At 53.5% G+C, this 57,060-nt stretch carries 51 protein-coding genes (2 of these 51 only partly in view); 30 read left to right on the forward strand and 21 right to left on the reverse strand.

Annotated features, from left to right (window positions below; genetic code table 11):
- The 3 genes in view from DFK18_RS08625 to DFK18_RS08635 are tightly spaced (at most 14 nt apart) and all read left to right on the forward strand, a layout consistent with a single transcriptional unit that may run on beyond the window.
- Positions 1 to 547, forward strand: the 3' end of a protein-coding gene (locus DFK18_RS08625; RefSeq protein WP_114417858.1) for an efflux RND transporter permease subunit. 2,498 nt of this gene lie to the left of the window's left edge; the window shows 547 of its 3,045 coding nt (coding positions 2,499-3,045); its start codon lies off the left edge, out of view; the stop codon is at positions 545 to 547.
- A gap of 14 nt (positions 548 to 561) precedes the next feature.
- Positions 562 to 2,115, forward strand: coding sequence for a CHAD domain-containing protein (locus tag DFK18_RS08630; protein ID WP_114417859.1), 1,554 nt, complete (start codon positions 562 to 564; stop codon positions 2,113 to 2,115).
- A gap of 13 nt (positions 2,116 to 2,128) precedes the next feature.
- Positions 2,129 to 2,872, forward strand: a complete 744-nt coding sequence (locus DFK18_RS08635; protein WP_114417860.1) for a ParA family protein — start codon at positions 2,129 to 2,131, stop codon at positions 2,870 to 2,872.
- Between the two features lie 237 nt (positions 2,873 to 3,109).
- Here DFK18_RS08635 and DFK18_RS08640 read toward each other — a convergent pair whose 3' ends face one another.
- The 4 genes from DFK18_RS08640 to upp form a co-directional block, all read right to left on the reverse strand.
- Positions 3,110 to 3,979 carry a glycine zipper family protein gene (locus DFK18_RS08640; protein WP_162299739.1) on the reverse strand — a complete coding sequence of 290 codons (870 nt, stop codon included), beginning with the start codon at positions 3,977 to 3,979 and terminating at the stop codon, positions 3,110 to 3,112.
- A 50-nt stretch (positions 3,980 to 4,029) separates the two neighbouring features.
- On the reverse strand, positions 4,030 to 5,814 hold the full coding sequence (locus DFK18_RS08645) for a methyl-accepting chemotaxis protein (protein ID WP_114417862.1): 1,785 nt from the start codon (positions 5,812 to 5,814) through the stop codon (positions 4,030 to 4,032).
- Positions 5,815 to 6,125: 311 nt separating this feature from the next.
- Entirely contained in the window at positions 6,126 to 7,388 is a 1,263-nt protein-coding gene (locus DFK18_RS08650) for a uracil-xanthine permease family protein (protein ID WP_114417863.1), read from the reverse strand.
- Between the two features lie 14 nt (positions 7,389 to 7,402).
- Positions 7,403 to 8,032: a uracil phosphoribosyltransferase gene (gene upp / locus DFK18_RS08655; protein WP_114417864.1), complete on the reverse strand. Its 630-nt coding sequence runs from the start codon at positions 8,030 to 8,032 to the stop codon at positions 7,403 to 7,405.
- A gap of 664 nt (positions 8,033 to 8,696) precedes the next feature.
- Here upp and DFK18_RS08660 point away from each other — a divergent pair.
- The 4 genes from DFK18_RS08660 (at position 8,697) to DFK18_RS08675 (ending at position 14,563) form a co-directional block, all read left to right on the forward strand.
- Entirely contained in the window at positions 8,697 to 10,007 is a 1,311-nt protein-coding gene (locus tag DFK18_RS08660; RefSeq protein ID WP_114417865.1) for a sigma-54 interaction domain-containing protein, read from the forward strand.
- Positions 10,008 to 10,103: 96 nt separating this feature from the next.
- Positions 10,104 to 11,078, forward strand: coding sequence for an ABC transporter substrate-binding protein (locus DFK18_RS08665; protein WP_114417866.1), 975 nt, complete (start codon positions 10,104 to 10,106; stop codon positions 11,076 to 11,078).
- On the forward strand, positions 11,075 to 13,444 hold the full coding sequence (locus DFK18_RS08670; RefSeq protein WP_114417867.1) for an EAL domain-containing protein: 2,370 nt from the start codon (positions 11,075 to 11,077) through the stop codon (positions 13,442 to 13,444). Before DFK18_RS08665 ends, DFK18_RS08670 begins: the two co-directional genes overlap by 4 nt.
- A gap of 165 nt (positions 13,445 to 13,609) precedes the next feature.
- Complete coding sequence (locus DFK18_RS08675) at positions 13,610 to 14,563, forward strand: hypothetical protein (RefSeq protein ID WP_114417868.1); 954 nt, start codon at positions 13,610 to 13,612, stop codon at positions 14,561 to 14,563.
- Positions 14,564 to 14,588: 25 nt separating this feature from the next.
- Here the strand turns inward: DFK18_RS08675 and DFK18_RS08680 are convergent, their stop codons facing one another.
- The 5 genes from DFK18_RS08680 to cysP form a co-directional block, all read right to left on the reverse strand.
- Positions 14,589 to 15,251: a response regulator transcription factor gene (locus DFK18_RS08680; protein ID WP_114417869.1), complete on the reverse strand. Its 663-nt coding sequence runs from the start codon at positions 15,249 to 15,251 to the stop codon at positions 14,589 to 14,591.
- 73 nt (positions 15,252 to 15,324) lie between these two features.
- Positions 15,325 to 16,449, reverse strand: a complete 1,125-nt coding sequence (locus DFK18_RS08685; RefSeq protein ID WP_114417870.1) for a sulfate/molybdate ABC transporter ATP-binding protein — start codon at positions 16,447 to 16,449, stop codon at positions 15,325 to 15,327.
- Between the two features lie 54 nt (positions 16,450 to 16,503).
- The gene (gene cysW / locus DFK18_RS08690; RefSeq protein ID WP_114417871.1) at positions 16,504 to 17,334 is read right to left on the reverse strand and encodes a sulfate ABC transporter permease subunit CysW; all 831 of its coding nucleotides are present in this window, start codon (positions 17,332 to 17,334) and stop codon (positions 16,504 to 16,506) included.
- Positions 17,331 to 18,194: a sulfate/thiosulfate ABC transporter permease CysT gene (gene cysT / locus DFK18_RS08695; protein WP_114417872.1), complete on the reverse strand. Its 864-nt coding sequence runs from the start codon at positions 18,192 to 18,194 to the stop codon at positions 17,331 to 17,333. Before cysT ends, cysW begins: the two co-directional genes overlap by 4 nt.
- A 9-nt stretch (positions 18,195 to 18,203) precedes the next feature.
- Positions 18,204 to 19,220 (reverse strand): thiosulfate ABC transporter substrate-binding protein CysP, encoded by a 1,017-nt coding sequence (cysP, locus tag DFK18_RS08700; protein ID WP_114417873.1) that lies wholly within the window; start codon positions 19,218 to 19,220, stop codon positions 18,204 to 18,206.
- 123 nt (positions 19,221 to 19,343) lie between these two features.
- Here cysP and DFK18_RS08705 point away from each other — a divergent pair, with 123 nt between their 5' ends.
- The 3 genes from DFK18_RS08705 (at position 19,344) to aguA (ending at position 21,971) form a co-directional block, all read left to right on the forward strand.
- Complete coding sequence (locus DFK18_RS08705; protein WP_114417874.1) at positions 19,344 to 19,940, forward strand: DNA-3-methyladenine glycosylase; 597 nt, start codon at positions 19,344 to 19,346, stop codon at positions 19,938 to 19,940.
- A gap of 141 nt (positions 19,941 to 20,081) precedes the next feature.
- On the forward strand, positions 20,082 to 20,879 hold the full coding sequence (locus tag DFK18_RS08710) for a hypothetical protein (RefSeq protein WP_114417875.1): 798 nt from the start codon (positions 20,082 to 20,084) through the stop codon (positions 20,877 to 20,879).
- On the forward strand, positions 20,880 to 21,971 hold the full coding sequence (gene aguA / locus DFK18_RS08715; protein WP_342769753.1) for an agmatine deiminase: 1,092 nt from the start codon (positions 20,880 to 20,882) through the stop codon (positions 21,969 to 21,971).
- Here the strand turns inward: aguA and aguB are convergent.
- The 4 genes from aguB to ygfZ all read right to left on the reverse strand — a co-directional run bounded on the left by aguB (position 21,958) and on the right by ygfZ (position 26,387).
- Complete coding sequence (gene aguB / locus DFK18_RS08720; RefSeq protein ID WP_114417876.1) at positions 21,958 to 22,839, reverse strand: N-carbamoylputrescine amidase; 882 nt, start codon at positions 22,837 to 22,839, stop codon at positions 21,958 to 21,960. The two genes, aguA and aguB, sit on opposite strands and share 14 nt — an antisense overlap.
- Positions 22,839 to 25,073 (reverse strand): heavy metal translocating P-type ATPase, encoded by a 2,235-nt coding sequence (locus DFK18_RS08725; RefSeq protein ID WP_218563923.1) that lies wholly within the window; start codon positions 25,071 to 25,073, stop codon positions 22,839 to 22,841. The genes aguB and DFK18_RS08725 overlap by 1 nt, the downstream gene beginning before the upstream one ends.
- A 104-nt stretch (positions 25,074 to 25,177) precedes the next feature.
- Entirely contained in the window at positions 25,178 to 25,372 is a 195-nt protein-coding gene (locus DFK18_RS14560; RefSeq protein WP_218563924.1) for a cation transporter, read from the reverse strand.
- 46 nt (positions 25,373 to 25,418) lie between these two features.
- Entirely contained in the window at positions 25,419 to 26,387 is a 969-nt protein-coding gene (ygfZ, locus tag DFK18_RS08730) for a CAF17-like 4Fe-4S cluster assembly/insertion protein YgfZ (RefSeq protein WP_114417877.1), read from the reverse strand.
- Between the two features lie 278 nt (positions 26,388 to 26,665).
- Between ygfZ and DFK18_RS08735 the strand changes: the two genes are divergently transcribed.
- Both DFK18_RS08735 and DFK18_RS08740 read left to right on the forward strand, forming a co-directional pair.
- Entirely contained in the window at positions 26,666 to 27,847 is a 1,182-nt protein-coding gene (locus tag DFK18_RS08735) for a methyl-accepting chemotaxis protein (RefSeq protein WP_114417878.1), read from the forward strand.
- A gap of 614 nt (positions 27,848 to 28,461) precedes the next feature.
- Positions 28,462 to 29,379 carry a formylglycine-generating enzyme family protein gene (locus DFK18_RS08740; RefSeq protein ID WP_162299740.1) on the forward strand — a complete coding sequence of 306 codons (918 nt, stop codon included), beginning with the start codon at positions 28,462 to 28,464 and terminating at the stop codon, positions 29,377 to 29,379.
- A 336-nt stretch (positions 29,380 to 29,715) separates the two neighbouring features.
- On the opposite strand, the gene acnB is transcribed toward DFK18_RS08740, so the two are convergent.
- Together acnB and DFK18_RS08750 are read right to left on the reverse strand one after the other, a co-directional pair.
- On the reverse strand, positions 29,716 to 32,316 hold the full coding sequence (acnB, locus tag DFK18_RS08745) for a bifunctional aconitate hydratase 2/2-methylisocitrate dehydratase (protein ID WP_114417880.1): 2,601 nt from the start codon (positions 32,314 to 32,316) through the stop codon (positions 29,716 to 29,718).
- Positions 32,317 to 32,485: 169 nt separating this feature from the next.
- Positions 32,486 to 32,875, reverse strand: a complete 390-nt coding sequence (locus DFK18_RS08750; protein ID WP_114417881.1) for a DUF1289 domain-containing protein — start codon at positions 32,873 to 32,875, stop codon at positions 32,486 to 32,488.
- 116 nt (positions 32,876 to 32,991) lie between these two features.
- On the opposite strand from DFK18_RS08750, the gene DFK18_RS08755 reads away from it, so the two are divergent.
- Both DFK18_RS08755 and murB read left to right on the forward strand, forming a co-directional pair.
- The gene (locus tag DFK18_RS08755; protein WP_114417882.1) at positions 32,992 to 33,483 is read left to right on the forward strand and encodes a low molecular weight protein-tyrosine-phosphatase; all 492 of its coding nucleotides are present in this window, start codon (positions 32,992 to 32,994) and stop codon (positions 33,481 to 33,483) included.
- Positions 33,473 to 34,525: a UDP-N-acetylmuramate dehydrogenase gene (gene murB, locus DFK18_RS08760; protein WP_114417883.1), complete on the forward strand. Its 1,053-nt coding sequence runs from the start codon at positions 33,473 to 33,475 to the stop codon at positions 34,523 to 34,525. Before DFK18_RS08755 ends, murB begins: the two co-directional genes overlap by 11 nt.
- Positions 34,526 to 34,527: 2 nt before the next feature.
- Here the strand turns inward: murB and DFK18_RS08765 are convergent, their stop codons facing one another.
- Both DFK18_RS08765 and DFK18_RS08770 read right to left on the reverse strand, forming a co-directional pair.
- The gene (locus DFK18_RS08765; RefSeq protein ID WP_218563925.1) at positions 34,528 to 35,421 is read right to left on the reverse strand and encodes a LysR family transcriptional regulator; all 894 of its coding nucleotides are present in this window, start codon (positions 35,419 to 35,421) and stop codon (positions 34,528 to 34,530) included.
- A 2-nt stretch (positions 35,422 to 35,423) separates the two neighbouring features.
- Entirely contained in the window at positions 35,424 to 36,890 is a 1,467-nt protein-coding gene (locus DFK18_RS08770) for a hypothetical protein (protein WP_114417885.1), read from the reverse strand.
- A 226-nt stretch (positions 36,891 to 37,116) separates the two neighbouring features.
- On the opposite strand from DFK18_RS08770, the gene DFK18_RS08775 reads away from it, so the two are divergent.
- The 5 genes from DFK18_RS08775 to DFK18_RS08795 all read left to right on the forward strand — a co-directional run bounded on the left by DFK18_RS08775 (position 37,117) and on the right by DFK18_RS08795 (position 42,267).
- Entirely contained in the window at positions 37,117 to 38,265 is a 1,149-nt protein-coding gene (locus DFK18_RS08775; protein ID WP_162299741.1) for a transglycosylase SLT domain-containing protein, read from the forward strand.
- Positions 38,266 to 38,342: 77 nt separating this feature from the next.
- Entirely contained in the window at positions 38,343 to 38,903 is a 561-nt protein-coding gene (locus DFK18_RS08780; protein ID WP_114417887.1) for a hypothetical protein, read from the forward strand.
- 184 nt (positions 38,904 to 39,087) lie between these two features.
- Positions 39,088 to 40,587, forward strand: coding sequence for a CoA-acylating methylmalonate-semialdehyde dehydrogenase (locus DFK18_RS08785; protein ID WP_114417888.1), 1,500 nt, complete (start codon positions 39,088 to 39,090; stop codon positions 40,585 to 40,587).
- Positions 40,588 to 40,696: 109 nt separating this feature from the next.
- Positions 40,697 to 41,230: a methylated-DNA--[protein]-cysteine S-methyltransferase gene (locus DFK18_RS14790; protein WP_114417889.1), complete on the forward strand. Its 534-nt coding sequence runs from the start codon at positions 40,697 to 40,699 to the stop codon at positions 41,228 to 41,230.
- A complete protein-coding gene (locus tag DFK18_RS08795) occupies positions 41,230 to 42,267 on the forward strand; it encodes a CobW family GTP-binding protein (protein WP_114417890.1) in 1,038 nt (345 codons plus the stop codon). Before DFK18_RS14790 ends, DFK18_RS08795 begins: the two co-directional genes overlap by 1 nt.
- Here the strand turns inward: DFK18_RS08795 and DFK18_RS08800 are convergent.
- A complete protein-coding gene (locus DFK18_RS08800; protein ID WP_114417891.1) occupies positions 42,264 to 42,872 on the reverse strand; it encodes an FMN-dependent NADH-azoreductase in 609 nt (202 codons plus the stop codon). The genes DFK18_RS08795 and DFK18_RS08800 overlap by 4 nt on opposite strands.
- Positions 42,873 to 42,979: 107 nt before the next feature.
- Between DFK18_RS08800 and DFK18_RS08805 the strand changes: the two genes are divergently transcribed.
- The 5 genes from DFK18_RS08805 to DFK18_RS08825 all read left to right on the forward strand — a co-directional run bounded on the left by DFK18_RS08805 (position 42,980) and on the right by DFK18_RS08825 (position 48,301).
- Complete coding sequence (locus DFK18_RS08805) at positions 42,980 to 43,885, forward strand: LysR family transcriptional regulator (protein ID WP_114417892.1); 906 nt, start codon at positions 42,980 to 42,982, stop codon at positions 43,883 to 43,885.
- Positions 43,886 to 43,905: 20 nt separating this feature from the next.
- Positions 43,906 to 44,238 carry a hypothetical protein gene (locus DFK18_RS08810; protein WP_114417893.1) on the forward strand — a complete coding sequence of 111 codons (333 nt, stop codon included), beginning with the start codon at positions 43,906 to 43,908 and terminating at the stop codon, positions 44,236 to 44,238.
- Positions 44,239 to 44,400: 162 nt separating this feature from the next.
- Positions 44,401 to 46,548, forward strand: coding sequence for a fatty acid oxidation complex subunit alpha FadB (fadB, locus tag DFK18_RS08815; protein ID WP_114417894.1), 2,148 nt, complete (start codon positions 44,401 to 44,403; stop codon positions 46,546 to 46,548).
- Between the two features lie 32 nt (positions 46,549 to 46,580).
- Positions 46,581 to 47,756, forward strand: coding sequence for an acetyl-CoA C-acyltransferase FadA (gene fadA, locus DFK18_RS08820; RefSeq protein ID WP_114417895.1), 1,176 nt, complete (start codon positions 46,581 to 46,583; stop codon positions 47,754 to 47,756).
- Between the two features lie 113 nt (positions 47,757 to 47,869).
- Complete coding sequence (locus DFK18_RS08825) at positions 47,870 to 48,301, forward strand: hypothetical protein (protein ID WP_114417896.1); 432 nt, start codon at positions 47,870 to 47,872, stop codon at positions 48,299 to 48,301.
- A gap of 123 nt (positions 48,302 to 48,424) precedes the next feature.
- On the opposite strand, the gene DFK18_RS08830 is transcribed toward DFK18_RS08825, so the two are convergent.
- Positions 48,425 to 50,374, reverse strand: a complete 1,950-nt coding sequence (locus DFK18_RS08830; RefSeq protein ID WP_114417897.1) for an acetoacetate--CoA ligase — start codon at positions 50,372 to 50,374, stop codon at positions 48,425 to 48,427.
- Between the two features lie 414 nt (positions 50,375 to 50,788).
- On the opposite strand from DFK18_RS08830, the gene DFK18_RS08835 reads away from it, so the two are divergent.
- Positions 50,789 to 51,187: a chemotaxis protein CheX gene (locus DFK18_RS08835; protein ID WP_218563926.1), complete on the forward strand. Its 399-nt coding sequence runs from the start codon at positions 50,789 to 50,791 to the stop codon at positions 51,185 to 51,187.
- 8 nt (positions 51,188 to 51,195) lie between these two features.
- Here DFK18_RS08835 and DFK18_RS08840 read toward each other — a convergent pair whose 3' ends face one another.
- Positions 51,196 to 52,410: an HDOD domain-containing protein gene (locus tag DFK18_RS08840; RefSeq protein ID WP_114417899.1), complete on the reverse strand. Its 1,215-nt coding sequence runs from the start codon at positions 52,408 to 52,410 to the stop codon at positions 51,196 to 51,198.
- A 137-nt stretch (positions 52,411 to 52,547) separates the two neighbouring features.
- Here DFK18_RS08840 and DFK18_RS08845 point away from each other — a divergent pair, with 137 nt between their 5' ends.
- Positions 52,548 to 53,471, forward strand: coding sequence for a 2-hydroxyacid dehydrogenase (locus DFK18_RS08845; RefSeq protein ID WP_114417900.1), 924 nt, complete (start codon positions 52,548 to 52,550; stop codon positions 53,469 to 53,471).
- Here the strand turns inward: DFK18_RS08845 and DFK18_RS08850 are convergent, their stop codons facing one another.
- The gene (locus DFK18_RS08850; protein ID WP_245944357.1) at positions 53,472 to 54,038 is read right to left on the reverse strand and encodes a Smr/MutS family protein; all 567 of its coding nucleotides are present in this window, start codon (positions 54,036 to 54,038) and stop codon (positions 53,472 to 53,474) included.
- Between the two features lie 105 nt (positions 54,039 to 54,143).
- On the opposite strand from DFK18_RS08850, the gene prmB reads away from it, so the two are divergent.
- From prmB to DFK18_RS08870, 4 genes are all read left to right on the forward strand, one after another.
- Positions 54,144 to 55,088, forward strand: coding sequence for a 50S ribosomal protein L3 N(5)-glutamine methyltransferase (gene prmB, locus DFK18_RS08855; RefSeq protein ID WP_114417901.1), 945 nt, complete (start codon positions 54,144 to 54,146; stop codon positions 55,086 to 55,088).
- Between the two features lie 19 nt (positions 55,089 to 55,107).
- A complete protein-coding gene (aroC, locus tag DFK18_RS08860) occupies positions 55,108 to 56,208 on the forward strand; it encodes a chorismate synthase (RefSeq protein WP_114417902.1) in 1,101 nt (366 codons plus the stop codon).
- Between the two features lie 200 nt (positions 56,209 to 56,408).
- Positions 56,409 to 56,663: a DUF6489 family protein gene (locus DFK18_RS08865; protein ID WP_114417903.1), complete on the forward strand. Its 255-nt coding sequence runs from the start codon at positions 56,409 to 56,411 to the stop codon at positions 56,661 to 56,663.
- Positions 56,664 to 56,827: 164 nt separating this feature from the next.
- Positions 56,828 to 57,060 carry the 5' portion of a phasin family protein gene (locus tag DFK18_RS08870; protein ID WP_114417933.1) on the forward strand. It continues 184 nt past the right edge of the window, so the window shows 233 of its 417 coding nt (coding positions 1-233); its start codon is at positions 56,828 to 56,830; its stop codon lies beyond the right edge, outside the window.

Here is a 57,060-nt window from a genome sequence, read left to right on the forward strand (position 1 = left end):
ATTACCGCCCGGCTATGCTCTGGAGTGGGGAGGTGAATATGAAAACTCCTCGGAAGCCCAGGCTTCTCTGGCGCAGCAGCTGCCCTTGAGTTTTCTGGTGATGCTGGTGGTGTCGGTGCTCCTGTTCGGGCGTCTGAAGCAGCCTCTGGTGGTGTGGCTGGTGGTGCCCATGTCGGCCACCGGCGTGGTTTTGGGGCTTTTGCTCAGTGGTCTGCCGTTCAGTTTTACTGCGCTACTGGGCTTTTTGAGTCTGTCAGGTATGCTGATGAAGAATGCAATCGTGCTGGTGGATGAAATCGACTTTCAGTTGACTCAGGTCAGGGATCAGCGTCAAGCCTTGCTGGAAGCCAGTGTCAGCCGCTTGCGCCCGGTTTTCCTGGCAGCAGGTACCACGATTCTGGGTATGCTACCCTTACTCTTTGATGCATTTTTTGCCAGTATGTCAGTCACCATCATGGGCGGGCTGGCTTTTGCGACCCTGCTGACACTGATCGCTGTGCCGCTACTTTATGATGGGCTGCTACTCAGGAATAAAAAAACGCCTTAGGATCTAGAAGAACAATGAATAGCTTGCAGGAAAGCAGTTGGCTAGTAAAAAACAAAAGTGGATTCCAGGCTTTGGAAAAACGCCTTCTCAAGGTGTTCCAGCAGCTCACCGAGGAAGACCGCCAGGTGCAGGAAAAACTCTACCTGGATGCCTTTGACTGGAATCTCTGGCGTAAATCCCTGCAGCTGGTTTTTCTGGCTCCCGAGGGGGATCAGGGTGCACGCCTGGAGCTGCAAAAACTGGATGGTGAGCTGCTGGAAACAGCCCCTGTTGCCGCCCGCAAGCCACCGGTTTTCTGGTGGGATCTGCAGGCCAGTCCGCTGCGCAAACTCCTGCAAAAGCACCTGGGTGTTTGTAGCCTCAAGGCCTGGGGTAAAGTCCAGGAAGATCGATGTCAGCTGGCCTGTCGCGATGAAGAAGGCAAGATACTGGTGCGTCTGCTCTGGGTCACTCAGGCTGCCTACCCTACCCATGCCGAAGAAACCCCACATCACTATCAGAATTACCTGACAATCCAGCCCCTGCGGGGTTATGAAGCAGCAGCCCGCAAAGTGGAAAAGTGCCTGGCGTCCTTTTTACAGGAGCCGCTGAAACCGGATAGCCCCGAACAATTGCTGCTTCTCTGTAAACTGGACCCGGCTGCAGAACTACTGCCCCAGCCCTTGCCACTGGACCCGCAAGCAGCCACCGAAACCGCCTTGCGCCAGGCAGCCAGTCTGTTATTTGCCCAGGTACGCCGTTATGAAGCTGGCCTGGTGGCCGATCTGGATACTGAATATCTGCACCAATACCGGGTCAATCTACGTCGTATCCGCTCCATCTTCAGTCTGATGAAGGCCGCTTTACCGAGTGAAGTCTGGCTGGAGTTAAAAGAGCGGCTGGCACAGTTGGCCCGCACAACCAATCAACTTCGCGACCTGGATGTTTTTTTACTGGATCAACAGGCCTTTATGGCGCTGCTGCCGGAAGCCTTTCGTCCGGGACTGCAGGAGCTTTTCGATCAGATCCTGGTAGAGCGAAACCAGGAGCAAAAGCTGCTGGCGCGGTATTTACTCAGCGAAGACTACGAAAAAAACTGCCGCTGGCTGGATGCTTTCTTCAATCAACCGGCACTTCTGGAAACGCCACTGGCGACAACACCTGTTGCCCAAACAGCCAGTCGTAAAATCTGGAAGCGTTACCGGCGAATCTGCCGGACCGCCGGTGAAATTACCGCAACCACACCGGATGAAGAGGTCCATGAGCTGCGAATCGAATGCAAGAAGCTGCGCTACCTGCTGGATTTCTTTGCATCCCTCTATCCACCCGAGCAGGTGGCGCGCCACCTGAAAAGTCTCAAGCGGCTGCAAACGATACTGGGCAACTTTAATGATCTGACCCAGCAGCAGGCTTTCCTGCTGGAGCGCCTGGAAAGGCAAACTTCCAGTGACCTGGATGCAGCCTTGCACGGGTTAATTACCCTGCTTTACCAGCAGCAACTCCAGGAAAGAGCCAAGGTGATGGCGGCTCTGGAGGCCTTTGCTGCGCCCCAGATGCAAGCCGACTTCAAAGCCAGTTATAAAGAATAATGCGGAGACGAGTATGAAAACCCTGGCAATCTACAGCATGAAAGGTGGCGTGGGCAAAACAGCCACTTCAGTTAATCTGGCCTACTGGGCAGCGCGCTCAGGTTTGAAAACCCTGCTGATTGATCTGGACCCCCAGGGTGCCTCGTCTTTTTATTTTCGCATCAAACCGGCCAAGAAAAACTGGGGCAAGCGTTTCTTCAAGGCCTATGAAAACCTACTCAAGCAGATCAAGGCCAGTGATTATGAACACCTGGACATCATCCCTGCTCACCTGAGTTTTCGTAATTTTGATGTCATCCTGGATGGGCTTAACAAGCGCAAGGGTCGGCTGCGCAAAATCCTCAAGGGGATGAAAAAAGAATACGACCTGGTCATTCTGGATTGCCCACCCAGTATTGGTCATCTATCCGAAGCTGTTTTTACCGCAGCAGATCAACTGCTGGTTCCCGTCATTCCCACCACCCTATCGGAAAGAACCTTTGAGCAGCTCTTGGATTTCTTTCGCGAAGAAGACTACAGCAAAAAGAAAATCCTGGCTTTTTTCTCTCTGGTCCAAAACCAGAAATCCATGCACAAGAACACCCAGGAAAGCCTGCGTAGCAAGCACTCACTCTTTCTCAAGTCAGTGATTCCCTTTTCTGCCGATGTGGAGAACATGGGGGAGCACCGCGCACCGGTGGATCAGTTTGCCCGTAACAAGCCCGCCAACAAGGCTTATTACGAACTTTGGAAGGAAGTGGCGCGTAAGCTGAAGTGACCGGAGCTGAAATAGCTAAGAGAGATTAGGGGTGATTTCTGCACTTAATATCGTAATCTCCTCAGTTATAAGCGGGCTATCAGCCGAGTCTTCAGGTACAAGCAACCAAGGCACCCCTTGGATCAGGGGTTTTATCACGGTTCTCCTTCATAGCTAGGCTTATTGCCTTGTAAAGGGAAAAAGTCTTTTACAAATAGGCCACCCAGGGTGGGTGGCCGGTAAGATGTTCAGGCAAGACTACTCCGTTTCGACCAGGTATTCATGGTGGCCGTCACCACCGTAGATGATCATGGGGAGAATAAATTTTGAGTATGCAGGAGATAAATACAAGAAATAGTCTTCGTCTAGGTTTTTCATTAGTTCTTTAAAAACATCAATATTGTTTAGTGTAATACTCCTCGAAGACATCCATTCACCCAAGGAAAGATCAACTGAAATTAATATATTGTTATCTAAATAAAAAGCATCATTGTCATGGGCTTGAGACCTAGACTCCTGATCAAATACTTTTTTCAGGTAAAAGTAATAATTTATTTTTTTGTTTCCTTCGCTGCTCCATTGCTGTAAAAATCTTAATGATAAATAACCATCGCCATCAATAGAGTCTTCTTCCAGATTACTGACGCTGTAATTATGAGATTCAACCAAAGGTTCAATTAATGGAGTAATAGATTGCTGAAGGGCATAGTTGACTTCATTGATGTCAACCTCACCGGACCTATTGAAAAGCCAATGACCAAACCCATAATCATCATCAAATGAATATTCATTCTCACCATCAGCTCCAGCCGCACCAAATAAGGCAAACTGACCGATTCCCATGCCTGTTACTGCCCCGACGATCGCACCGGTTACGGCACCTGCTCCGCGACTGGCGGTTTGCATTTCACGGGTCAATCCCTGTTCCATAGCTTCACGATCTTCTGCGTAGTCTTCAAACTCGTCACGGGTTAGATCACGGGCCATGTAAAACCCTTGCTCCTTGAGCAAACGCAACTCATCAGAACTATTTTCAGTAATCACAATTTCTTTTGAAGCACACCCTGTTAGAAGTATGCCAACGAACAAAATAGAGATCCCTTTCTTAAAAAAATCAATCCCAAACATACTCATGTGTCTCCCTTTTGTTACCAGTTATATCTCGAAACATTAATTTTTTATTCTTCATTGAGCAGGTGGTGGGTTTCAAAGCCCATAATCAGTGAACCCCAACGCTTGCCACCCACAAAGAGAGGAATGGAGAGGTCATTGAGAATCTCTCCGGTATCACGAATAAAGGTTTGCAAGAGGAAGGGGTTGTCGTGGGTACAACGCCTTTGCTCGGGGCGGGTATCAAAGAAGATGCGCCGATTGCGACTCTTGGCATTATCCACGGAAAAGTCGCCGGTGATGGGGTGGGAGACTTTTTTGTGGTGGACCGGCAGGTAGCCGTTGCTGTCCACTGCCACGGCATAGATAAATTCCGGATGCTCCTGGATAAACTGATCAAACAGTGGCTGCAGCCGGGGTTCCAGCTTTTGGGTATAGCTGGTCAGGTACTGGGCGGGTTGCTGATCAGGGTTCAGGCGCTGGTAGTTTTCATCAAAGAGGTTAACTCCCTCGGCATTAATGCTTTCCAGAACCTCTTGGGTTTCCCTGGCCCACTGGTAGCCCAGTTGGGTCATCTTTTCAAAGCCGCCAAAACCGATAATAAAACGTGACAGCAGCTCCTGAGTGCTTTCTGTGGCCAGTTCCAGCTCAAAGGAATACTCACGTGACTGATCCATGTCCTCACGCACGGCGACCGAGAGGTCAGTGATTTGGGTGACATGCCCGTGGGTTTCCTTGTTGGTGTAAGAAAGCTCATCAATGGCTGCTGAAATCGTGGTCAGTTGTTGGCTCATCTGTTCAAAACCGGCCACCAGGCTGATGAACTGGTCATTGGTCTTGCCCATGAAGCCTTCGGTTTCCTCAACATTACTGCGAATGCTATCAGCGCCGGATTCAGTGGCCGCGACCAGTTGTGTCATCTGGGTAATATTGCTGTGTATCTGCTGGGTCGCCTCACTGACTTTCTGGGCCAGATTGCGTACCTCATCGGCCACCACGGCAAAGCCTCGCCCGGCATCACCGGCTCGGGCTGCCTCGATGGAGGCATTCAATGCCAGCAGGTTGGTCTGTTCGGAAAAATCTTCCACCAGATTAAGGATTTCGCGGATATTCTGAGAGTTCTGGCTCAGGGTGGAGACGGTCTCCTGAAAGCCCTTGACCAGTTGGTCGACATCCTTGATTTGCTTCAAAACACCCTCCAGTTCCTGGCTGGAGTGGTGGATATCACTCAGGCTGTGGCTGGTCTGCTCGCTGATATGTGTGGTGTTGGAAGCGATTTCTTCCACGGCCTGGGTGGCCTGGGCACTGGATTCCAGAATTTGTTGGGCCTGCTCTTCCTGGCGGGTCGAGGAATCACTGGCTTGGGTGACGATTTTTTGTAATCGGGCTGCGCTCAGGGCCACCTTGACGGAATGGTTGCGCGCCTGACTGATCATCTCTTTTAATTGGCCGGAGAATTCATTGTAACTCTGGGCCAGGACGGAGATTTCATCATAGGTATAGTCGGGCAGGGTGGCGGAAATATCCCCGTTCTTTTCCTTGATGGCTTGCAGAACCTGGGTGATTTCCCGAATCGGCTTGAGAAAGAGCGCACGCATGAAAAAGATGGTGAAAATGCCCAGGAACAGAGCAAAGATACTGCTCAGTCCCAGCAGCCACCAGAAGCTATCCAGCGTGGCTTGAAGATTTTCCTGGGGCGCACCCTGAGCAAGATCATCCTGAATTTGCTGAAGATAAATAGCGGCAAGGCTGACCAGAACGGCATTGGGAAGCAGCAGGACGACAACATTGCCAACAATTTTACGGGTCAGGGTGTACCAGAAGGTTTTTTCAATGCTTCGGTAGAGGCTCATGGTCTTTATAACTCTTATTGTTGTGAGGATGACCCAGCCACTTAATATGCCATTTTTAATTGAATAGGGGTGTTGTTTCCGACTAAAGAATGAAGGAAACCTCTGATTAACTATTGCGCTTGATTATACTGCGTTGAAATTTCCCTCAAGATGCTCATTTACTCGCTGTAAACTCCGCTTTTTCGTTCAATTTCGCCTTGTCTGATCGGCGCTCATAACGTAAATAAGAGGCTCCGCAGCTTTGATGACGAAGCACAATAAAGCACGCAAAGACTGGCGGGACCAGTCTTAGCGTCGTTCAGGAGGGTGTTTTACTCTTCGCGGGTTTCCTGGGTAGCGACCTGGGGTGCTCCAGGCAGCAGCAGGTTAAGGGCAATACCTACGACTGCGGCCAGGCCCACCCCTTGGAGCATAAAGGCACCGTTACTGATCTGCATGCCGCCGATACCGAATACCAGGATCAGCGAAGCGATACAGAGATTGCGCGGGGCTGTCAGATCCAGTTGGGCGCGGGTCAGGGTATTCATCCCCACTACGGCAATGGAGCCAAACAGAAGCGTCATGATGCCGCCCATCACCGGGGAGGGGATGGTTTGCAGCAGGGCACCCAGTTTGCCGATGAAGCCCAGGCAGAGGGCAATAATGGCAGCCCAGACCATGATTTTGGGATTGAAACTGCGGGTCAGCATGACCGCGCCGGTCACTTCGGAATAGGTGGTGTTGGGTGGACCACCGAAGAAGGCAGCTACCGAGGTGGCCAGACCATCACCCAGCAGGGTACGGTGAACCCCGGGTTTTTTGATAAAGTTTTTACCCGCGATCTGGCCGATGGCGACCATGTCACCCAGGTGTTCGATTGCAGGAGCCAGGGCCACGGGCAGCATGAAGAGAATGGCCTGCCAGTGGAATTCAGGGAAAACAAAAGCGGGCAGCCCTACCCAGGAAGCTTCCTGAAGGGGGTCAAAGCTCACCATGCCCAGCATCAGGGCCAAAAGATAGCCGACCAGTACACCGCCCAAAATGGACACCAGGCGATAAAAGCCACGGCCAAAGACGGCCAGGATAAGCGTGGCCAAAAGGGCTGTCATGGAAACAGCCAGGGCCGGACCGGCAGCAAAGAGTTCCACGCTGCCATCTCCGCTTTTACCCAGTGCCATATTGACGGCCACAGGCGCCAGGGCCAGACCGATCACCATGATCACCGGCCCGACCACGATGGCTGGTAGTACTTTCTGCAAGGCGTTAACCCCGTAAAAGCGCACCAGAAGGCTGAGGAGTACATAACCGAAACCGGCGGCCATCAGCCCGGAAAGGGTGGCGGGTATTCCCCATTGCTGAACACTGACTTGAATGGGCGCAATAAAAGCAAAGGAACTGGCCAGAAATACGGGAACACTGACGCCGGTCGTCAGATGAAAGACCAGCGTCCCCAGGCCCGCAGTAAAGAGAGCCACGCTGGGGTCTAGCCCGGTAAGGATGGGAACCAGAACCAGAGCGCCGAAGGCGACAAACAGCATCTGGCTGCCGGAAAGAAAGGTCTTGAAATTAAGAAAACTGGTGTTTTCGGTAGACATGTTCGCTCCTGCGGTTAGCGGGTACCAAAGATTTTGTCGCCGGCATCACCCAGGCCGGGAAGAATATAGCCTTGCTCATTGAGTCGTTCATCCAGCGAGGCGGTGAAAATCTCGACATCCGGGTGAGCTTCCTGAACCCGCTTGACGCCTTCCGGTGCTGCCACCAGAACCAGGGCACGGATGCTGGTGCAGCCCTGTTTCTTGAGCATGTCCAGGGTGGCGACCATGGAGCCACCCGTAGCCAGCATGGGGTCGATGACCAGGCTGATGCGCTCTTCCAGATTACCGGCAAATTTTTCAAAGTAGGAAACGGGTTCCAGGGTTTCTTCATCCCGGTAAAGCCCCACCACACTGACCTTGGCGCTGGGGACCAGGCGTAGCACTCCATCCAGCATGCCGATACCGGCCCGCAGAATGGGAACGATGGTGACTTTCTTACCTTTCAGGCGCTGTACCTGGATGGCATCACTACTCCAGCTGGTGATGGTCTCCTCTTCCAGTTCCAGGTCACGGGTCGCTTCATAAGTCAGCAGGTTACCCAGTTCATTGGTTAATTCACGAAAACTTTTGGTACTGATGTGCTCGACACGCATCAGGCCGAGTTTATGTTGAACGAGGGGGTGGTTAATAACGTGCAGACTCATGGTGACCTCTTTGCGGATGACTTGGAAACCTCTGATTAACTATTGCGCTGCGACCCACATGGATGTGGGAAGTGCTGGAATTCATCAGGAATGAACTCAGCCTTAACCTGCACTCATTACGTTAATCAGAGGCATCCAGGAGACTAAAGTAGCAGACATTATCCCGTTTCATGCCCTGAAGAACAATGATTAAGGGGGTAAAAGGCTGGGATTCTCTTTCTTGGATGACGTTTATGGCAGTTATTGGCTGCAATAGGTGTCATAAATGGCAGTATGGCGTCTTGGTTTAAGCGTATAAATCAACATTTTGTCTTTTTAAAATATTGTTTTTAAAGTGTTTTTATTGGTTTTGAAGAAGGTGGCACCAGCCTTGCAGTAAAGGGAAAGACATTCATTGAGTCAGACCCCGGGAGGTCGCTATGAGCACTGAAGCCTATGAAACTCTGAATCCTGTCTTGTCCCTGCTACTCATGGTGCTGAGTCTGGCATTGGGGATTTTCCCAGCACTACTTCAAATCGGCCTTCTGGCGATTTGATGCCCTTCAGACCCTGATCGGTTGTCTGGCCGATCAGTTTGCCTGCCAGAGGATTTCTTCTGGCAGGCTTTTTTTTGTCAGGTGAATTGGGTTAAATGACCTTTTTATCAATCAGGATGGAAGGTCGGATGCAAGTAGCAGCCTGGACCCAGGTGGAAATGAATTCTTTGCTGGATGCTCTATCCGAGCCGGCAACGCTTTTATCCACCGATTACAGTATATTGGCTGCCAATCAGGCCTACCACCAAACCTATGGTGGGCAGCCTTCCATCCTCGGGCAAACCTGTTATCAGGTTTCCCATGGTTTTGATCAGCCCTGTGATCTGGCTGGTGAAGCCTGTCCCCTCAAGCGCTGCCTGGAAAAAGGGCAAAAGCAGCGGGTTTTGCATCTGCATCAGACACCTCGTGGTGAAGAGCATGTCGATGTCGAGATGAGCCCTATCTATAACCAGGACGGCGAGCTGGTTGCGTTTCTGGAAGTCCTGCACCTGGTCAAGGAAGCCCGTCCTCAGGCGGCGGCCGAAGGTTTGATTGGTCGTTCTCCGGCTTTTAACGAGATGCTGGCCCTTTTGCGTCGCGCGGCACCCAGTGAGATAGCCGTGCTCTTGCTGGGGGAAACCGGTACCGGCAAGGAGCTGGTGGCCCGCGCCCTGCATGATGCCAGTCCCCGGTCAGCCAAACCCTTTATTACTGTCGAGTGCTCCGGTCTGCCCGAAACCCTGTTTGAAAGCGAGCTTTTTGGTCATGAAAAGGGGGCCTTTACCGGCGCTACGGGACGTAAGCCGGGACTGGTAGAGGCCGCCCACGGTGGTACCCTCTTTCTGGATGAAATCGGGGAAATACCCTTATCCCAGCAAGTCAAACTGCTGCGTCTGATTGAAACCGGCCACTATCGCAGTGTGGGGGGCGTAGAGCCTCAGTATGCCAATTTCCGCCTGGTCTGCGCGACCCACCGTTCACTGGAAGAGAGGGTCAAGGAGGGGCTCTTCCGGGCTGATCTCTTCTATCGTATCTCGGCGTTTCCCATCCATCTGCCTTCCCTGGCTGAACGTCGGGAAGACTTGCCGTTGTTGGCCCAGGCTTTGCTAAAGCGGCTGCCCGGCGGAGAAGGGGTGAGTCTGGGGGCCTCGGCTTTGGCGGTTCTGCAGACTTATGCCTTTCCCGGTAACATCAGGGAATTACGTAACCTGCTGGAAAGGGGGATACTGCTGGCTGATGATGGCAGGATAGAAGCTGAACACCTTCCAGCTTTTTGTACTTCTGGCTTGGCTGAGGCCTCGCCCGTCCCTTCTGGGGATCAACTGCTGCCCCTGAAGGAAGTGGAAAATCTTTACCTGCGCCAGGTCTTGCAGACCTTCTCCGGTGACCGTCGGGAGTTGGCGGCTCACCTGGGGATTAGTGAAAGAAGCCTCTACCGAAAAATTCATTCACTCAAGTAACCATGCAAGCATGCATTAGCTTTAGCGCAAGGCCTAATTGCAAGCCACTGAAATTTTGATTAATGTGCTGTAAACGCTCGTTGGTGATGCTGGCTGATGGATAAACAAAGAAGGACATTCAATCAACTTCTGTTGGGGGCTGCCTGCCTGCCTCTTCTGCCCTCTCTGACAGGCTGCCAGACGGCTCCTCCGTTGCAGGTGGCGTCTCATGTTTGGCCCGGTTATGAGTTTCTTTTTTTAGCCCGCAATGAAGGTTGGCTGGATACCCGGCTGGTTCAGCTGGAGGAAACCCAGAGCGCTTCTGAAAGCCTGGAGGCCTTGCAGGAAAATCGCGTCCAGGCAGCCACCCTGACGCTGGACGAGTTACTGATGGGGCGCTCGCGTGGCCTGCCCCTGAAAGCTGTTTTGATTTTTGATGTCTCCGTGGGGGCTGACCAGGTCCTGGCCAAGCCGCATCTGCATCAATTGGAAGATCTGGCCGGTAAGCGTATCGGTGCCGAAACCTCGGCTCTGGGGAATCTGGTGCTGGATAAAACCCTGGAAGCCGCAGGCTTGAGGCGTGATCAGGTTGAAATCGTCGAGAATGCTGCTTCTGACCCCCGAGCCTGGGAGGCTGGTCAGTTGGATGCTCTGGTTACCTACGAGCCTCTGGCCAGCCGTTTGCGCAAGGAAGGCGCAAAAGTTCTTTTCAGTTCCCGGGCTTTTCCGGAAAGTATTTTTGATCTTCTTGCCGTCAGGTCAGATCTGGTGGATACCTACAGCGAAGGGCTGGTGCATCTTATGCAGAGCCATTTTCGTGGTCTGGAGGCTTTTCGGACCAACCCGGTGGATACCTCTTATCGTCTGGCCCGGCGTCTGGGGGTGAAGGGGCAGGAAGTAATAGAGCTCTATCGGGGCCTACAACTGCCCGATCTGTCAGCCAATCACACCTATCTGGCGGCACCGGCCGAGCGCATGACTCTGGCTGCCCAAGAGCTGCATCGCATCCTGCTGGCATCCGGTCAGGTGTCTCAGCCGATCAATCTGCAGGATCTCTTTTCCTCCCAGTATCTGCCCAGGATTGCCGTATGAATACCTCTCTGCGTGCTTTGGTTTGTTGCTTCTTGATCGGATTGCTCTGGAGTGGCAGTGGCTGGGCTCAGCACCAACTCGGGCACCCTCAGACACTGGTTCTGGGCGTGGCGGCCTTGCGTGACCAGGCACGGCTGGAAGAGCGTTTTCAACCCCTGGTGGCCTATCTTAATGAACAGCTGGAAGATCAGGCATTACAGCTGAAGGTGCTTTCACCCTCCGAGATCTGGCAGGCACTGCAGCGTCATGAGCTGGATTTTGTCGTCACTGATCCGGTTAATTTTATCGCCCTGAGTGAACACAATGCCATGTCTTCGCCCTTGGTGACCCTGGTCATGCAGGAAGCCGGTGAAGCGGTTGAAGCTCAGGGTGGGGTGATGCTTCAAGCTGCCGACCAAGAGCCTTTTACTGATCTTAAGGAACTCAAAGAGGCGACACTGGCGATTGCCGGGCGTAATTTTCTGGGGGGGTATCTGGCCCAGGCGAGAAGTCTTCAGGAAGCGGGTCTGGATGTTTCCGAACTCAACTGGCTGGATGTCGGGCCTTCCTACGAGGCGGTCGTGGAGGCGGTTTTAGCGGGCAGGGCCGATGTTGGTTTTATCCGCACAGGGGTCATGGAGCGGCTGGTAGACGAAGGCTGGGTGGAGGCTGAGCGCCTGCGAGTCGTCAATGCCCAGGATATGCCCGGCTTCCCCTATCAGGTATCGACCCGCCTTTATCCTCAGTGGCCGTTGGTCACCTTGCCGCAGGTTCGTGATGAGGTGGCGCGCAAGGTGGCTTCTGTGCTCCTGGCGCTGGATGCTGAAAATCCGGTCGTGCAACAGGCCGGTTTGGCCGGTTTTAATGTGCCTTCGGACTACTCGGTGATAGAGCGGGATATGCGGCGTTTGCAAATTCCGCCTTTTAATACCCCGCAGCAGGTTAGCTGGGTGGAAATCTGGTATAGCTACCAGTGGCAGATCCTGATACTGACTGCTTTTGTCGTTCTGGTTGTGGTCTTGCTGGTTTTTTCTCTGGTGCTCAATCGGCGTTTGGCCTTGTCGCGTGAACACCTGGAAAAAATTGCTCATTACGATCTCCTGACCGGCTTGCCCAATTACCATCTGCTCAGCCGCCGCCTTCAGGAAGCCACGCAGGTCGCTTGGGAGACGGGGCGCAGTCTTGCTGTTTGCTACATGGACCTGGATAACTTCAAGCAGTTGAACGACCACTATGGTCACGGCTTGGGTGATGAATTGCTGTTATCTCTGGCACAAAGGCTGCAGCAAGAAATTGATGCCAGTGAAACCCTGGCAAGGGTCTCCGGAGATGAATTTGCCCTGGTTCTGACGGATTTGCACCCTAGTGAAAGCGATGGCCGTATCAAACAGCTGATGCAGTCCTTGCATCAACCGCTGGTCCTGAGTAAAACCACCACCGAGGTATCCGCCAGTCTGGGGATCACTCTTTTTCCATTGGATCGTTCTGATCCGGATACACTGCTACGTCATGCCAGCGAGGCCATGTTCCGGGCCAAATCCCTGGGCAAGAATCGCTACTATTACTTTGATGCCGATCTGGACCGGGAACAGCAGGGCTTGAGGGACCGTTTGCAGCGCTTGCAGGAAGCGCTGGAGGCCGAGGAGTTTCTTCTTTACTACCAGCCCAAGGTGGATCTGCGTACCCAGGAGGTTTTGGGTGTTGAGGCCCTGATTCGCTGGCAGCATCCTGAAGAGGGATTACTGCCCCCCGGTGCCTTCCTGCCGGATATAGAGGCTAGTGAACTGGAAAATCCCCTGGGTAACTGGGTGATCAGCCAGGCCTTGTCGCAGCTAAATGCCTGGCACGAAGCAGGTCTTCAGATCAGGGTGAGTGTGAATATCAGTGCCAGTCATTTGTTAACAACGGGTTTTGCCACGCAATTAGAAGTGTTGCTGGCCGAGTACCCTGATCTGGATCCGGGTTATCTGGAAATTGAAGTGCTGGAAACAGCGGCCCTGGGGAGCCTGGATGAAGGACGCCAGATACTGGAGGCCTGTCACCGCTTGGGGGTCAAGATTTCCCTGGATGACTTTGGTACTGGGTATTCATCGCTGGCCTATTTCCGTAATTTACCGGTAGATATCCTTAAAATTGATCAAAGCTTTGTCCGCGACATGCTGGAAGATCGTGAAGACCGCAGCATCGTGGAAAGTGTGGTGCGTCTGGCTGCAGCCTTCAATCGTCAGGTGATTGCCGAAGGGGTCGAGACCCTGGAGCATGCCGAAGCCTTGCTGGAATTGGGTTGCTTTCAGGCCCAGGGCTATGGAATTGCCCGTCCTCTGCCGGCTGAGGAGATACTTGACTGGACCCGCAACTGGGAAGAGGAGCCTTCTTTCACCAGTTAACCGGGTGGTGATATCGCTGTCCAGCTTTGCAAATGTTTCAGAAAGTATCTCTAATGCGTTCGATGTAATTCAAAGTGCGCTTTTTGTTACCAAAATATAACCCGCCTCACCTAATCTCAAATCAGCAGGCCAGACCTGTTTCCAACCACTGATTTGAGGTGAGCCATGAACACGCGCATCAATCCTTGCAAACTTCTGTGGGCACCCTTTTGGCTAGTGCTGGCCAGTGTGCTCTTTTTCTCCGGGCAGCTGTTCGCGGCTCCCCAGTGTCAAACCCTCTTTGCAGGCCAAACCCTGGATGCCGGGGAAGTCTGTGTGGATAACACCGGTGAAGACTTGACGGTTACCTTCCAGACCAGTGGTGACTGGTTGCTGGAAGAAACCCATTTGTTTATCGGTTCCAGCCTGGACGAAATGCCCCGGACACGTTCCGGTAACCCCCAGGTGGGCCGTTTTCCCTTCCAGACCCAACTGGATGGGGTGACCTCCTACACCTACACCCTGCCTCTGGGTGATTATGGTGTCGCCGGGGATACCCTGGTTATTGCCGCTCATGCCGTGGTCTATCGCATGACTGCCGATGGCAGCGTGCAATCGGAAACCGGCTGGGCGGATGGTGATCGCATCCGTGAGAAGGGTAACTGGGCGACCTACTTTACCTATGTCATTCAGGATGGCGGAGTGGTGCTGGGTTGTGCTTCCAAGGAAACAGCTTTTGCCTATGGTGATCAGCCTCTGAATGAGCTGGGAACCGGTATCAACCGCTGGGGCTGGCAGATTACCCTGGATGCCGACTTTGGCTATTCAGGCACTCAGCCGATCTATGCCGGTGCCGGTTTGAATGACATCACCAAGGGTACGCTGGTGGGTGAATTGACCTATGACTACAACGGCAGCAATGTCTATGTCACCTTCAGTCTGCTGCCTGGTTTCAGCCTGACCGAAACCCACCTCTACCTGGATACCACCTATGTCACCACAGGGGCTCCCGGCCAGTTTGGTCATCTGCATGACAACCTGCCGGTGGGTACAACCTTTGATGACTACCTGATCCCGGTGGATATCCAGCCTGGTGAAAGTCTCTACCTGGTTGCCCACGCTACCGTGTGCATGGAATAAGTCTTGGATCTTGTCTGGGTTCTGCCTAGCTGGCGGGGCCCAGACTATAGCCGACCCCCCGATGATTACTGATCCATTGCTGATCCCCGGCCTGCGCCAGTTTTTTGCGTAGGTGGGCGATATAAACCTTGATGCAATTTTCTTGCAAATCTCCGTCCTGCCCGCGCAAATGATCCACCAGTTGGCTTTTAGTGAAGACCTGTCGCGGATGACGCATCAATAACTCCAGCAATTGGAATTCAGTAGGGGTGAGTCTCAAGGGCTGATCCTTCCAGCTGACTTCATGACTGAAGGGGTCCAGTTGTAACCCTTGCCAGTTGAGTTGCTGCTGATAGGGGTGGGTGGCCCGGCGCAGCAAAGCTCGGGTGCGGGCTTGTAACTCCAGGGGGTGAAAGGGTTGGATGAGTATTTCGTCGGCTCCGGCATCCAGCCAGTGAATCCGGGATTTCAGCTGGCTATCCACCAGAAGCATCAGTAAAAGGTTAGGATGAACACGGCGTAAATAGCTGGGCGTGTAGCCAGCTTCGGCGAGGGATTGCTCCAGGATGATCAGGTCGGGAGCCGAATTGGTTAACTCCCCAGACAGTTTTTGGGTCTGATCAAGAAGGCGTAAGTGATAGTGGCCATCCAGGCAGGACTGCATCATTTTCAGCAGTGCTTGATCCTGACTTACCAGCAAGATTTGCATGCTGGCACCCCGCAAGGCTAGTTAAGATAAAAGTAATATATTTGTTTTTGCGCGGGGATGCCAGTTTTTATCTTCAGGCCAGAGCCAGACCGGGTGTCTTTTCCTGAAAGGACCAGTTGAGGCGCTGAGGTTGTTCCTGTTGCTCCACAAACAATTGGCCATTCATGGGCAGAGCATAGCAGGTCTCTCCCCTTTGCGGCTGCCAGGCATTGTATTCAGCATGGCTGATGGCAGCTTCCCACAAATCATCCGCTTCCCAACCCTGGGGTTCCAGCTCCAGCCGAACCTCAGCGCCAATCAGGTTAACGGCCTTGATGGTCAGGGGAAGATGGGCGCGGGCATCGGGCTCGCGGGCCAGAGTGATTTCATGTGAACGCAGGTAAAGCTGACCGGGTGTTACTTGACTGCCATGCGGAAAGGCAACCCAAGCCTGATTTTGCTGCAAACGCTGACCTTGAACTTCACCCTGGAACACATTGACCTGCCCCAGAAAATCATAGACAAAGCGATTGGCCGGTTGGTGGTAGAGGTCTTCGGGGGTGGCCTGCTGCTCGATTTGCCCCTGGCTCATGACCACGACACGATCCGAGACTTCCAGCGCTTCTTCCTGGTCATGGGTAACAAAGACGCTGGTAAAGCCCAGTTCGTCATGCAGATCGCGCAGCCAGCGGCGTAGCTCCTTACGAACTCGCGCATCCAGCGCACCAAAGGGCTCATCCAGCAAGAGAACACGGGGCTGCATGGCCAGTGCCCGGGCCAGGGCCACACGCTGTTTCTGGCCACCGGACAGCTGAGCGGGATAGCGATCACCCAGGTGCCCCAGTTCGATTTTATCGAGAAGTTCGGCGACTCGGGATTTGATTTCAGCCTTGCTGGGGCGTTGTGATTTGGGCAGCACCTCCAGACCGAAGGCAATGTTGTCAGCCACGGTCATATGCCGGAAAAGCGCATAGTTCTGGAAGACAAACCCCACGCGGCGGTCGCGAACGTGCAGCTGGGTCACCTCCTTGTTACTAAAGAAGATACGCCCGCTATCGGCTTGCTCCAATCCGGCCAGGATACGCAGCAGGGTGGTCTTACCGGAACCGGAGGGGCCCAAAAGACCAACCATTTCGCCTTCATGAATGGTGAGATCCAACGGCTTGATGGCCTGGAAGCGACCGAAGGTTTTACTGACTTCTTGGATCTTGATGCTCATTCTTTAACCTCAGTATTCGTTCTTTGTTCGCCGGGGCGAGCCTGCAGCCGGGCCTTAATGGGTGACTTTGTGCTGGCGCCATTCCAGCAGGGTTTTCAGCAGTAGGGTGATCAAGGCCATACCAGCCAATAAAGAAGCACTGGTGAAGGCACCCACCAGGTTGTAATCCTGATAAAGGAGTTCCACATGCAAGGGCAGGGTGTTGGTTTCGCCGCGAATGTTGCCGGAAACCACGGCCACAGCACCAAATTCACCCACAGCCCGGGCATTGGTCAGCACCACACCGTAAAGCAGGGCCCACTGGATATTGGGCAACGTAACCCGGCGGAACATCTGCCAGCCGTTGGCACCCAGCGTAATCGCAGCTTCTTCTTCGGAGGCACCCTGTTGCTGCATGAGAGGAATCAATTCGCGAGCGACAAAGGGGCAGGTGATGAAGACGGTCACCATAACAATGCCCGGCCAGGCAAACATCAGTTGAATGTCCTGATCCATCAGCCAGCTACCCAGCCAGCCATTGCTGCCATAGAGCAACAGGTATAAAAGACCGGCCACGACCGGGGAGACGGCAAAGGGGATATCGATCAGAGTGATCAGCAGCTTGCGACCGGGAAAGTCAAAGCGCGTGACCAGCCAGGCCAGAAAGGTGCCAAACACAAGATTCAGAGGCACTGTTAAACCGGCTACCAGAAGCGTCAGCCCGATGGCATGAAGCGTGTACTCGTCGGTCAGGTTATCCCAAAAGACACCTGCTCCGGCACTGAATGCCTGGGCAAAAATGGCCATCAGGGGAACCACCAGCAGCACCCCGATGGCTGCCACAGCCAGGGTAATCAGCAGGCGGCGTAGCCAGGGCTGATCGGCAATACGTTGCTGATGTTTCATAGTGTCCCCTTGAGGCGCTTCAGATAGCGAGCCTGCCAACTATTGACTAAAAACAGCAGGAGCAAAGAAACCAGCAGAACCACCGAGGCGATGGCACTCGCAGCGGCATAATCAAACTCTTGCAAACGCACAAAAATCATCAGGCTGGTGACTTCACTAACGTAGGGCATGTTACCGGCAATAAAAATGATGGCACCAAACTCGCCCAGACTACGAATAAAGGAGAGGGCTACCCCGGTAACCAGAGCGGGCCAGATTCCGGGAAAGACCACCCGGCGAAAAACCTGGAAATCACTGGCTCCCAGACTCAGTGCCGCTTCTTCATCACTGGTATTCATGTCTTCCATTACCGGCTGCACACTGCGCACCACAAACGGCAGACTGGTGAAAAGCATCGCCAGCATGATACCCAGGGGGGTGTAGGCCACTTCCAGCCCTAGTTGGGCCAGTTGTTTTCCATACCAGCCTTCAGCAGAAAACAGGGTGGCCAGAGTGATGCCCGCTACAGCGGTTGGCAGGGCAAAAGGCAGGTCGACCAGTGCATCAACCAGGCGTTTGCCGGGAAATTGATAACGCACCAGAACCCAGGCTAGCAGCAGCCCGATCACCCCGTTTGCCAGCGATGCCACCAGAGCGGTCAGCAGGGTTACGCGATAGGAGGCCAGAACACGCGGGTCAGTGATCACAAACCAGTATTCACCCCAGCTCATGCCCGAGGTCTGCATCAGCAGGCCCGTCAGGGGTAGCAAAAGCACAACACTGATAAATAGCAGGGAAATGCCCAGGCTCAAGGTAAAGCCCGGCAGAACACGTCTGCCGGTTACCTTGAAGGGGTTGGAAATCAGGTTGATGCCGGACATGGTCGTTCCTTAGCGGCGCTGAAGCTGATCCAGTTTGCCGCCACTGGCAAAGTGGGTCTCCATGGCGTTTTCCCAGCTTCCGGCAATCTCCTGGATACCCAACAGTTGCAGTTCGGGGAAGCGGTCGGAAAATTCAGCGCGGATTTCGTCGTCATAGACGCGATAGTTGAAGCCAGCCAGAAGGCGCTGGGCTTCTTTGCTGTAAAGATGTTCCAGATAGGCGTTGGCCAGCTCCAGATTGCCGTTACGCTCGGCGTAGTCTTCAACCACAGCGACCGGGAATTCAGCCAGGAAGCTGACCTCGGGAACGACGATTTCGAACTCACGATCCGGAAAGGCTGCAATAATGCCCTGGATTTCGGATTCAAACGTCAGCAGGGCGTCACCGATGTTACGCTCAACAAAGGAGTTGGTGGCACCACGACCGCCGGTATCAAAAACGGCGACACGGCCCAGCAGTGATTTCATGAAGGTGTCGATGGCATCCTGGTCCTCGCCCCAGGTTTGCTGGGCGTAACCCAGAGCAGCCAGATAGGTGTAGCGCGCATTACCCGAGGTTTTGGGGTTGGGCATGACCAGATCCACATCTTCACGAGTCAGGTCATCCCAGTTGCTGATACCCTTGGGGTTATCCTTGCGAACCAGGAAGGCCATGGTGGAATAGTAGGGCGAGCTGGCATTGGGGAAGCGACTTTGCCAGTCTTCTGGCAGCAGACCCCCGCGCTCATGCAGAATATTGACGTCTGTAACCTGGTTGTAGGTCACCACGTCAGCACGCAGGCCCTGGATGATGGCTTGAGCCTGGCGTGAAGAGCCTCCGTGAGACTGGCGAATTTCAACGGTTTCACCCGTGGTTTCCTGCCAGTGGTCAACGAACAGCTCGTTGTAGCTGGCAAAGAGTTCACGAGCGATGTCGTAGGAAGAATTCAACAGGTTGGTTTCGGCCAGTGCCTGGCCCGAGCCCAGAGTGATCGCCAGACCGGCAGCAGCCAGCGGGCGCCCCAGGGTTTTGCTGATAAAAGACATGATAATAATTCCTTGTGTTGCAGGTTTTAACTTGAGGCTAAGACTAAACTCTAATTTAGGTTATAACAACACGATCTCTTAGAATATTTTGTTAGATATAGCTAACCAAAAAAAAGGTATTTCATGCCGTTGACACCACTGCAACGCAGTTTTTTTGAAGCGCCCACCCTGGAGGTGGCTCAGGATTTGCTGGGCTGTCTGCTGGTCAGGCGTCTGGATTCGGGTGAGTTGTTGGTAGCGCGTATTGTGGATCTGGAGGCCTATATCGGCGAGGAGGACACAGCCTGTCATGCCTCCAGGGGGCGAACGCCCAGAACCGAGGTCATGTACGGGCCGGCTGGTCATGCCTATGTATATCTGATCTATGGCCTGCACGAGCTTTTGAATCTGGTTACCGAGCCTCAAGGCAGGCCCTGCGGCATCATGCTGCGGGGTCTTGAACCCTATGACAATGAAGCGGGTATGCGACGGCTGCGCCAGGCAAAAGGTCGCCAGTTGAGTAATGGCCCGGGCAAGTTGACCAAGGCCCTGGCGGTGACCCGTGAATTGAATGGACTGGACCTGACGTTGGGGCAAGACTTATGGGTTGCTGCACGGCCTCCCGGCGCGACTTTTCAAGTTGAACAGGGGCCCCGAATCGGTATCGATTATGCGGCAGAGAAGGACCGTCTGGCTCCCTGGCGTTTCTGGATTGCAGATAATCCCTGGGTCGGTCGTTAAAGTCTGATCCCTGCAGGGGTTAACCCCTTGTGACTACCTGTTTTAACAGGGTGCAGTGGAAAGCGGTCAGGATAAGGGGTATATTCTGGATCTGAATCGTCCCCCATAATCATGTAATGACATCAAAAATCGGAACGAACCATGATTGCTCTTATAGTTTCCAGCGTCATCGTTGTCCTGGCATTTGTGACTCTTTTTCTCGTGCATCACCACAAGGTCAAGGAAGAAAAAAGGGTTCAGATGGAGCGTCAAATCAAGGACTTGGAAAGTCAGGCCAAGCGTTACGAACCTCTGGTTACCCAGATACGTCCTCATCTCTTGCCGCACAGCTTGCGTGTGGGTCTGGCAGAACGCTGGATCAAATTACTGGAAAGCCGCCAGTTGGCCGGGGATAAAAGTCCCGAGTTTCAGGAAAAACTGGCCGAAGCCGAAGAAATTGTCCGCGAAGTCAAAGCTCAAACCAATCCGCCCGAACAGCCCATCGAAAATAACAAGAAAGGCCAGGAAGTTCTTAATCAGCTTAAAAACGTCCAGTACCTGATCATGAAGGATTACCGGGATGGCAAGTTGACCGAGGCCAAGGGCCAGCAGTTTCTCACCGATCTTCGCCACGCGGCGACCCAGGTTGTTATTGAAATGAATCGTGCCCAGGCTGAAGAACAGCTGAATAACAAGAAATACCGTGCAGCGATGATCTATTTCAATAACATCGTCAAGGAACTGAAGAAGTACAAGGGTACGGATCAAACCCGTTTTCGTGATGTTCTGCAGGAAACCAAGTCTGCAATCGAGAAAATCAAGCCACTGGCCCAGCAGGAACTGACATCCGGCCCCAATCAATTGGCCGCAGGCATGGAAGAAATGGAAGCTGAAGAAGGTTTTCAATCGGATGTGCAGCGTGCTGTCATGGCCAGCAAGGCCAAGGCCCGCAGCCGCTAGGTGAGTACCTTGTCAGCCGGCTACCGGATGCCAGCCGAAGGGGAGAGGCATCAACAAACCTGGATGCTCTGGCCGCAGAGACCGGATAACTGGCGGCTGGGAGGTAAACCCGCTCAAGCAGCCTTTGTTCAAGTGGCTCGGGCGATTGCCGAGTTTGAACCCGTTAGCGTTGGTGTTAACGCAGACCAGTATATTCAAGCCTGTCATCAGCTCCAACATGACAACATCCGGGTGCTGGAAATCTCCAGCGATGATGCCTGGGTCAGGGATACCGGCCCTACCTTTGTTTTTGATGCTAACCAGCAATTAACCGGAATTGACTGGCGTTTCAATGCCTGGGGCGGTTTGCAGGGTGGGCTCTATTTCCCCTGGCAGAGGGATGACGAAGTCGCTCGCAAACTGCTTCAGATTGAAGGCTGCCGCCGGGTTCGGGCAGACGATCTGGTGATGGAAGGGGGGGCTTTTCATGTCGATGGTGAAGGCACCCTGCTGACGACTGAAGAATGCCTGCTCAATCGCAATCGTAACCCTCATTTAAGCCGCGAACAGCTGGAAGAAAAGCTGGGTTATTACCTGGGTATCGAGCGGGTGATCTGGCTGCCTCAAGGTGTTTACGCCGACGAGACCGATGGTCACGTGGACAACTTCTGCTGTTTTGTCCGCCCCGGTGAAGTGCTTCTTGCCTGGTGTGATGATCCTGAAGATCCCAATTTTTCTCGCTGTCGTGCGGCTGAAGCAGTGCTGGAAAACAGCCGGGATGCGGCGGGGCGCTCGTTTGTGATTCATCGCCTCCCCTTGCCCGAGCCTCTTTATATGACGGCTGAGGAAGCGGCAGGTGTCGATTTTGCCGAAGGCAGTCAACCGCGTCAGGCCGGTGACCGTCTTGCAGGCAGCTATATTAATTTTCTGCTGGTTAACGGCGGGTTGATTCTACCGGGGTTTGCTTGCCCCCAGGATCAGGAGGCAGTGGCGATTCTTAGCGAGCTCTTTGCGGATCGCCGGGTGGTTCAGCTTCCCGGACGGGAAATCCTGCTGGGCGGCGGCAATATTCATTGCATCACCCAGCAGCAACCCTGGGTTAAGAACGGATAGAGCCGTCCTTGGTCAGCAGGCTGGTGTAGCGATCCGGCCGTCGATCCCGGAAGACGCCCCAGGAATGCCGAGTAAAGGCCAGTTCATCCAGATCCAGCTTGGCCACGAGCACGCCTTCTTCTTCACGATCCAGTTCACCCAGTTTGGCTCCCAAACCATCGGTAATAAACGAAGAGCCATAGAAGGTGATCTGCCAGTCATCCTCCTTTTCCACGCCGACCCGGTTGGAGACCACGATGGGGGTCAGGTTGGCTGCTGCCTGACCCTGCTGGGTTCTTTGCCAGTGATCACGGCTATCCAGGCTGGGATCATGGGGTTCACTACCTATGGCCGTAGGGAAGAAGATGACTTCCGCACCCTGGAGTGCCAGCGCTCGGGCTGTTTCGGGGAACCACTGATCCCAGCAGATACCAACACCTATGCGTGCGTAGCGGGTATCCCAGACCTGAAAGCCGGTGTCTCCCGGTGAAAAATAGAATTTTTCACTGTAACCCGGACCATCGGGAATGTGAGTCTTGCGATAGCGGTTGGGATGTAGGCTGCCATCGGCATCAATGACGACCACAGTGTTGTAGCGCACCTGCCCGGCCTGTTCATAAAAGCAAATAGGCAGGACCACCTGGAGTTCCGCTGCCACTTGGCGGAAGTGGGCAACGGCTGGATTGTCTTCCAGAGTCGTGGCCAGTTGCAGGTATTCGTACTTCTGCTTTTGGCAGAAATAGGGGGTTTCAAATAACTCCTGCAAGAGGATGATTTGCGCGCCCTGACTGGCTGCTTCCCGGACCAGGCTTTCCGCTTTGGCCAGATTGGCCTGACGATCCTCTGAACAGCTCATTTGAGTAGCGGCAAGGGTTACACTTCGAGCCATTAGTTTTCCTCATCCAGTTTGACATAACGCAGGCGGTTGGCATTACTGACCACGGTGACCGAGGACAGGGCCATGGCAGCTGCAGCATAGGCAGGACTCAGCAACCAGCCGGTTAGTGGAAAGAAAACCCCGGCTGCCAGAGGAATGCCCAGACTGTTGTAGATAAAAGCACCGAAGAGGTTTTGCCAGATATTGCGAACCGTCGCTCGTGAAATCAGCATGGCATCAGCAACGCCATGCAGCGAACCTCGCATCAGGGTCAAATCAGCACTTTCGATGGCAATATCGGTGCCCGTGCCTAGGGCAAAGCCAACCTGAGCCTGAGCCAGGGCCGGGGCATCATTGATACCATCACCCACCATGCCAACCCGGTGTCCGGCCTGTTGCAGTTCTCTGACCTTGTCGGCCTTTTGGTCGGGTTTGACCTCGGCAAAGACTTCTTCGATGCCGACCTGACGGGCAACCGCCTCGGCAGTGCGTCGGCTGTCACCGGTCAGCATGACCACCTGAAGTCCGGCTTTTTGCAGGCGTTGGATGGCTGCTGCAGAATCCTTCTTGATCGGATCGGCAATTCCTGCCAAGGCCACTAGCTGGCCATTAATGGCCAGATGAATGCAGGTTTGTCCCAGATCAGACATTTCGGCAGCCAGTTGTTCAGCCTCGTCATCGAGGGTGACTCCGGCTTCTTCCAGCAGTGAGCGGTTCCCCACCAGCCAGGTAGCTTCATCGACCTGGCCTTTAAGGCCCTGGCCGCTGATGATTTCCGGTGTTGCAGTTTTGGGCAGAGTGAGCTTCTTCTCTTTGGCTGCAGCCACAACGGCTGCGCCTAGTGGATGCTCAGAGGCTTGTTCCAGCGAGGCCAGACCGGCCAGCAATTCTTCCTCTGATAGTTTGTTATCGCCCAGGGTTTGCAGTTGAACCAGACGCGGCTTGCCTTCAGTAATGGTGCCGGTTTTATCGAGAATCACCGCGTCCAGACGCGAGGCTTCCTGAAGGGCATCGCCCTTGCGAATCAATACCCCCTTGCCTGCGGCTCGACCAACGCCGACCATGATCGACATGGGGGTAGCCAGACCCAGGGCGCAGGGGCAGGCAATCACCAGTACTGCCATGGCTGCGACCAGCATATAGGCGGATTGCGGTTCCGGTCCTACCAGCCACCAGACCAGCGCGGTCAGCAAGGCAATCAGGATCACAATGGGGACAAAAATGGAGCTGATCTTGTCAGCCAGGCGGCCTATGGCCGGCTTGGAGCCCTGGGCTGTTCTAACTTGTTTGATAATCTGCGCCAGGGCGGTGTCATCCCCGACCTTGCGCACACGCATCTTGATACTGCCGGTCTGGTTGACGGTACCAGCCGAGAGCCAGTCCTTTTTCTTTTTGCTGACCGGGTCGGGTTCGCCGGTGAGCATGGATTCATCCACGCGGGTTTCACCTTCGGCGACGATGCCATCCACCGGGATGCGCTCACCAGGGCGGACACGCAGTTGGTCACTGGGTTGAATGGAGGCCAGGCGCATCTCCTTTTCTTCGCCATCCGGTGTGATCAGGCGAGCGGTATCCGGCTGGAGTTGCATTAATTTGCGTATCGCCTGGGAAGCTTGACCTCTTGCACGGGTTTCCAGGGCTTGGCCCAGATTTACCAGACCGATAATAAAGACAGCGGCTTCATAGTAAACATGACGGCTTTCAGGAGGAACGATTTCCGGCCAGAGCACCATCAGGGTGGAATAGGTCCAGGCCGCGCCTGTGCCCAGGGCAATCAGACTGTCCATATTGGCCCGGCGGTTTTTCAGGGCAGTCCAGGCGCCGGTATAAAAGTGGCCCCCGGCATAAATCATGGTCGCCAGGGTTACCAGACCAATACCGCCCCAGAGCAGACGAGCCTCTTCCAGCATGGGTAGATGCCCGGTCAACATCAATAGCATCTGGGGTGCACCCACGGCCAGGGCCACCCAGGTCTTGATCCAGACTTTTTTCAGTTCTGCCGCTTCTTCAGCCTGGCGTTCATCTTCACCATAATCCGCCCCCATGGGGGTCGCACCATAGCCTGCATCCTTGACGGCCTTAACCAGCGTCTGGGGTGAAGCCTCACCTTCGATTTCAGCGCTGCGATCGGGGAGGTTGACTTTGACATCCTGAACCCCCTCAACACCCTGCAGGGCTTTTTCAACGCTGGCAACACAAGCACCACAGGTCATCCCTCTAAGAGCCAGGCGAGTTGGCTTTGACATGACATCTCCAAGTCTGGGTAACGGCAGGAAGGGGCAGTTTTCAGGCGGGGAAGGAAGAATCCGGGTGCCTGAAAACAGCCACAAAAACGAACTGGCAGCCGGTTTTATTCTTCGGCTTCAAAGCCCAGGTTTTCAATGATTTCGATGGCTTCATCGGCAGAGAGGGAGCCCGTGATGGTGGCTGCTTCCTGGCTGACATCCACGCTTTCCACCTGATCGTTTTGCATCAGGGCTTCTGTCACCTTGTTGACACAGCCGTTGCAGGTCAGGCCCATCAGTTTCAGTTCAATGCTTGGCATGCTTGTCTCCTTATTGATAAGTGTTGGGTTCGTGAAGGCTGCTGCCTCAGGCTTCGGCACCGTGAAGCGCCACTCTGTCCTGAGGATTATAAGGCAAATTGAGTAGAGTCATTTTCTGGCTCTGGTTGGCATCAGCAAAAAACGGGCCGCCGGTATCTATAGCCTTCTGGTTGATCACCACCAGGGCTTCCAGTTCACCCCTTCTGTCCGGAGCTGTCTGGATGATTTCTCCCTGGGCCTTACCCTCGGCATCATAAACCTTGGCTTCTTCAGGCTGCTCACTGGTCACCAGGTGAGCGCGGTAAAGCCGTTTTTTGACCTGGCCACGAAATTGGGCGCGGGCCACGATCTCCTGACCGATATAGCAGCCTTTCTTAAAGCTGACCGCCCCCAGGGCCTGGAAGTTCAACATCTGCGGCAGGTATTGGTCGGCCAGGCTGGCATCCACCTGGGCGCGACCGACCTGGATATCCAGTAGCTTCCAGCATTCCGGGGGGGCAGGCTGGGTGAGCTGTTTTAACTTGTCGGCAATGCCCTGGTAATCCGCGGCCTGGCGATTAAGCAGAACCAGTCCACGTGCCAGGGGGCCGGGAAGATGCAAGACGGCTCCGGCTTCACTGATGAACTGGTGGTAATCGGTTTTGGGCCAAGCCCCCATCAGGCTGGCCAGCAGAGCAGGGGTTTCCTTGCCGGATAGACCCAGAAGTTCATAGTTCTGCGTGGTTTCTTCTATATGTGTCCGGAAGAAGGGTTCGTATTTTTTCAGGTGCTGGGTCACTGCATCCAGATTGTCAGCGGGCAAAACCAGTGCCAGGTGGTCTTCGGCAAAGTAGAGGATTTCAAAGCTGCTGATGACGCGCCCTTTGAGGCTGCACAGCAGACCGGGCAGCGCCTGGTCTGGGGTTAGCAAACGTAAATCCGCAGTGATTTGCCCCTGTAACAACTTGTCCGGCTGGCCGCCTTTTAATTCCAGCACTGCCAGATCATCGAGAGGGGCACAAAATACATCAGACATTGGCAAATACCTTCATTTTATTGCATTGCAATAATGTGATTGATATGGATCAGTATTGCAAGAAGCAGGACTGCAAGTCTTTGTGCATAAACAAGTGCCCAGGGTGTCCTTGGAGGACTTGCAGCCAGTCAGGCTGGTTGCTCCAGCTATAGATGGGGATGGCAGTAGGCTTTCGCAAGTGGTGGTGCACTTGATGTTATGAAATATGTGCTGGCTTGCCCTGCCTATTTGCGCAGAGGTGATGTATAAATAAGTGAGTGCTAAATCAAGGAGAGCTGATGATGAAAGCAAGCCTGCTGCGCCGACTCTTGTATGCCTTTCTGGCATTTGGTCTTTTAATGGGGCTGGTGTTTCCCCTCTATGCCCAATTTTTTGTGGATTGGAAAGCCGGCATGCAGGTCTGGTTTCAACTGGGTTGTATCCTGGCCGGCCTATCAATCGGCCTTTTCAACTATTGGCTGGTCAGGCGGCTACTCTTAAACAAGATGCAGCAGATTGCCGAGGTTGCCCAGGCGGTGAGTCGACACGATATCTCCCGCGAATGCTCCCTGACCAGTGCTGATCTGCTCGGGGAAATCATCGATAGCGTTAATCGCATGGTGGTTAATCTTCGCGTTCTGGTCGGGGAACTGCAATCCGGTTCTGTAGCCTTGTCGGAGGCAGTGGATACCATGGCTGACAAGGGCACCAGCACCCGGCAAAGAGTGACCGAACAGCAGCAAAGTAGTCAGGCTGCCCGGAGCGCATTGAATGATCTGGGTGAGCAGATGCAGCAGGCTCTGACTCAGTATCAAGCCGTGATGCAAACAGCAGAAGAAGCGGATACTCAGGCTCAGGAAGGCTACACCACCATCCAGCAAACCCTACAGGGCCTGACCCGTCTGGCGGATGAAATGGAAGAAGCGGGTGAAGCCGTGATTCTACTGGAACAACAAACCGGCGAAATCGGGCAGGTGCTCGATGTTGTTGGTGGCATTGCCGAGCAAACCAACCTGCTGGCCTTGAATGCTGCGATAGAGGCAGCCCGTGCCGGGGAATCGGGGCGCGGTTTTGCCGTAGTGGCGGATGAAGTGCGCCAGTTGGCTACCCGAACCCAGGAAGCCACCGCGGGTATTCATGAGCAGATCGAAAATCTGCAGGCGGATTCGCGCAAGGCGGCTGAACGCATGCTGGCCGGACGCGAAAAAGCACGCTCCGGGGTGGAAGCAGCCGGCGAGGCAGGCAAGGCATTGGAAGGGATTATCTCCACGGTAGCCGGTCTTTCCTCAGCTGCCCAATTGCTGGTGGAGGTGAGTCACCGACAAAAGGATTCCCTGGATGAGTTGGAACAACAGGTGGCAAGAATGGCTGCTGATGCGGCGACCAGTGCCGATGAAGCTGAACAGCTGGAGGCTTCGGGCGCTTCCCTGCAAGGCCTGTCTGCACGGCTGCAGGGCTTGGTCGCGGATTTTCGTTGTTAACTGAGGAGGTATCAATCCACCTATTCGACAATTCTTGCTTTAACCAGATGATATGAATTTAATACAAGAATGTTTAGGCTAAAACTCGGTTAAATGATCTGGATCTTTCACCTATTCTTAATTATGTTTCGGTCTAATTACCGGAGTAAAAAGCTTGGCTTTAAGTAGAAATTCAATAACTACTTTCTATTAAAGTGATCCGACGACCTACATTGGTGTCCAGAATCATTGAACCACTAGACTAAAGTGCAGCGGCATCCGCGAGGAGTATCCAGATCATACGTCTAGAAGCGATATTAATGGTTTTATGGAAGCACCGTTTTACGGTTAGGTTTGGTATTTTGTTCCATGTATTTGTCCATTTCGTCACTAAAGCCATCTCGGTAATCTGTTGATTAGCGGTAACAGTAAGCCATCTTTGCTATTGATATTCTGACCAGACTGTAGGGCCTTAGTGAATGTTAGAAGGGTTCCGGCACTGGCCCTCCTTCCTCTACCCTGTGATGCAGTGTTGCAGTTATTCTATGAATCTAAGGCGTAGACATTTTAACACTACTCGAACAGAATCTAGTTTTAGAATTATTATTTAAAAAGTTGTAAAAATGGAGATTAAAATGCAACAGCAAGGCTTATTCTTTAATCTATCACTACTGGTTGCTATTTTGCTGATGGTTATCAACCCGGGGTTCAACAGCGCCCAGGCTGCAGAGCACAGTGGTCCTTTTGGTATCATTATGGTGGATATCCCTGCTGGTAGCTTTACCATGGGCTCATGTGCAATGACGGATGCCCAGAAAGAGGAAAACAAGCGTCGCCAGTTTTTAGGCCAAGACCCTATTCAGCTTAACTGCGGCACGCCTGACCCTGATGCCAAAAATAATGAAACCCCTCAACGCCAGGTGAGCATCAGCGCTTTCCAGATGGGTAAAACTCCAGTGACACTGGGGCAGTTCAAGCAGTACATTGTCGCTAGTGGCCGCACCAGATTGATCACGGATGACTTTATGCACTACAACAATCAAGGTGATGCTGCCCCCGTGGAGAGGGTTTCCTGGAATGATGCCCAGGCGATGGTTGACTGGCTGAACACCCACCATGGTGGTGGGTGGGGCTTACCCAGCGAGGCAGAATGGGAGTACGCTGCCCGTGCTGGCACCCGTACGCGTTTTTATACCGGCAATTGCATCACCACTGCACAGGCCAATTTTGATGGCCGTCACCCCGCTACAGGCTGCCCAAAGGGCAACCTCCGTGAGCGACTGGTGGCCGCAGATAGTTTTGCACCCAATGCCTTTGGCCTGCACAGCATGGCAGGCAATGTGATGGAATGGACACAGGATTGCTGGAACAATAGCCACCGGGGTGCGCCCAGCGATGGAAGCGCCCGCACCAGCGGACAGTGCGATTTCCGTGTGATGCGCGGCGGCAGTTGGGGCTCTGATGGCGAGGATGTGCGCTCGGCCTATCGCTTTAAAAGCCATCACGCTGTCAGGTTCATCGGCAGCGGCTTTCGTCTATCCAGGTCGCATTAGGGTTTATATATATGGGATTTTTTACCCTTAGGCCTGAGGACGCGGCAGTGCCTTCAGGCTGAGGTATGGGAGCTTAGCCCCTATTGAGAACTTTTTACAGGTTTGAGTATTTTGGTCGTTGCTAATTATTTTAGGGGCTTTTTGTCAGCTCTACTAAAAATGACAATTGGATGCATCCTTAAATAAAACTATAAGGAACTGCTAGTAGAAGAAACTGAGGTTTGTGATTAAGAAAGATCAACATCTGTAAGGCCAGCCATAAAAAAACCGCCTCTGCCGAAGCAGGGCGGTTTTTAACCAGAGACAGCCTCAAAGGCTGTCTCTTTTTTTGGCCGATCAGGCTTCCTGGGCGACAGGAATCACTGAAGAAGCTGCTTTCTGATACTCTTCGATCTGGTCGAAGTTCAGGTAGCGATAGACTTCGCTGGCCATGGTGTTGATGTTGGATGCTTTTTCCAGGTATTCGTCTGGAGTTGGCAGTTTGCCCATGATGGAAGCAACAGCAGCCAGCTCAGCAGAAGCCAGGAATACATCCGCACCATCACCCAGACGGTTGGGGAAGTTACGGGTTGATGTGGAAACCGCAGTGGACTTGGGCGCAATGCGAGCCTGGTTACCCATACACAGGGAACAACCGGGCATTTCCATGCGCGCACCGGCTTTGCCGTAGATGCTGTAGTAGCCTTCTTCGGTCAGCTGGTATTGGTCCATTTTGGTGGGCGGAGACAGCCACAGACGTGTGGGCAGCTCAGCCTTGTTGGCTTCCAGCAGTTTACCCGCAGCACGGAAGTGACCGATGTTGGTCATGCAGGAGCCGATGAAGACTTCATCGATCTTCTGGCCAGCAACGTCGGACAGTTTGCGTGCGTCATCTGGGTCGTTAGGTGCACAAAGAATAGGTTCTTTGATTTCGTTCAGATCGACTTCGATAACGGCTGCATATTCAGCATCTTTGTCAGCGCGCATCAGAGAAGGATTGGCCAGCCAATCTTCCATTGCCTTGGCGCGACGCTCCAGAGTACGAGGATCGCCGTAACCGTTGCTGATCATCCAACGCAGCAGGGTGATGTTGGACTTGAGGTACTCGGCCACGGAATCTTCGGACAGAGTGATGGTACAACCGGCAGCGGAACGCTCGGCAGAAGCATCGGAGAGTTCGAAAGCCTGTTCGGCAGTCAGGTGCTCAAGGCCCTCGATTTCCAGGATGCGGCCGGAGAAGATGTTCTTCTTGCCTTTTTTCTCAACAGTCAGGTGACCGTCTTGAATCGCCTGGTAAGGAATGGCGTGAACCAGGTCGCGCAGGGTGATACCTGGCTGCATTTCGCCCTTGAAGCGAACCAGAACAGATTCAGGCATGTCCAGAGGCATAACGCCGGTAGCTGCAGCAAAGGCGACCAGACCGGAACCTGCTGGGAAGGAGATACCCAGAGGGAAACGGGTGTGGGAGTCACCACCGGTACCCACGGTGTCAGGCAGCAGCATGCGGTTCAGCCAGGAGTGGATGATACCGTCGCCAGGACGCAGGGAAACACCACCACGATTCATGATGAAGTCAGGCAGAGTGTGGTGAGTGTTAACGTCAACGGGCTTGGGATAAGCAGCAGTGTGACAGAAAGACTGCATCACCAGATCAGCCTGGAAGCCCAGACAAGCCAGGTCTTTCAGTTCATCACGGGTCATAGGACCAGTGGTGTCCTGAGAACCAACGGTCGTCATCTTGGGTTCGCAGTAAGTACCAGGACGAACACCTTCCATGCCGCAGGCTTTACCGACCATCTTCTGAGCCAGGCTGTAGCCCTTGCCGGTATCGACAGGCTGTTCAGGCTTCTTGAAGAGATCAGAAGGACCCATGCCCAGTTCGGCGCGGGCTTTTTCAGTCAGACCACGACCGATGATCAGAGGAATACGGCCACCGGCACGTACTTCATCAAGCAGAACCTGGGTCTTCAGTTCGAAAGTGGAAACCACTTCGTCAGTACCCTGCTTGCAGACCTTACCTTCGTAAGGATAAACATCGACGATGTCGCCCATGTTCAGGTTTTCAACATCCATCTCGATGGGCAGAGCGCCGGCATCTTCCATGGTGTTGTAGAAAATAGGGGCAATCTTGTTGCCGAAGCAGAAGCCGCCAGCGCGCTTGTTGGGTACGTTGGGAATGTCATCGCCAAAGAACCAGAGCACGGAGTTGGTTGCGGATTTACGTGAAGAACCGGTACCAACAACGTCGCCCACGTAGGCAACTGGGTAGCCCTTGGCTTTGACTTCATCAATCTGCTGAATAGGACCCTTGACGCCGGGTTCTTCAGGCTTGATGCCGTCCCTTTCCATTTTCAGCATGGCGTTGGCATGCAGAGGGATGTCTGGGCGAGACCAGGCATCGGGCGCTGGAGACAGGTCGTCGGTGTTGGTTTCGCCGGGCACCTTGAAAATAGCCAGGGTGATTTTTTCGGCCAGGGGGTTCTTCTTGGTGAACCATTCGCCTTCAGCCCAGGATTTGAGAACGCCCTTGGCGTTTTCGTTACCTTCTTTAGCCTTGTCAGCTACGTCGTGGAAGGCATCGAACATCAGCAGGGTGTGCTTGAGTTGCTCACCGGCCAGTGCGCCCAGCTGGTCATCTTCCAGCAGTTCAACCAGCGTGGCGATGTTGTAGCCGCCCTGCATGGTGCCCAGCAGTTCTACAGCTTTTTCTGCAGAGATCAGCGGGGAAGAGGCTTCGCCCTTGGCGATAGCAGCCAGGAAGCCAGCCTTAACGTAAGCGGCTTCATCAACACCGGGGGGAACACGGTTGCTGATCAGGTCAACCAGAAATTCTTCTTCGCCAGCGGGTGGGTTCTTCAGCAGGTCAACCAAAGCAGCGGTTTGCTCTGCATCCAGTGGCTTGGGTGGAACGCCCTCTTGAGCGCGTTCTTCGACATGTTTGCGGTAAGCTTCTAGCACGGTTTTATACCCTCATCTGTTAGCGCTTCGATCGACAGCGGAAAATCCTGTTCTTCTTGAATCAAAGCAATCGATGCTTTCATCGATCCCTTTAAAAGGCGGTGGCATTGTAGATTAAAGTGTCAACAAAGTTAAGTTGGGCAAAAGTTGTAGATCCTTTGATAGAGATCTACAAGAGTTCCTGCGTGAGTTGATTGAATAGGGCGGCCGGGCTTTTATCTCCGGCTTGCGGGGTGCGTTGGATGCCGTAGGCTTGCAGATCCTGGATTTTTTCGCTGCCTACACGCAATAAATCCAGCACCCAGGCTTCTGGCGGGGCATCAGGATGGTGGCGAATCGCACGGCGCAGCAGTTGCTGGTGTAAAAGGTCGGCATCCTCGACCCTCAGGTAGCGACTCACGACTTCTTGCGCCTGCTGCCAGAGTCTTTGCCAGACCTGCCGTTGCTGTTCGCTGGTCAGTTGATTCCAGGCGTCAACTTCTTCTCGGGTTCTTTTGCAGCCGCGGCAGACAGGATCACCAAAGGTGGTTGAGCAGAAGCCAACGCAGGGGGATTTCATAGATAGCAACTTGTCGCAGGTGGTTAACAGCAATTTACAGGCAAGTGGCTTATAATGCCTTGCAATGCTTCCTTTTTTCAATATTTCGACAGAGGTTAGCCAGTAGAACAACGCCTATGAGTACTGCTAAAAAAGTTTCCGTTCTCTTTATTTGTCTGGGCAATATTTGCCGTTCACCCACTGCCGATGGTGTTTTCCGTCGTTTGGTCGAGGATGCCGGTCTCGGTGATCAAATTCATGTCGATTCGGCCGGAACCGGTGACTGGCATGTGGGTAAGGCGCCGGATGAGCGCATGCAGGCAGTCGCCATGGAAAGAGGCTATGACCTGTCTGCCCTCAAGGCCCGCCAGTTGCAAGCAGAAGATCTGGATAACTTTGATTACCTGCTGGTTATGGACAAGCAGAATCAGGCTGATGTCGAGGATCTGGTCACCGAATTGGAACAGATGGATAAAATCCGTCTGCTGCTGAGTTTCAATCCTTCTGCCATCAAGGAAGTGCCCGACCCCTATTATGGTGGCGATAGTGGTTTCTACCAGGTGATGGATCTGGTCGAAGGCGCCTGCAAACGCCTGCTGGTTCAGCTGCGGAAGAACCATGATCTCTAAGCAAGAAAATGCTGACTTAACCCTACTGAATACGTTTAGGCTGCCGGCAAAGGCTTCCTGGCTGGTCAAAGCCAGCGGAGAAGCCGCCCTGCTGGAAGCTTTGGATTTTGCCCGCCAGCAGAAGCTAGCGGTTTTTCCGCTGGGCGGTGGCAGTAATCTGCTTTTGGCCAGAGATCTGGATGCGTTGGTATTGCAACAATTACCTGAACCGCTGGACTGGTCGGATACCGGAGGGCAGACGGTCAGCTTGCGGGTTCCTGCCGGTTATAACTGGCATCAACTGGTGCTGGAAACAACCTCTCGCGGACTTTTCGGGCTGGAAAACCTGGCCTTGATTCCCGGTCAGGCGGGTGCGGCCCCGATCCAGAATATCGGTGCCTATGGTCGCGAAGTCAGTGATTGTCTGGAAGCAGTAGAAGGCTACTGGCTGGATGATCCATCTCCCAGGAAGGATAAACTGGCGGCGAAGGACTGTGCCCTGGGTTATCGCGACAGCCGCTTTAAGCGCGACTGGAAGGGGCGCTTTGTGATTACTGCTTTGCAATTGCGTTTGCAAAAAAATGCTGAGCCCTGTCTAGGGTATGCGGATCTGGCGGACCGAGTGGCGGCGAAAAAAGATCTGCGCCAACAACAGGAGCAGGCTTGCATTCCCCTGCCGCGAATTATTGCCGATACTGTGGCGGAAATCCGGCGGGAAAAACTACCTGATCCCCAGGAGCTTCCCAATGCGGGCAGCTTTTTCAAAAATCCCCTGGTCAGCCGGGAGGAAGCTCTGGCCTTGTCAAAAGACTGGCCTAAATTGCCGCAATATCCTACCGAAGAGGGCGTCAAGCTGGCTGCAGGTTGGTTGATCGATCAGTGCGGTTACAAGGGCTACCGGCAGGAGCACTTTGGTGTTCATGCCAGCCAGGCACTGGTGCTGGTGCACCACAGCCAGGTCGGTAAGGCCAGTGAACTGTTGGCGTTGGCGACAAGCATCAGCGATGCTGTTTACCAGCGTTTTGGCGTGCGCCTGGAGAGAGAGCCGGAGTTATTGGACTAGTTTCAATCTCTGCCCATGAGCAGATCCTGGTGGGCTTCGGTCAGTCGCTTTAACTCCTGCCATACGGCCTCTACCCGAGCCAGGCGTTTGCGCTCCGGTTGAGCAGCCAGCCAGAAACTGCGGGTCAGGCTGATCTTGTCGGTTAACAGGGGTTTGAGTTCCGGTGCTTCTGCTGCCAGGAAGCAAGGCAGGATGGCCAGCCCCAAACCGGCCCTGGCCTGGGTGTACTGGGCCACAACACTGGTGCTGCGAAAAGCGGGCTGGGCATCCGGTAGTAACCTTTCCATGTAATTCAGTTGATCACTGAACATCAAATCATCCACGTAGCCGATCAGGCGATGACGATTCAGATCCTCAATGCTGTTGAGTTCCGGTGCTTGTTCCAGGTAATCCTGGGTAGCGTAGAGGTGCAGGCGATAGTCGCAGAGTTTGGTGACCACCAGGCTGGTATGACGAGGGCGTTCAATGGTTACCGCCAGATCAGCTTCCTGACGGGTGAGTTTGACAAAGCGCGGCATGGGTAAAAGTTCTACCACCAAGCGCGGGTTGCGGCGACAGAAATCAGCCAGCTTGGGCGTGATAAAAAAACTGCCGAAGCCTTCTGTCGAGCCAATGCGTACCGAACCGATACGCTCTTCTCCCAGCCCCTGAAGGATCTCGCCAGCCGTGAGCGCCTGCTGTTCCATCTGGCGGGCGGTGGCTAGCAGTAGCTGCCCTTGGCTGGTTAACTGATGGCCTTCCTGGCCGCGCTCGAAGAGTTGGATCTCCAAGTAGGCTTCCAGGCGGTGAAGACGCCGGGAAACCGTGGAGGCATTGATTCTCAGACGTTTGGCAGCTTCGCTGAGGCGCTCGGTACGGGCAACCTCCAGAAAAATGCGAATATCATCCCAATCCATAATCAGTCGAACTTGAAATTGATGCCCAGGGCGAATTCAGCCGACTCCTCCTGGGTGCGCCCCAAGTGGCCCTGGAAGGTTAAAGCCAGAGAAGGGTCGAGGATGATTTCTGTGCCCAGAAGATAGCGCCAGACCAGATAATCCCTCTGGAAATCCTCTTCTTCACCGTAGCGGTAAAGACTGCCTCCTGCATAGCTGCGTTCATGGCGACCCACCCCCAGTTCGACACCCACATAGGGAATAAGGCCCAGGCTGGAGCCCAGGTGCAGAGGCTTGCTACCCCAGTGAGTCAGTTGCAGGGCGGCCTGGGTGTAAAGCTCGTATTCTTCATTTTCGCTACCAAAACTGAACATGCCCCCGTAACCCAGGCGCAGAGCTTTAAAGAAATGCAGGCGCTCTGCGCGGAAGCGATAGCTGGGGTCGTAATCACTGGCGTGGCTGTAACCCAGCAGCAGTCGATAGCTTTGGCTATTGCGGAAGCTGGTGTTCAAGCGATTAAGATGGTCGATATCCTGGCGGGTGAGGAGGTTGATGGTGATTTCCCGATCCATTCCGGGTTCTAGCTGCAGGTTGCCTGATTCCTGATCATGGGCGTTGGACAGGCGATAACTGAGGCTGCCGCGACAATCGGAGAATTCCAGCGCCTGGGTCAGCTGGCGCTGCTGGCCATTGACTTCCAGGCGGGCGTTGGGGGTTTCAGAATTGAAGGCCACTCGGGGGTAGGCCTGGATTTGCTGATGCACACTGAGGGTTTCCCCTGCCTCCAGCGTGATCTGTTGTTCGGCCTGGCAATAGCCGTTACCCGCTTCCCAGACCAGGGTGTAAGCGCCTGCCGGTAGTCGCAGGGTGGTGCCGGATTCCTTGCGTAGTCGCTGGTCAACCCGGAAAGGGCGGTCGGGTGTGCTGGCTACCTGGAGACGTCCCAGGCTGGTTGTTTCCTGCAACTGTTTGCGCAGATCGGTCAGGGGTTCTACAGCCTCGGGAACAGCAATGCTGGCCATGCCCAGGGCGGTTTCCACTTCAAAAAGGCAGGTGGCCGCGGTGGACTGAAGCTGATCCCAGCTGGATGGTAATTGTGCGATTGCACAGCGTGTTTGCAGGGTTGTTGCTGTTTGACGCGCATCCTGGCGAAAAGCTTCCTTGTCCATGCGTGCTGTGTAACCGCCTTCCGGATTTGGCGAGATACGCACCGAGGTCAGGGTGATGTTGGATTCCTGGCGGCTGGAGATATGGGTTTCGCTGGTTTCGGAAATCGACTGGCCAGTAAAAAAAGAGCTGAAGAAATGGGTGTTGACCTGGGTTTCTTCGCGGACTTCACTGGAAACATTGGCCAGAATGCTGAGAGCCAGATTTTTGCGGGCTTCTTCTTGGGTTGAACCTGTGGCGACATAGTCATCAGCCTGAAGAGACCCGGTAAAAAGCAGGCCTGTAATTAAAAATAGAAGTAATTCACGGACAGGGTGTTTCATGCTGACTCCAGCGGTGCAGTTCCAAGTTTTTGTAAGGAAGAGTATTTTTGGATTTCACTGGCATGAAGTCAATGTAATTTCAGTTTTTCATGTTTGATTTTAATCAACTTTTATAAAAGTAAAAAATAATGCTGAAATGCTACCTCTTTCCTTGACTTTTATCTGGGGGCTGGCAAAAATCAGCTGCAATTACCTGATTTTGGTTGCGATTATTAAGGATGAGACGGTGAAAAAGGTTTTTGTGTGGACCAGCGCTGTGCTTTTAGGCATGACATCTGCCAGTTTGACGGCCAGTAGTTTTGAAGAATTCCAGCAGCAACGCCAGCAGCAGATGCAAGGCTACAATCAGGATTTTAATGCTGCTTTTCAGGCCTATCAGCAGGCATTTGATGAGGCCTTTTCTGCCTATCAGGAAGAACTGCGCAGCCATTGGCAGGAGCCTTTGATTACCGATCAGCATACCTGGGTTGAATATTCACCCGATCAGACCAGCCGCAGTGTCGTTGATTATCAGGCCAATGAAATTCGCATTGAAGTGGAGGCTGAGGAAAACGCCACTGAAACGGCTGTTGAAATGCTGGTTGATCTTCTCGGACGCCCTGTAGAAGAAGCCGTCGCTCGGGATGAAGTGACGCAAAGAGCCGTTGAAGAAGCCGGTCTGCCTTCCCCTTCTCTAGGTCGTGAAGGCAATAAAAGGGTGTTGAGTGAGGTTGGCCCTGAAGATGCTGAGCAGATGATGGGGGCTGCGCAGTTAACCCAAAGACAGGAGCCTTCCCCCCGCGGTGGTGATCGCCAGGTCACCGTACTGACGGTACCCTTGCCTCCAACGCGTACAAATGACAAGGCCAGAGAGTTTCTGCCCCTGGTTGAACGCTATGCACGTCGCCATCAGGTGGAACCCGCATTGGTGTTGGCGATTATGCACAGTGAAAGCAGTTTTAACCCCATGGCTCGCTCACATATTCCAGCCTTCGGGTTGATGCAAATCGTCCCCGGTTCTGCCGGCAAAGATGTAGCCCAGGAGCTTTATGGCGAAATCCGGGTTTTTAGTCCGGCTTACCTTTATAATCCGGAAAATAATATTGAAGCTGGCAGTGTTTATTTGAATATTCTCAATTCTCGCTATCTTAGAGAGATCGAGAATCCAGAGAGCCGTCTCTATGCGGTGATCGCGGCCTATAATACCGGGGCGGGCAATGTGGCTCGTACCTTTACCGGCCGTTCTACCAGTCCGGCGAGAGCTGCAAGGATTATTAACGGTATGCAGCCACGTGAAGTCTACTCGCGTCTGCTGGCCCAGTTGCCCTACGAAGAAACACGCAATTATTTGAAACATGTGGCAGAGCGCACAGCGGCTTATCGTGAATTCAACTAAACTCTACCGGTCGGTTCCGGTTGTTTTTTCACTGTCCTGATCATCAGGATTTATCAAAAAGGAAGGATGAGAGCACCATGAAAAAAAATATCTTCGCTGCATCAGCCCTGGCGGCTACAGTAGCCTTGGCCGGTTGTGCCAGTTCCCCAGAGAACAATGAACCTTCTCTGCCCAGCTGGATTTTCATGCCTGAAGTTCAGGATGGTCTGGCTGCCACCAGCTGTGTACCTGCTTCCGGTCGCATCAACTCCGATAGCAGCCGTGCAGACCTGGCGGCTCGCCAGCAGCTGGCTACCACCATGGGCGCTCAGATTCAGTCCCTGACTGAAAACTACCAGCGCACCATCGATACCCAGGAAGACGGTCTGGCCACCGGTGGTAACTTTGAAGAAGTCACTCGCCAGATTGTTGACCAGGAAATGGTTGGCAGCCGCCGTGTTAAGGCCGAGTACGTCACCATTGAAGGTCAGCGTCAGTTCTGTTCCATGGTTGCTGTTGGTCAGGAAAGCGTGACTCAGATGCTGCAATCCGTTGCTGATGCAGCTGGTGCCGAGCCCGATGCTTTCACCACTTCTCAGATGCGCGAACAGTTCATGAGCCAGCGAGCTCTGAACCGCCTGAACGAAGCAACTGAATAAGCAGGCTTTTGCTTCAGGAAAAGGGACGCTGCTTGCGTCCCTTTTTTATTGTTTGCAGTCTTGCATATATGCAAGGCTGCTTTGCACTCGGATGCCTTGTCAGGCATGCTGACTGACATCTAAGATGCAAGGACGGTTAAAAATAAAGCCTTCACCACAAGAACAACCACGAAAGAGGTAAGCCATGTCTGTGCGCGAAATCCCCATGATTATCGGTGGCGAAAAAGTCACTTCCCAGTCCGGCGACTGGCGCGATGTTCTCAATCCGGCCACTCAGGAAGTGGTTGCCCGAGTGCCTTTCTGTACTCTGGATGAAGTGGATGCTGCCATCAATAATGCTCAGGAAGCCTACAAGAGCTGGCGCAATACTTCTCTGGCGGCGCGGATGCGTATCATGCTCAAGTTTCAGCAGTTGCTGCGTGATAATGCCAAAGACCTGGCGGCCCTGATTACCGAAGAGCATGGTAAGACCCTGCCTGATGCTGAAGGCGAAGTCGGTCGTGGTCTGGAAGTGGTTGAGCATGCCTGCTCGATTCCTTCGCTGCAATTGAGTGAAATGGCCGAGAATGTCGCCACCGGTGTTAATGTTTATACCCTCAAACAGCCTCTGGGCGTCGGGGCAGGGATCACCGCGTTTAACTTCCCGGTCATGCTGCCCTGCTTTATGTTCCCTGTGGCTATTGCTACAGGGAATACCTTTGTACTCAAGCCTTCCGAGCAGGACCCCACTTCGACCCTGCGCCTGGTCGAGCTGGCCCATGAGGCTGGCCTGCCACCTGGTGTTTTGAATGTAGTTCACGGTGGTCCTGAAGTGGCGACTCGCCTGTGTCAGCATGAACACATCAAGGCGGTTTCCTTTATCGGCTCCAGCCATGTAGGCGAGCAGATCTACCAACATGCCAGCAATGCCGGCAAGCGTGCCCAGTGCATGATGGGTGCTAAAAACCACTGTGTCATTCTGCCTGATGCCAACAAGAACCAGGCTATTGATGCCCTGATCGGTTCTGCCTTTGGTGCTGCTGGTCAGCGTTGCATGGCCAACCCGGTTGTGGTTCTGGTGGGTGAAGCTCGCCAGTGGGCTGATGAGATTATCGAACGCTCCAAGAAGATGGTGGTGGGTGCCGGTACTAATGTGAAGGCCGATATCTGCCCGGTGGTTTCACCCTCGGCCAAAGAGCGTATCCATCGTCTGATTGATTCCGGTGTGCAGCAAGGGGCAACTCTGGCTCTGGATGGCCGTGATTGCGTGGTCGAAGGTTTTGAACAGGGTAACTTCGTGGGTGCAACGGTCTTTACCGGAGTGACCAAGGAGATGGATATCTACAACGAAGAGATTTTTGGTCCGGTGCTCTGTGTGGTCGAGGCGGAAACCCTGGATGAGGCCATAGAGTTCATCAATGACAACCCCAATGGAAACGGCACCTCCATCTTTACCGCTTCCGGCTGGGCCGCGCACAAATTCCAGAATGAAATTGATGTGGGCCAAGTGGGCATTAACATGCCGATTCCTGTGCCTGTGGCCTATTTCAGCTTTACTGGTTCTCGCGGTTCGCGTTTGGGTCCTCTGGGTCCCAATGGCAAGGAAGCTGTTAAATTCTGGACACACAGCAAAACCGTGACCGAGCGCTGGTACGAACCGGACAGTATTTCTGCCGGTGTGAATACCACGATTTCCATGAAGTAGTCTTCTGCTCTCTGCTCTTGGCCCCGCATCTGCGGGGCTTTTTTTTGCCTGGAAAAGGGTTATGATTCCAGCACTCAGATAACCAGCAGATCACGCAGGGAGAGAGTTCGTGTTTCTGAAAGCCATTATTGCAGCCAGTCAATCCCGACCTCTTTGGGGGGAGTTTCAAACCGGCTGGGGAAATGCCGTTTTTGTGGTAACTTCCCAGGGTTTGGCTGCCTTGCAGCCGGTGACTACGGATGCAGCTTTTGAACAGCTGTTAAGCGAGGAGCTGGAACCAGCAGGTATCCGGCCTTTAACTCCGGGGCAGAGAACCCTCTGGTGCCAGAAGCTCAGTGAAGCCCTGGTGCAACCTCAGTTGATAGCCTCTCTACCCTTGGACCTACAGGGCACAGCTTTTCAAAAAGCAGTCTGGGAAGCCTTGCTGACTATCCCTGCTGGTCAGACTCGCAGCTATTCGCAGTTGGCTGAGCAGGTGGGGCAGCCTGCTGCGGTGCGCGCCGTGGCCTCGGCCTGTGGTGCCAACCCGGTTGCACTTCTGGTTCCCTGTCATCGGGTCGTGCGCAAAGACGGTGGTCTGGGTGGTTATCGCTGGGGTTTGGATATGAAACGTCGTCTTTTACAGCGTGAAGGAGCTATTTGATGTCAATACCCGCGCATGTGATCAGTGGTTTTCTGGGTGTTGGTAAAACGACGGCGATTAATCATCTGCTGAAAAACAAGCCGGAAGGTGAACGCTGGGCTCTGATCGTCAATGAATTTGGCCAGATCGGCGTGGACGCCAGCCTGATGGAAACCGATGACAGGGTTCAGGTCAAGGAGATCGCCGGAGGCTGTATTTGCTGTGCATTAGGGCTGACTCTCTCGGTCACCCTGGTTAATCTCCTGCAAAAATACCAGCCCGACCGCCTGCTGATCGAGCCAACAGGACTGGGTCATCCGGCTGGCATCCTTGATCTTTTACGGGGTGAACAGTTTGCTGAATTTATCGATCTGCACCCGATGATTACCTTGGTTGATCCACGCCATCTGGAAGATGAGCGCATCCAGGCCCATGAAACCTATCGGGATCAGATTTCTCTGGCCGATATTCTGGTATTCAACAAGACGGACTTGGCTACTCCCGAACAAACCCGAAAAGCCTTGGATGCAGCCAGCCAGCTCTTTCCACCCAAGCTGGCGCTTATCACGGTGCGCCAGGGGCAAGTGCCCGCTTCAGTGCTTCAACCTGCAGAGCAGTTGATCAGTGAGCGTCAGGAAATCCCGTCGCCCGCCAGTCACCAGGTCAGTGAATCCTCATTGCTCAAGCCTGCAGCCGGTCTGGATTTTCTTGCCTGGCCTCAGCAGCGTAAGCCGGTGCATCTCAGTGGTGAGGGCGAGGGGGTCTTTACCTACGGTTGGGTGTTTCACCAGGAAGATGCCTTTGATGAAGATGGCCTCTACCAGTGGATCGATCAGCAGGAAGATGTACTGCGGCTCAAAGGGGTTTTCCGCACGGGGACAAGTCGCTGGCAGAGTTTCAATCGGGTCGGCCAGGAGTTGGTGGTGGAACCTCTGGCTTATCGCCGGGATTCACGTCTGGAACTGATTACAGCAACACCCCGGGATGCAGCTGAACTAGAAGCCCAGCTGCTGGCTTTGGTCTTCAAGCCGCAAAGCCCGGGGTTGTTCAGCGATTAGGAAGCCAGGGAGAGAATGTCTTCGTGGGCTGCATCCAGCGCTTGTCCACGAATCTCGTCACCCATGTTCAGGCCTTCTGCTCGCACCACTTGCACATCGGTGATACCGATAAAGCCCAGCAGGGTTTTCAGATAGCTTTCCTGGTGTTCCATGGCGGCCATTTCACCCTGGGAATAAACACCACCACGGGCCGAGGCAATAATGGCACGCTTGTTTTTGAGCAGCCCTTCGGGACCCTTTTCGGTGTAACGGAAGGTGCGGCCAACCTGGGCAATACGGTCGACCCAGGCTTTCAATTGAGTTGGTATGCTGAAGTTATAGAGAGGGGCACCGATCACCAGAACATCAGCAGCAAAGACTTCTTCGAGCAGTTGCTCGCTAATGGCCAGTTCGTCTTTCTGGCGTTGACTGAGCTTCTGGTCATCCTGACCACCTGCCATCAAAATTTCTGCATCCAGATGATTGATCGGATCGGCAATCAGGTCGCGATGGCGGACACTGGCTTCGGGGTTGAGTTGCAGCAACTGCTGGCTGACTTTCTGGGTGAGTTCACGGCTGACAGAACCCTGAGCAAAAAGACCTGAATCGACTTGTAGAATATTCATGGGTAGAGCTCCTCTTGGCTAGATATGATGAAAGCTATTCTAAAAAGAGCGGCGCTCATGGACTAGATGGGTAAATCAGGAAGAACCGTTCCAAATATGGTACAAAGATGAAAGACCTAACCAATCTGGTACTTTTTGCCGAGGTGGTCGAGCAGGGCAGTTTCAGCCAGGCAGCACGCTTGCTGGGCATTCCCAAGTCCACCCTGAGCCGCCGCATTGCCGATCTTGAAGAAGAGCAGGGAGTGCGCTTGCTGCAGCGAAGTACCCGGCAGCTGACTTTGACTGAAATTGGCCGTGAATTTTTGGTTCACTGCCAAGCTGTCAGAGCGGCTGCCCAGGCGGCGGATCAGGTGACCCAGTTTGTTCAGGAAAGACCGCGAGGGCGGGTGCGCCTGAGTTGTCCCTTTGCCATCAGCCAGAATATGCTCAGTCATCTGATCCCGGAATTCATGGCGGCCTACCCGGAAGTGATCGTGGATATCTGGGTGACGAACCAGCCGGTCAATCTGCTGGAAGACAAGGTGGATCTGGCTTTGAGGGTCAGGGCATCACTGGAAGATTCTTCCCTGATAGCCCGTCCTTTAAGCCCTTCCCGCCAGGCACTCTTTGCGCATCCGGATTATCTTAAACACCAGGGGGAGCCACGCCATCCCTCGGAACTGGCTTCCTGGTCCAGCCTGTCGATGCAGTATTCCAGTGGTCGCTACGTCTATGATCTGACTTCAGAAAAAACGGGGGAAGTCGTTCACTGGAAGCATCAGCCCCGCCTGATTTGTGATGACCTTTGGTTATTGCGTGAAGCCGCAGCCCAGGGGCAGGGGGTGGCTGCCCTGCCTGTCGATCTTTGCACCGAGTATGTGACGACTGGACGTTTACAAAGGGTCTTGCCAGAATGGCAGTTGCCCGTCAGTCACCTGCATCTGGTTTATCCGCATCGGCGCGGACTCTTGCCTGCAGTGAGTGTTTTGATCGATTGGCTGGTTGAGCGGTTGCCGGGCCAGGCAGCTTTTTGAAATGCTAGAGGTTTGCTAACTTGTCACTTAAAAAACTGCTTGTCACCGCCTGGATACTGATTCTTCTGGGCGGTTGTTCCGACCCCCAGCCTGAAGAGGTTAACCTGGGATTTCTGGTAACTCACGCTGAAGGTTTTGACCGCCAGTTGATCGAGGTCGAGGGTTGGGTGCGTGGCTGGCAAGACCCTGAACACTATTGGCTGGAAGACGAGGCTTTCAACCGAGTGGGTCTGGAGCCGGAGCAGCTGGCACGGGATCATCTTGACCAGCAAGTCAGAATTCGTGGTTCTTTCAAAACCTCATCCGCCCGGGGGCGCAGCCTGCAGATTGAGCAGCTGACACCACTTCCCTGATCCCCGAAACACTTTTTCTGCTCGCTTAAATTCCTCTGGGTTTGGCTTGACAAGCAGGCCGAGATGCACGACTCTTACCCTCAAGTTCAAACGACTGTATGAAAAGTTTGTTTGAAGTTTTTCAGTCAGTCTTGTCTACAACAAAAAGCTGGAGATCACACGATGATTTACCAAGGCAAAGCCATTAAGGTGCAAGCCCTCAGTGACGGAAAGGTTGAGCTAACCTTTGATTTACAGGGAGACTCGGTTAACAAACTCAGTACTGCGGTTGTTCAGGAGCTGGGTGAAGCGGTTGCCGCTCTGCAAGCCGAAAAAGATATCAAGGGTCTGCTGCTGAGCAGTGCCAAGGATGCCTTTATTGTCGGTGCCGATATTACCGAGTTTCATGGTGTGTTTGGTAAATCCGAAGACTACCTGGTGGAAATGAACCAGAAGGTTCATGCACTCTTTAATGCCATTGAAGACCTGCCTTACCCCACGGTGACCGCAATTAACGGTCTGGCCCTGGGTGGCGGTTGTGAAGTGCTACTGACTACGGATTTTCGGGTCATGGCCGAGGGTGCCAAAATCGGTCTGCCCGAAACCAAGCTGGGCATTATTCCCGGCTGGGGTGGCTGTGTCCGTCTGCCACGTTTGATCGGTGCTGATAATGCTATCGAATGGATTGCCGGAGGCACTGAAAACAAAGCCGCTGCGGCTCTGAAGATGGGTGCTGTGGATGCCGTGGTTCCTCTGCAACAGCTGCGCGAGACGGCGTTGGATATTCTAGATGAAGCGCTGGCAGGCAACCTTGACTGGCAAGCACGCCGGGATGAGAAGAAGGCACCCCTGAAGCTCAATCCGGTTGAATCCATGATGGTGTTTGAAACCGCCAAGGGTTATGTGGCCGGTAAAGCTGGGCCTCACTATCCTGCTCCTGTCGAAGCCATCAAGGCTATTCAAAAGGGTGCCAGTGCCGGTCGTGAAAAAGCCCAGGAAGTCGAAGCCAAGACCTTTGCCAAAATGGCCAAGACCGATGTCTGCTTCAATCTGGTAGGTCTTTTCCTCAACGATCAACTGGTCAAGAAAAAAGCCTCCGCTTATGAAAAACAGGTCAAAGCGACTGGCAAAGCGGCCGTTCTGGGTGCCGGCATCATGGGTGGTGGTGTAGCCTATCAATCCGCCTCCAAGGGCGTGCCCATCATGATGAAGGACATTGCTGAAGATGCCTTGCAACTGGGCCTGAAAGAAGCCAATAAGCTGTTTTCCAAGCAGGTGGAGCGTAAGAAGATCACTGCCGCCCAGTTGGGTGAGGCGATGGGGCGTATTCGTCCAACCCTGTCCTACGGTGATTTTGCCGATGTCGATCTGACCGTTGAAGCCGTCGTGGAAAACCCCAAGGTCAAGGGGGCGGTGTTGGCAGAACTGGAAGATCAGGTCGCTGAAGACAGCATTATTACCTCCAATACCTCGACTATTTCCATCAGCAGCTTGGCACAAAACCTCAAGCGTCCGGAAAACTTCTGCGGTATGCACTTCTTCAATCCGGTGCACCGGATGCCGCTGGTGGAAGTGATTCGCGGAGAAAAATCCTCCGAGACCGCCATCGCTGCAACCGTGGCCTACGCCAAGCAGATGGGCAAGACACCGATTGTGGTTAATGATTGCCCCGGTTTTCTGGTCAACCGTATTCTCTTCCCTTACTTCGGTGGCTTTATCGGCCTCTTGGAAAAGGGTGCCGATTTCCAGCGTGTCGATAAGGTCATGGAAAAATTCGGTTGGCCCATGGGTCCCGCTTACCTGCTGGATGTCGTGGGTCTGGATACCGCCCTGCATGCCAACCAGGTAATGGCAGAAGGCTTTCCTGAGCGCATGAAGCGTGATGACAAGACCATTCTGGATGTCATGTATGAAAGCAAGCGTCTGGGCCAGAAAAATGCGACCGGTTTCTATCGTTATGAAGAAGACCGCAAGGGTAAGCCCAAGAAGGTTCTCGACGAGTCCTCTTACGAGCTGATTAAACCTCTGATTCGTGAAACTCAGGAGCTGAGCGACGAAGACATTATTGCCCGCATGATGGTGCCTCTGTGTCTGGAAACCGTACGCTGCCTGGAAGACGGCATCGTGGAAACACCGGCAGAAGCTGATATGGCACTGATTTACGGCATCGGCTTCCCTCCCTTCCGTGGTGGTGCACTGCGTTATATCGATGCCCTGGGTGTTAAGCAGTTTGTCGAACTGGCTGATTCCCTGTCCGATTTGGGTCCTCTGTATGCCCCCACTGCCAAGCTGCGTGAAATGGCAGAAAAAGGCGAAACCTTTTACGCCTGAGCGATCCGGTCAACCGAATTTGGAGAAAAACAATGAGTCTGCAACCAAGAGATATCGTAATCGTTGATGGCGTCCGTACCGCCATGGCCAAGGCCAAACAGGGTGCTTTTCGCAATGTGCGTGCTGAAGAGCTGTCAGCCAGTATCATGACTGCCCTGCTGGAGCGTAGCTCCGGTATTAACCCTGCTGAAATTGATGACATCATCTGGGGCTGTGTCAACCAGACCCTGGAACAGGGCTATAACGTCGGCCGTAATGCGGCCGTTCTGACCTCTATCCCCAAGAGTGTCCCTGCTCAAACGGTAAACCGTCTATGTGGTTCTTCCATGAGTGCTCTGCACACCGCCGGTGCCAACATCAAGGCCGGACTGGGTGATATCTATATGGTCGGCGGTGTTGAGCACATGGAGCATGTTTCCATGATGCACGGGGTTGACGTCAACCCTTCTGCCAGCAAGCAGAATGCCAAGGGCGCCATGATGATGGGTCTGACAGCCGAGCTGCTGGGTAAGATGCATGGTATCAGCCGCCAGCAGCAGGATGAAATGGGGGCCCGCTCTCATCGCCTGGCCCACGAGGCTTCAGTTAACGGTCGCTTTGATAAGGAAATTATCGGTGTGGAAGGCCATGATGCCGAAGGTCGCCGTAAGCTGATCCTTAAGGACGAGGTCATTCGTCCGGAAACCACGGTTGAAAGCCTGGCCGGTCTTAAGCCTGTTTTTGATCCGCGCAATGGTACGGTGACTGCGGGTACGTCTTCGGCCTTGTCAGTCGGTGCTTCCGGCATGCTGATGATGAGCTATGAAAAAGCCCAGGCATTGGGACTGAAGCCGATCGCCCGCGTTCGCTCCATGGGGGTTTCCGGTTGTGATCCTTCCATCATGGGCTATGGTCCGGTGCCTGCTTCCAAGAAGGCGCTCAAGGCAGCTGGCCTGAGCATTGATGATATCGATATCGTTGAACTGAACGAAGCCTTTGCAGCCCAGGCATTGCCCGTGTTGAAAGACCTGAAACTGCTGGACAAGATGGATGAGAAGGTCAATTTGAATGGCGGCGCCATTGCTCTGGGTCACCCTCTGGGTTGTTCGGGCACTCGTATTTGTACGACCCTGCTGAACGTCATGGAGCAGAAGGATGCAACTCTGGGCCTAGCCAGCATGTGTATTGGCATGGGGCAGGGGGTTGCCACCGTTTTTGAACGTCTGTAAAACCTTCTTGCTCCAGATCAAGGGTTGGATTGGTTAAAGTTTGCACAAGGGCGGCCGATTAGCTATTCTAAGAAGAAGTTATTTTGGCTGCCCTAAGGCACGAGAGGTGTTCAATGATTGAATCTAACGTTGGTAACCAGGTTTCCGCTTCCATGCGTCAAGCGCAAGGCCAGGATACTAGGACCACACAGCGCCAACAGGAAGTTAATGAGAGCGCTGTTGCCGAGCAGGCTTCCAGCCAGCCTATGGCTGCCAGCGGTGCAGAGGTAAAAGACAGTGTTTCCACCCAGCCTTCGGACGTGGTTTCACGTTTGGGTGAGACCCAGGAAGAAGTGCCTCTGTATGAAAGCAATCGCCCCAGTGGCAGCATTATTCGCCCTTCCATAGAATTGGCGCAGAATGCTGAACGGCCTGAAGCAGCTGAAGAAGAGGCCTCTACCGAGTCTCAAGCTGCTGAAGCGCCTGCTGCTAGCCCTGCTTCTGAAGCTTCAACACCTTCTCCGGCGCAGGGTCCCAGCACAGACGACGTGCAGAATCTGGTCTGATCCAGCTTCTCTTGGAGCTAAAAAAACCTGGCTACGGCCAGGTTTTTTTTCGTCTTGCGATTGAGGCTGAGAGCTAGTTAACGGCAGCCTGTCTGCTGGCTTAGCCAGCAGACAGGAGCAGGACTATTTCTGTAGTTCCGGCAGGTCAGCATAAAGCTCTAGTGCTTCCGGGTTGGCCAGGGCATCCTGGTTTTTAACCGGGCGGCCATGAATTACTTCCCGGACAGCCAGTTCCACGATCTTGCCGGACAGGGTGCGCGGAATATCGCTGACCTGGATGATCTTGGCTGGAACATGGCGGGGTGTGGTTTCCTCCCGGATTTTGGTGCGCAATTCCTTCTTGAGATCTTCGGTTAGCTCCACGCCCTCTTTCAGACGTACAAAGAGCACCACGCGAACGTCGTCTTTCCAGTCCTGGCCAACACACAGGGCTTCCAGCACCTCTTCGACTTTTTCTACCTGTCGATAGATTTCTGCAGTGCCGATGCGCACACCACCGGGATTGAGTACGGCATCGGAACGACCATGAATAATCAGACCATCTTCAGGGGTGATTTCTGCATAGTCACCATGTGCCCAGACATTGTCAAAGCGGTCGAAATAAGCGGAATGATAGCGTTGGCCGCCTTCATCTTTCCAAAAGCCGATGGGCATGGAAGGAAAAGGCTGCACACAAACCAGTTCACCCTTCTCTTCAACCACTGGCTCCCCGGCATCATTGAATACCTGAACATCCATACCCAGGCCGCGACACTGTAATTGGCCGCGATAAACCGGACGGATAGGGCAGCCCAGGGCAAAGCAGGAGATAATATCTGTACCCCCGGAAATGGAAGCCAGCAGGAGATCCTCCTTGATATCACGATAGACGTAATCAAAGGATTCATGGGACAGCGGCGAACCGGTTGAAAGGATGGCTCTCAAGGCTGAAAGATCATGGGTTTTACCGGGTTGCAGACCGGCTTTCTCACAGGCAGCAATATACTTGGCACTGGTGCCGAAAACGGTAACACCTTCACGTTCTGCCATATCCCAGAGGGTTTTGGGTTCGGGGGCAAAGGGAGAGCCATCAAAAAGGACCAGAGTGGCCCCCACAGCCAGACCGGAGACCAGCCAGTTCCACATCATCCAGCCGCAGGTGGTGTAGTAGAAAAGGGTGTCTTTTTCGGTGAGATCGGTATGCAGCTGGTGTTCTTTGAGATGCTGCAAGAGAGTGCCGCCAGCCGAGTGCACGATGCACTTGGGTACCCCGGTCGTACCTGAGGAATACATGATGTAGAGAGGGTGGTCAAAGGGCAGTTCAGCAAAATCGATTTCCTTGGCTTCAGCGATACGAAAATCATCCCAGAGAGTGGCTTTGCTGATTTGGCTGATATCAGGATGGGTTTCCAGGAAGGGGAAAACGATGACCTTTTCCAAGCCGGTCAGTGAGTCGGCAATTTCTTCTACTTGCGGCAGGCTATTGATGCGCTTGCCGTTGTACAGGTAGCCATCGGTGGCAAAGAGTACCTTGGGTTCGATTTGTCCAAAGCGATCTAGAACGCCGTTGTAGCCAAAATCCGGTGAACAGGAAGACCAGATGGCACCCAGGCTGGCAGCGGCCAGCATGGCGATGAGGGCGTAGTGGCAGTTGGGAACGAAGCCAGCAACCCTGTCCCCGGGACCGACACCTGCTTTTTCAAGAGCCAGCGCAATCTGCGCGACCTGATCGTAGAGTTCAGCATGGGTCAGGGAGATTCTCTGGCCATCTTCACGCAGGGAAACTACGGCTGTTTTGTCATCACGAAAACGCAGCAGGTTCTCAGCAAAGTTCAGGCGAGCCTCGGGAAACCAGCGGGCTCCAGGCATCTTGTCCGAGTTCTCCAGAACTTGGCTCCCCTGGTCGGCGGCCACAACCCGGGTGAATTCCCAAACCAATTCCCAAAACTCCTGGTTGTTTTCTACACTCCAGTTGTAGAGCTGTTGGTAGTTGCGCAGTTGAGTCTGGTAGCGCTGGTTGACCTGCTGCATAAAGCGCTGTAGCTGGCTGGCTTCAATACTTGAACTGCTGGGCTGCCAAAGAGGTTGGGACATGAAGAGCCTCCTGATGTCTTTTTTGCTGTGTTGTTGTTTTTCCAGCTTAACCAACCTGAGTTGGTCTTTACAGATTAATTCTAGGAAACCTCTGATTAACTATTGCATTGCGACCCACATGGATGTGGGAAGTGCTGGAATTCATAAGGAATGAATTCAGCTCAGACCTGCGCTCATTACGTTAATCAGAGACTTCAAGCCGATAAGCTTAAAATACCATTAGAGGAAGTTTACGTAAACGTAAAGATTTTTTGGAGAAAATACCCAGGCTTTTCGTCGGTTTACTTTTCTTTTGTTTTTTCTTTACTGTAAGCTTGCGTGTAAAAGTTTTCTTTAAAGGCAGGAGCTATGCGGGCAGATTTTATCAACCCCTTTTTGCATGCAATGATGAATGTGTTACGGACGATGGCTAACATGCAACCACAAGTGGGTAAGCCGGTCGTCAAGGACGATAATATTGCCCGAGGCGTGGTCACGGGGTTTATCGATCTGATGGGCGAACAAACCGCCGGGTCACTGGCTATCACCTTTTCCGAACCGGTTGCTCTGGATCTGGTGGAGCGCATGCTGGGCGAGCGTCCCACCAAAATTGATGCCACTGTCCGCGATCTGGTGGGTGAGATGACCAACATGGTTTCCGGTGGTGCCAAGAAAATTCTTTCCGAGCAGGGCTATGAGTTTTATCTGTCGCAGCCGGTTACCTTTGTTGGTCAGGGGCATCAGGTTTTGCACAGTGTTTATGGCCCCAAAATACTGCTGCCTTTCCATGTGGAAAGTGGTGATTTCGTCGTGGAAGTCTGCTTTCGCGAATAGCCGTCTGTTTACAGGCCGAAAACCGCTTCAATTTCTTCCACCTGATCCGTTGCATCCTCAACCAGGGTTAAGCTCAACTCTGGTGATAACCCCTGGTGCGTCAGTTTACGAAACGCCGGTACTTCATCCATACGCGGGTAGAGGTGCTGGTTGGGTGTGCCGATAAAACTGTGTAGGCGCGCCACCCTGACTAGATCTTCCAAAGTGGCTTCTGCGGTATCGCTGGTGGCCTGCCAGGTATTCAGGCGAGCAATCAGATCACAGGTTTCTTCATCAAATTCCCAGTAGTGCAGCAGCAGGGCTCCCGCTTGAGGAAGCAGCTCATCCAGTAGTTTTTCCAGATCGATATCAGCCACGGCCTTAGGATCCAGGTCGATGAACTTGAGGATGGCCAGTTCGCCCAGGTTGTGAATCAATCCCAGCAACAGAGCCTGATCCGCGGAAAGGTGGGGGTGATAGAGGGTCAGCAGCTGGGCAATCGCACCCACCTTGACGCCCTGCGCCCAGGTGGACTTCATGCGTTGCTTGACCCAGGGGGTTTCGGCCTTGAAGAGTTGGCGCAGGGAAAACAACATCACCAACTGGGAGGTGGTATCCAATCCCAGGCGCATGATGGCCTCACTGCTGGTTTTACAGGCCGAGCCTCTACGGTAAAGCGGGGTGTTGGCTGCTGCAACCAGCTTGGCCAGAATGGAGGGATCACGATTGAGCTGGCGTTCGATGTCACGGATTTCCGGTTCTTCCTGCTGGAGCACCTCACGCACCTTGAGCGCCACGCTGGGCAGGCTGGGCAGGGTAAAATTGCCGTTTTCCAGGGCATTTTTGAGACGCTTATAGAACTTTAGTGCGACTGGAGAAAGATGAGAGCTTTCCTGTTCCAGGATGGAGCTGCGTACCTGCTGGGTCAGGAGGTTGCCGCTGATCACCAGCAGTTCACTGGGTTCCTGGCAGGTGACCTCGTAAAGGCTGGGTCTCAGGCGGGCAATACTCATACGCGCTGCTTCGGAATTGGCCTCTATCTCCTGGGTTTTGCCATCTTCAGCGGTTAACAGCAGGCGTCCCTTGAGTAGAAAAAATTCCAGATCCTTGTCATAACCCCGAGGTAGAAGGGTTTCTCCAGCCTGGGAGCAACGTTTGATCCTGAGCTTGGGTTTAATCAGAATCAACTGTTCATCGGATAGCTGGGAAAACTGTTCAAAGCTGCGTAAGTCCTGGAGTTTCATGACAATATCCGTGTTGACCTCAGTTGATTGCTGTCAAGTTAACACATCCGCTCCGGTGCGGGTAAAGCAACTTGGCTTTTTTAGACTTGATTGGTTAGGGTAAGGGTAGACATTCAACCAAGCGAGAGGAAGGTCACATGCTTTATTTACATATCGAACCCGACCAGCAGCTGTGGCTGGATGCTTTTGCCAGTGAAGCTCCGGATCTTAAGGTGGTGACTGCCGAGGATAACCCTGATCCTGACAAGGTACGCTGGGTCGCTGCCTGGAATCCCAGTGAGGGTCTTTTTGGCCGCTTCCCCAACCTTGAGGCAGTGTTTGCTCTGGGGGCAGGCGTGGATGCCTTTGTTCGCCGTGATGATCTTTCCGAAGATGTCCCCCTGATTCGCTTGCTGGATGCCGGTATGGCAGAACAGATGGTCGAATATATTCTCTGGGCTACGCTGACGGTGCAAAGGGATTTTGATCGCTACCAGCAACTCCAGCAGCAACAGAAATGGCAGGAGCATACTGCTCGCCTGAAGAAACAGATGCGCCTGGGGATTCTGGGCTTGGGCGCTTTGGGTCAGGAAGTGGCCACACAGCTGGCTGCTTATGGCTACCCGGTCAGTGGCTGGAAGCGCTCACCGCTGGAGCTGGAGGGTGTGCGGGTCTTCACCGGTGATCAGGGACTTGACGACCTGGTCACCCAATCTGATGTGCTGATCAGCCTGCTGCCCAATACACCGCAAACGCGCGGTTTGCTCAACGGCGAGCTGCTGAAAAAGCTTCCACAGGGCGCAGCACTGGTCAATGTGGCGCGCGGCGTTCAGGTCGTGGATGAAGACCTGTTACAACTGCTGGATAGTGGTCACCTGCGTTTTGCTGCTCTGGATGTCTTCCATGAGGAGCCTCTACCACCCGAACATCCCTTCTGGACGCATCCTGCGATCCGGGTGACGCCCCACATGGCTGCAGCTACCCTGCCGGAACCGGCTGTGGAACAGGTGGTCGCCAATTTGAAGAAATTGGAGGCAGGTGAAGAGCCGGCTGGCCTGGTGAAAGCTGAAAGTGGCTACTAATCAAGCGCTGCTGCGGGTTCGCAGGAGTATATAAACAGCACCGGCTCCACCATGAGCGGGCAGGGCTGAAACAAAAGCCAGGACTTCCGGCATTTGTTTCAGCCAGCTGTTGACGTGAGACTTGATGCTCGGTGTTTCCCCTTCACGATTATAGGCCTTGCCGTGAACCAGCAGCAGGCAACGATAACCACGGGCGCGACCATCGCGAATAAAGCGACTGAGTTCAGTCCGCGCTGCCTCCACCGTGTAGCCGTGTAGATCCAGGCCTTCCTGCCAGCCCAACCGGCCTTTTTTCAATTGCTGAAAGGTTTTTGCCGGTAGGTCCGGTACATGAAAAGCCAGACTGTCGCCCGGATTGACAGCCTGAACCTGACCATCCGACAAGCCATCATTCAACTGACTAGCCGCCTGACTGGCTGCAGCCTGGCGACGCGCTGCCAGCGTGCTTTTATCAGCCTGTTTGCGAGGCTGGCCGAGATCGGCCTTATCCTGCTTGAGTGGCGTGACCCCTTGCATCAACTCCCGAAATAACTCCAGGTCGTCTGGCAGGTCATCTGAAGGACACACTTTTTGCTCCTTAACTCGGTGTGCGAGTGAAGTTTTTCAGCCTTCAGGCTGGTGTTTTGATAGACTTGGGGCGTTTATTCAGCTGAATCAGGAAATACACCGCTCATGAGCCAGTCAACAACTTCCCTGGTGCAGGAATTACAAACCCTGCGTGACTTTATCCGCTGGGCCATGACCAGCTTCAACCGCCATAATCTCTATTATGGCCATGGAACGGACAATGCCTGGGATGAAGCCCTGCATCTGGTCCTCGGGAGCCTGCACCTGCCCTGGAATACGGATGAGCGGTTGCTGGATGCCCGCCTGACCCAATTGGAGAGGGAAAAGCTGCTGGAGCTGATTCGTCGGCGCTGCGAAGAACACACGCCCCTGCCTTACCTGCTGGGTGAAAGCTGGTTTGCCGGTCTGCCGTTCAAGGTGGACCCGCGCGTTCTGATTCCTCGTTCACCGATAGCTGAATTGATAGAGAATAACTTTTCTCCCTGGATTAGTGAAGACGAGCCTCCCAAACGTATTCTTGACCTCTGTACCGGCAGCGGCTGCATCGGTATTGCCTGTGCCTATGCTTTTCCTACCGCCCAGGTCACCCTGAGTGATCTCTCCGAGGATGCCTTGGAGGTCGCCGAAGAAAATATCGCTGCGCATCATCTTCGTGATCGGGTTTTTACTACCGCTTCAGACCTTTTTGCATCTCTTCAGGGTGAACGCTTTGATTTGATCGTCAGTAACCCGCCTTATGTTGATGCCACGGATTTATCCCTGATGCCGGATGAATATCGCCAAGAACCCGAGCTGGCGCTGGCAGCCGGAGAGGACGGCCTCGACCTGGCACGGGTTATTCTGGCCGAAGCCCGCCAGCACCTGAATCCTGGTGGTGTTCTGGTGGTTGAAGTGGGTAATAGCGAAGAGCATCTGCAGGCACTTTTTCCTCAGGTTCCTTTCCTGTGGGTGGAATTTGAATCCCAGGCCCGAGGTGTCTTTGTACTGACTGCCGAACAGTTGGAAGAATTCCAGGATGATTTTACGGCCGCGGCCTCTTTTTCTAGTTAATAAGGGTAAATAAAAGACTATGTCCGGTAACAGTTTTGGAAAACTCTTTACAGTAACGACCTTTGGTGAGAGCCACGGCGAGGCTTTGGGTGCCATAGTGGATGGTTGTCCTCCCGGTTTATCCCTGACCGCCGAAGACCTGCAACAGGATCTGGACAGGCGCAAGCCGGGAACCAGTCAATTTACCACCCAGCGTCGGGAAGCCGATCAGGTCAGGATTCTTTCCGGAATTTTTGAAGGGAAGACCACAGGAACCCCCATCGGTCTTCTCATCGAAAATACCGACCAGCGTTCCAAGGATTACGGCAAGATCAAGGATCAGTTCCGCCCGGCACACGCTGACTATACCTACCAGAAAAAATACGGTATTCGTGACTATCGTGGGGGTGGCCGCAGCTCGGCGCGGGAAACGGCGATGCGGGTGGCTGCAGGTGCCATTGCCAAAAAATATTTGCTGGAAACCCAGGGGATTCGTATTCGTGGATATCTTTCCCAGCTGGGGCCGATAAAAGCCGAACAGTTGGTTTGGGAAGAGGTTGAGCAGAATCCCTTCTTTTGTCCTGATCCGGACAAGGTGCCGGAAATGGAAGCCTATATGAAGGCTTTGCGTAAAGAAGGGGACTCCATAGGTGCCCGTATTCAGGTGGTGGCGGACGGCCTGCCTCCCGGTCTAGGGGAGCCGATTTTCGATCGACTGGATGCTGACCTGGCGCATGCCATGATGTCGATTAATGCCGTCAAGGGGGTAGAAATAGGCGCAGGCTTTGCTTGTGTAGAGCAGAAGGGTAGCGAGCACCGTGATGAAATTACTCCGGAAGGCTTTTTAAGTAATCATGCCGGGGGGGTTCTGGGCGGTATCTCCAGTGGTCAGCAGCTGCAGGTGGGTTTGGCACTCAAGCCGACTTCCAGTCTGCACCTGCCGGGACGCAGTGTGGATATTCATGGTGAAGCCTGCGAGGTGGTTACTACGGGGCGTCACGATCCTTGCGTGGGCATCCGGGCTACACCGATTGCCGAGGCCATGCTGGCCCTGGTAGTGATGGATCATTTGCTGCGCCACCGTGGCCAAAATGCCGAGGTCTCCAGCCAGACTCCAACCCTGCCTGCTGGCAAGAATTGATTTTTTTTTGCGGCTTTCCTGGCGATTCTCGGGAAAGCCGCTAACCTTCCTAGTAATATTTCCTGTTTTAGCGTCTCTTTTTATGGTTTTATTTTTTTTATAACAAAATCGCGCATTTGGCTACATTTCGCAGTTGCGTTATTGGCCTTAGGGTCGTTAAAGTAATTCCTAGACACTTCACGAACCACTAAGAGGTAGGTGTGAAAGTCAATATTGAATTGGATATGACCCCTGAAGAGTTCCGTAAAGCCATGGGCCTGCCAGATGTGCAGCCTTTCCAGGAAGAACTCATGAACAAAATCAGGGAACAAATGGAAGCCGGAGTAGAAGGCTACGATCCCCTTTCCCTTTTCTCGCCTTTTATTTCCCAAGGCTTTGATTCTGTAAGCAGTTACCAAAAGATGATGATGGACCTGATGTCCAGTTATGGCCAGTCTTCCTCGGGAGACAAATAAATTTTTTCGGCTATCATTGAATTGTCATTCAGGACGAGTAGATTAATAATAATTAAAAACAGATGTACGGAGGTTAAGGCTTTTCAGGTCTTCCTCCCAACTGATTTGGGTAGTCCCCTTAACCAGAAACAACGGAGTCACGAACCATGATGCAAGATAAAGCAATGCAAGACAAAATGATGAATGCTTTTGCCGAGCAAACTAAAAACATGTACAACCCCATGCGTAAAATTAATTCGCTGCTGGTTGAAAACATGGAAAAAATGACAGATTTCCAGCTGGAAGCCCTTAAGGCTTACAGCCACATGGGTCTGTCCCAGATGAAATCAGCGACTGAAGTCAAGGATGCCGATGGCGTTCGCGATTACAGCGCTTCTCAAGCTGAAATGATGAGCAC

The sequence above is a fragment of the Marinospirillum perlucidum genome (assembly GCF_003336805.1).
Lineage (GTDB): Bacteria > Pseudomonadota > Gammaproteobacteria > Pseudomonadales > Halomonadaceae > Marinospirillum > Marinospirillum perlucidum.

What these genes read in the sequence shown, in the direction of transcription:
- DFK18_RS08640 (WP_162299739.1), bottom strand. Translation starts at nt 3,979, where the DNA reads ATGTTTGGGATTGATTTTTTTAAGAAAGGGATCTCTATTTTGTTCGTT.
- DFK18_RS08770 (WP_114417885.1), bottom strand. Translation starts at nt 36,890, where the DNA reads ATGAAACACCCTGTCCGTGAATTACTTCTATTTTTAATTACAGGCCTG.
- DFK18_RS08830 (WP_114417897.1), bottom strand. Translation starts at nt 50,374, where the DNA reads ATGTCCCAACCTCTTTGGCAGCCCAGCAGTTCAAGTATTGAAGCCAGC.
- DFK18_RS08660 (WP_114417865.1), top strand. Translation starts at nt 8,697, where the DNA reads ATGCAAGTAGCAGCCTGGACCCAGGTGGAAATGAATTCTTTGCTGGAT.
- DFK18_RS08780 (WP_114417887.1), top strand. Translation starts at nt 38,343, where the DNA reads ATGAAAAAAAATATCTTCGCTGCATCAGCCCTGGCGGCTACAGTAGCC.
- murB (WP_114417883.1), top strand. Translation starts at nt 33,473, where the DNA reads ATGATCTCTAAGCAAGAAAATGCTGACTTAACCCTACTGAATACGTTT.
- DFK18_RS08650 (WP_114417863.1), bottom strand. Translation starts at nt 7,388, where the DNA reads ATGTCTACCGAAAACACCAGTTTTCTTAATTTCAAGACCTTTCTTTCC.
- DFK18_RS08840 (WP_114417899.1), bottom strand. Translation starts at nt 52,410, where the DNA reads ATGAAACTCCAGGACTTACGCAGCTTTGAACAGTTTTCCCAGCTATCC.
- aguB (WP_114417876.1), bottom strand. Translation starts at nt 22,839, where the DNA reads ATGGCTCGAAGTGTAACCCTTGCCGCTACTCAAATGAGCTGTTCAGAG.
- DFK18_RS08755 (WP_114417882.1), top strand. Translation starts at nt 32,992, where the DNA reads ATGAGTACTGCTAAAAAAGTTTCCGTTCTCTTTATTTGTCTGGGCAAT.
- cysW (WP_114417871.1), bottom strand. Translation starts at nt 17,334, where the DNA reads ATGAAACATCAGCAACGTATTGCCGATCAGCCCTGGCTACGCCGCCTG.
- DFK18_RS08685 (WP_114417870.1), bottom strand. Translation starts at nt 16,449, where the DNA reads ATGAGCATCAAGATCCAAGAAGTCAGTAAAACCTTCGGTCGCTTCCAG.
- DFK18_RS08670 (WP_114417867.1), top strand. Translation starts at nt 11,075, where the DNA reads ATGAATACCTCTCTGCGTGCTTTGGTTTGTTGCTTCTTGATCGGATTG.
- DFK18_RS08845 (WP_114417900.1), top strand. Translation starts at nt 52,548, where the DNA reads ATGCTTTATTTACATATCGAACCCGACCAGCAGCTGTGGCTGGATGCT.
- DFK18_RS08680 (WP_114417869.1), bottom strand. Translation starts at nt 15,251, where the DNA reads ATGCAAATCTTGCTGGTAAGTCAGGATCAAGCACTGCTGAAAATGATG.
- fadB (WP_114417894.1), top strand. Translation starts at nt 44,401, where the DNA reads ATGATTTACCAAGGCAAAGCCATTAAGGTGCAAGCCCTCAGTGACGGA.
- aroC (WP_114417902.1), top strand. Translation starts at nt 55,108, where the DNA reads ATGTCCGGTAACAGTTTTGGAAAACTCTTTACAGTAACGACCTTTGGT.
- DFK18_RS14560 (WP_218563924.1), bottom strand. Translation starts at nt 25,372, where the DNA reads ATGCCAAGCATTGAACTGAAACTGATGGGCCTGACCTGCAACGGCTGT.
- DFK18_RS08765 (WP_218563925.1), bottom strand. Translation starts at nt 35,421, where the DNA reads ATGGATTGGGATGATATTCGCATTTTTCTGGAGGTTGCCCGTACCGAG.
- cysP (WP_114417873.1), bottom strand. Translation starts at nt 19,220, where the DNA reads ATGTCTTTTATCAGCAAAACCCTGGGGCGCCCGCTGGCTGCTGCCGGT.
- DFK18_RS08795 (WP_114417890.1), top strand. Translation starts at nt 41,230, where the DNA reads ATGTCAATACCCGCGCATGTGATCAGTGGTTTTCTGGGTGTTGGTAAA.
- DFK18_RS08735 (WP_114417878.1), top strand. Translation starts at nt 26,666, where the DNA reads ATGATGAAAGCAAGCCTGCTGCGCCGACTCTTGTATGCCTTTCTGGCA.
- ygfZ (WP_114417877.1), bottom strand. Translation starts at nt 26,387, where the DNA reads ATGTCTGATGTATTTTGTGCCCCTCTCGATGATCTGGCAGTGCTGGAA.
- DFK18_RS08705 (WP_114417874.1), top strand. Translation starts at nt 19,344, where the DNA reads ATGCCGTTGACACCACTGCAACGCAGTTTTTTTGAAGCGCCCACCCTG.
- DFK18_RS08725 (WP_218563923.1), bottom strand. Translation starts at nt 25,073, where the DNA reads ATGTCAAAGCCAACTCGCCTGGCTCTTAGAGGGATGACCTGTGGTGCT.
- DFK18_RS08635 (WP_114417860.1), top strand. Translation starts at nt 2,129, where the DNA reads ATGAAAACCCTGGCAATCTACAGCATGAAAGGTGGCGTGGGCAAAACA.
- DFK18_RS08805 (WP_114417892.1), top strand. Translation starts at nt 42,980, where the DNA reads ATGAAAGACCTAACCAATCTGGTACTTTTTGCCGAGGTGGTCGAGCAG.
- DFK18_RS08750 (WP_114417881.1), bottom strand. Translation starts at nt 32,875, where the DNA reads ATGAAATCCCCCTGCGTTGGCTTCTGCTCAACCACCTTTGGTGATCCT.
- DFK18_RS08835 (WP_218563926.1), top strand. Translation starts at nt 50,789, where the DNA reads ATGCAACCACAAGTGGGTAAGCCGGTCGTCAAGGACGATAATATTGCC.
- DFK18_RS08645 (WP_114417862.1), bottom strand. Translation starts at nt 5,814, where the DNA reads ATGAGCCTCTACCGAAGCATTGAAAAAACCTTCTGGTACACCCTGACC.
- prmB (WP_114417901.1), top strand. Translation starts at nt 54,144, where the DNA reads ATGAGCCAGTCAACAACTTCCCTGGTGCAGGAATTACAAACCCTGCGT.
- upp (WP_114417864.1), bottom strand. Translation starts at nt 8,032, where the DNA reads ATGAGTCTGCACGTTATTAACCACCCCCTCGTTCAACATAAACTCGGC.
- DFK18_RS08740 (WP_162299740.1), top strand. Translation starts at nt 28,462, where the DNA reads ATGCAACAGCAAGGCTTATTCTTTAATCTATCACTACTGGTTGCTATT.
- DFK18_RS08675 (WP_114417868.1), top strand. Translation starts at nt 13,610, where the DNA reads ATGAACACGCGCATCAATCCTTGCAAACTTCTGTGGGCACCCTTTTGG.
- DFK18_RS08665 (WP_114417866.1), top strand. Translation starts at nt 10,104, where the DNA reads ATGGATAAACAAAGAAGGACATTCAATCAACTTCTGTTGGGGGCTGCC.
- fadA (WP_114417895.1), top strand. Translation starts at nt 46,581, where the DNA reads ATGAGTCTGCAACCAAGAGATATCGTAATCGTTGATGGCGTCCGTACC.
- DFK18_RS08630 (WP_114417859.1), top strand. Translation starts at nt 562, where the DNA reads ATGAATAGCTTGCAGGAAAGCAGTTGGCTAGTAAAAAACAAAAGTGGA.
- cysT (WP_114417872.1), bottom strand. Translation starts at nt 18,194, where the DNA reads ATGTCCGGCATCAACCTGATTTCCAACCCCTTCAAGGTAACCGGCAGA.
- DFK18_RS08800 (WP_114417891.1), bottom strand. Translation starts at nt 42,872, where the DNA reads ATGAATATTCTACAAGTCGATTCAGGTCTTTTTGCTCAGGGTTCTGTC.
- DFK18_RS08710 (WP_114417875.1), top strand. Translation starts at nt 20,082, where the DNA reads ATGATTGCTCTTATAGTTTCCAGCGTCATCGTTGTCCTGGCATTTGTG.
- DFK18_RS08825 (WP_114417896.1), top strand. Translation starts at nt 47,870, where the DNA reads ATGATTGAATCTAACGTTGGTAACCAGGTTTCCGCTTCCATGCGTCAA.
- DFK18_RS08785 (WP_114417888.1), top strand. Translation starts at nt 39,088, where the DNA reads ATGTCTGTGCGCGAAATCCCCATGATTATCGGTGGCGAAAAAGTCACT.